Here is a 55722-nt window from a genome sequence, read left to right on the forward strand (position 1 = left end):
CCTGTGGCCTCTGCCTTCGGAGGGCAGCGCTCTATCCAGCTGAGCTACGGGTGCCGGTTCGGTTCGCCTAGCAGGGGTCGACGCGCGGCGCTACCCGTTTCGACAGCGAAATTCGTCAGCGCGTGAGCGCCACCGGCTGGAAGGGCGCCAGGCCGCAGCTTGCGCCACGCACCGGGCCGCTCGCGTAGAGGACCGTGATCAGATCCTGCGCGCACAATTGCCCGATCGATGTCGCATAGCCGAAGCGACGTTCGCTGCCGAGGCCGGGGCAGCGTTGCGGCAAGGTGACGCGGTATAGCCGGCGGCCGATCGTGCGGAAATCGATTACCCGGTCGCTGCGGACGAGCGTTTCCTCGATCGATGACAGCGGCAGGCAGGTGCGCGACGGCCCTATCGGCGTGGCGGGCGGTGCGTCGGCAGCGCGGTCGCGGGCCAGCGCCGGGGCGGCGGCGATCAGCACGGCGGCAACGATCAGCGGGCGCATCGTCACTCCTTGGTGCGCGCGGGTTGGGGCGGGGTCTTGGGCTTGAACGCACAAAGGTCCGCGACGATGCAGCGCCAGCATTCCGGCCGCCGCGCCTTGCAGACGTAGCGCCCGTGGAGGATCAGCCAGTGATGTGCGTGGACGCGGAACGGCGCGGGGGTCGCCGCGTCGAGTCGCTTCTCGACCGCGAGGACCGTCTTGCCTTTCGCGAGCCCGGTGCGATTGCCGACGCGGAAGATGTGCGTGTCGACCGCGAACGTTTCCGCGCCGAACGCGACGTTCATGACGACGTTGGCGGTCTTGCGCCCGACGCCCGGCAGATTTTCCAGCGCCTCGCGATTGTCGGGGACGCCGCCGCCGTGATCGTCAATCAGCGCCTGCGACAGCGCGATGACGTTCTTGGCTTTGGTATTGAACAGCCCGATCGTGCGAATGTGCTGCTTGAGCCCGTCGAGCCCGAGGTCGAGCATCTTCTGCGGCGTGTCGACCGCGGCGAACAGCGCGCGGGTCGCCTTGTTCACCCCGGCGTCGGTCGCCTGCGCGGAGAGCACGACCGCGACCAACAGCGTGTAGTCGTTGACCGATTCCAGCTCGGTTTCGGGATGCGGATTGGCTTCGGCAAGGCGTCGGTAGAATTCGACGACGTCGGCCTTCTTCAAAGCCCGAGCACCTCGGCCATCGCGTAGCGGCCCGGTGCGCGGCCGGCGAGCCACAGCGCCGCCTTCACGGCACCGCGCGCGAAGATGGTGCGGTCGTCTGCGCGATGGCCGATCTCGATCCGCTCGCCCTCGCCGGCGAAAATGACGTTATGGTCGCCAACCACCGATCCGCCGCGCAAGGACGCGAAGCCGATCGTGCCGTCACTGCGCGCACCGACCAGCCCGGCGCGGCTGTCGACGCGGACCTCGGGCAGCCGCGTGTTGCGCCCGGTCGCCGCCGCCTCGCCGAGCAGCAGCGCGGTGCCGGATGGGGCATCGACCTTATGGCGGTGGTGCATTTCCGTGATTTCAATGTCCCAATCGGCGCCGAGCCGCGCCGCGGCCTCGCGCACCAGGACGCTCAACAGCGTCACGCCGAGCGAGGTATTGCCGGTCTGGAGCACTGCAATCGTCTCTGCGGCACGTTCGATGAGCGTTTGGTGCGTCGCGAGCAGCCCGGTGGTGCCGATCACGATCGGCGTGCGGGCCGAAATTGCCGCCGCCAAATGCGTTTCGAGCGCAGCCGGTGTCGAAAAATCGACCAGAACATCGGCGGCGTGCGCGATCGGGAACGGATCGCTGCCGGCATCGCCGCCGCCGGCGACCGTCACGCCTTCGCCGGCGGCGATCGTGGCGATCGCGCGGCCCATGCGGCCGTTGCTGCCATAGATGCCGATGCTGGTCATGCGGGATCACTCGATAGGGATTGTGTCAGACAATTCCTCTTCGCACGAAACGATGCGGCGGGGCAGGGGGCGAGGCGAACTTTTCCCGCATCCGGCCGCCGCCGGATGCGGCGGGACGGCGCTGCGCTGCGACGGTTCATGGCACGTCCGTCATACCCGTTTATGCTGGCGTCATGCGGCGGCGCTATTCCTCGATCATCAAAGCGAGGGGTCGTCATGAAGAAGCAGTTTGTCGCCGGGGCAATGGCCGCCGGTGCGTCGTTGGCGGCTGCGGCCGCGGTGAGTACAGCGGGCGGGAGCACGGCTCCCACAACCACGCCGGTGACGGTGGTCGCCGCGGGAGCGACGGTCGCACCGAAGCCGACGCCCACGGCCTCGCCCCCCGCCGCCAAGGCCGCCGCAGCGGCGGTCGTCGCGACTCCAGCGGCGGCCACGACCACCGCGTACAAGAAGGCGGTGTATATCGGCAATTATCCTGCCGATCTCGTCGCGTACGAGCTATGGCTCGGTAAGCGCACCGATGGCGTGCAGTTGCACACCGGACGCGCCGGCTGGGTCGACTGGGGCAGCTCGATCGGCTGGCTCGTCGGGCTGTGGAAGGGCGTCGACCGCCCCATCTACTGGACCATCCCCTTGATCGCGCAGGGCGCGACGCTGGCCGACGCAGGCGCGGGCAAGTACAACGCCAATTATGTCGCGGCGGCACGGACGCTGGCGCAGGGCTATCCCAACGCCGGCAAGATCTACGTGCGGACCGGCTGGGAGTTCAACGGTGACTGGCAGCCCTGGGCCGCCAAGGGCAAGGAAGCGCAATATCGCGCCGCCTATCGGCAGTTCGTCGCCAGCTTCCGCAGCGTTTCCAAGCGCTTCGTGTTCGAATGGACGCCGAACAACGGCGATCTGGGGATGAACCCCGAGAACGCCTATCCGGGCGACGACGTGGTCGACATCATCGGTATGGATTTCTACTATAATCATCAGTGGGATCCGGCGGACGGCGCGAAGGCGTTCGCGTATCACCGTGACGAAAAATACGGGCTGGCGTGGCATCAGGCGTTTGCCAAACGGCACAAAAAGCCGACCGCTTACGCCGAATGGGGCGTCAGCAAGAATTCCGACGCCAGCTATGTTAAGGCGGTGGGCGACTGGTTCGCGACGCACAACATCGTCTATGCGTCTTACTGGAATTCGAACGCGGCCTATCCGGGCAAGCTGAGCGACAATCAATATCCGGCGGTCAGCACCGCATATCGGGCGCTGGTGCTGAAGTAGGCTCAAGCCACCGCCGTTCCCGTCGCCCCGGATCCTTCGACAAGCTCAGGAGAGCCTTGATCCGGGGCCCCGCTTCTGCGCGACGGAAGCTAAGAAGCGGGATCCCGGATCAAGTCCGGGATGACGGGAGTGGCTTTGACTCCGGTCAGTCGACCGACAGCGCCAGCTTGCCGTCGCCTTCGTCGACATGGACGGTCGCGCCGTCCTTCACCTCGCCACGCAGGATCAGCTCGGCGAGCGGGTCCTGCAGGTGGCGCTGCACCGCACGCTTCAGCGGGCGCGCGCCATAGACCGGATCATAGCCGACCCGCCCGAGCCACGCGCGCGCCGCATCCGTCAGGTCGAGCGTTACCTTGCGGTCGGCGAGCAGCTTGCCAACGCGCCCGACCTGGATGTCGACGATCGGCCCCATGTGCGACTGCCCCAGCCGGTGGAACAGGATGATCTCGTCGAGCCGGTTGAGGAATTCCGGCCGGAAATGCGCGCGCACCACCTCCATCACCTGCGGCTCGACACTCTCCACCGCCGCGTCGTCGGGCATGTTCGCCAGATACTGGCTGCCGAGGTTCGAGGTGAGGATAATGAGCGTGTTCGAGAAATCGACCGTGCGCCCCTGACCATCGGTCAGCCGACCGTCGTCGAGCACCTGCAACAGCACGTTGAACACGTCGCCATGCGCCTTCTCGACCTCGTCGAACAGCACGACCTGATAGGGCCGGCGCCGCACCGCCTCGGTCAGCACGCCGCCTTCCTCATAGCCGACATAGCCTGGAGGCGCGCCGATCAGCCGCGCGACCGCGTGCTTCTCCATGAACTCGCTCATGTCGATGCGCACCATCGCATTGGGATCGTCGAACAGGAATTCGGCGAGCGCCTTGGTCAGCTCGGTCTTGCCGACGCCGGTCGGCCCGAGGAACAGGAAGCTGCCCAGCGGCCGGTTCGGGTCCTGCAAGCCGGCGCGCGCGCGACGCACCGCGGTGGAGACGGCGCGCACCGCATCGGCCTGGCCGATCACGCGCTTGCCGAGCACCTCCTCCATGCGCAGCAGCTTGTCGCGCTCGCCCTCCAGCATCCGCTCGACCGGCACCCCGGTCCAGCGGCTGACGACGCCGGCGATGTCGTCGGCGGTGACTTCCTCGCGAAGCATCGCGCCCTGCGTCGCACCAGCCGCCTCGGCGAGCTGCTTTTCGAGCGCGGGGATGCGCCCGTAAGACAGCTCGCCCGCTTTGGCGAGATCGCCCTGCCGTTGCGCCTGTTCGAGTTCGAGCCGCGCGGCGTCGAGCTGTTCCTTCAGCTTCGCCTCGCCCGCGATCTTGTCCTTCTCGGCCTGCCAGCGCGTCGTCAGTTCGGCGGATTGCTGTTCGAGATTGGCGAGTTCGCCCTCCAGCGTCTCGAGCCGGTCGAGCGACGCGGCGTCGGTCTCGCGCTTCAGCCCCTCGCGCTCGATCTTGAGGCGCAGGATGCGGCGGTCGAGCGTCTCGATCTCCTCGGGCTTGCTCTCCACCTCCATCCGCAGCCGGCTCGCAGCCTCGTCCATGAGGTCGATCGCCTTGTCGGGCAAAAAGCGATCGGTGATGTAGCGGTTGCTGAGCGTCGCCGCCGACACCAGCGCGCCGTCGGTGATCCGCACGCCGTGGTGAAGTTCGTACTTCTCCTTAAGCCCGCGCAGGATGCTGATCGTATCCTCGACGGTCGGCTCGCCGACGAACACCGGCTGGAAGCGGCGTTGCAGCGCCGGATCCTTCTCGACATGCTTGCGATATTCGTCGAGCGTGGTCGCACCGACGCAATGCAGCTCGCCGCGCGCCAGAGCGGGCTTGAGCAGGTTGCCGGCATCCATCGCGCCTTCGGATTTGCCCGCTCCGATCAGCGTGTGCATCTCGTCGATGAACAGGATGATGTCGCCATCGGCCTGCTTGACCTCGTCGATGACGCCCTTCAGCCGCTCCTCGAACTCGCCACGATATTTCGCACCCGCGATCAGCGCGCCCATGTCGAGCGCCATCAGCGTCTTGTCCTTGAGCCCGTCAGGCACGTCGCCGTTGGCGATGCGCAGCGCGAGCCCCTCGACGATCGCGGTCTTGCCGACGCCCGGCTCGCCGATCAGCACCGGATTGTTCTTGGTGCGGCGCGCGAGCACCTGGATCGTGCGGCGGATTTCCTCGTCGCGGCCGATCACGGGGTCGAGCTTGCCGTCGCGCGCCGCCTGCGTCAGGTCGCGCGCGAACTTCTTGAGCGCGTCGTAGCGATCCTCGGCGCTGGCGGTGTCGGCGGTGCGGCCGCCGCGCAATTGCGCGATCGCGGCGTTGAGCGCCTCGGGCGTGGCGTTGGCGGTCTTGAGCGCCTTGCCCGCCGCGGTGTTGAGGCTGAGCGCGAGCGCGACGAGCAGCCGTTCGACCGTGACATAGCTGTCGCCGGACTTTTGCGCGATCTGCTCGGCCTGATCGAGCACGCGCACCGCGTCGGCCGACAAGCCGGGCTGGTTCTGCGCACCCGATCCGCTGACCGACGGGATCTTCGCGAGTGCGGCGTCGGTTTCGCTCACCGCGCGGCGTGGGTCGCCACCCGCAGCGGTGATGAGGCCGGCGGCCATGCCCTGTTCGTCCTCCAGCAGCGCCTTGAGCAGATGCTCGGGGGCGATCTGCTGATGGCTCATGCGGATGGCGACGGTCTGTGCGGATTGCAGGAAGCCGCGTGCGCGGTCGGTGAATTTCTCTAGGTTCATCTGTAAGCCCTGTTTCTCTTGGGTGTCAGATGGTGTTGCCTTTGAGCAACACAAGGGGGTGGGTTGCGCCACCGAAGCTAGGATGGCACCGCGAGCGCCGCAAGCATGGAGGCAGAAGTGGCGCGTCGTGTTCTGGTGACCGGGGGCTGTGGGTTCGTGGGGCGCCATCTGGTCGCCAAGCTGGCCGCAGAGGGCGGCGCCGAGGTGTGGATCATCGACGATCTTTCGACCGGCAAGGCGCCGGCTGATTGGGAAGTGCCGCAGCTTCGCCACGTCGGCGAAGAAGGAGGTGTCGCGTTCCACGAGGTCGTCGGGCATGAGGCGGTGGTGCGCTTCATCCGCGCCGACTTCGTCGCAGTGGCGCAGGCGGAAATGGGGATGACGCCGTCGCTGGGGCTTGCCAGGCTGCCGGCGTTCGACGAGGTCTATCACCTCGCCAGCGTGGTCGGCGGGCGCAACGTGATCGACAACGATCCACTGGCGGTCGGGATCGATCTGGCGATCGACAGCACCTTCTTCCTGTGGTCGGCGAAGGTCGCGCGGCCGGAGCGCATCCTCTATGCGTCGTCCAGCGCGGCCTATCCGATCGATTTGCAGGAAGCCGGCGAGAGTCGCGCGCTGCACGAGGACGATATCTCGTTCGAGAAGCGGCTGGGGCTGCCCGATTACACCTATGGCTGGAGCAAGCTGACCGGCGAATATCTCGGGCGGATCGCGCACGAGAAATACGGGCTGAGCGTCGGGGTGGTGCGGCCGTTCTCGGGCTATGGCGAGGATCAGGACGTGGTCTATCCGTTTCCGGCGATCGCGTTGCGGGTCGCCGCGCAGCGCGATCCGGTGCGGGTGTGGGGATCGGGGCACCAGACGCGCGACTTCGTGCATATCGACGATGCGTGTGCGGCGTGCCTGCTGGTGTGTCGCGGGGTGAGCGACGCGCGGGCGTTCAACATCGGATCGGGGAAGGCGACCAGCTTCCTCGATCTCGCCGGGCGGATGGTGGCGATCGAGGGCTATGACGCGCCGGTGCTGGGCACCGCGGGCAAGCCGGTCGGGGTGGCGGAGCGTTACTCCGATGCGTCACGGATCCGCGACGAACTGGGGTGGGCGCAGACGATCTCGCTGGATGCGGGGATCGGGCGCGCGCTGGATTACGCGCGGTCGCGGCTGGCGCGGGGTGTGGAGCCGGAGTGATCATTCCTCCCTCCGTCATTCCCGCGCAGGCGGGAATCCAGAACCTCTGACGTTGCGGCTCTATCGCCGGACCGGCGCGTCTGGATTCCCGCCTGCGCGGGAATGACGGAAGGGCGGCGTCACGTCTTCCACGTCTTCTCGCGCAGGTTCAGGTGGCCGAGCTTGCGGGCGTCTAACCGAGGGCCGAGAAAGCGGTAGAAATACCAGTCCTTCGCCGAGTCCGGCGTGAAATGGTAGAGCAGCCGTTCGGGCAGCGTCCAGCGGACGCGGGTGCGGTCGGTGCGGCGCTCCGAGGGGATGCACCACAGGTCGAACGGATAGACGGCGCGGCCCTGCTTCACGACCCGCTGCATGATCTCATGGTCCATCAGCACATAGGACCAGTGGCGTTCGGCATACCCCCCAGCCGCCACCAGCGCGGCGGTGCGGAAGGTCTGTCCGAACCCGCCCGTGTGCGTCTGCTTGGGCCACAGCCAGCTCGCGATACGGTTGTGACGGCGCTTGCGCAGCGCCTTGGCGGCGTCGGGCGGTACGTCGGTCGCCATCACCGCGACCACGTCGGTCGCACTGTAATTGGCTTCGGCAATCGCGAGATAGTCGGGCGGGTAATAGGTATCCGCATCGCCGAATGCGACGAACTCGGTCGCGAGATGCGGCATCGCGGTTTCCAATGCGAAGATCTTGCCGGGACGCGTCTCGCTCAGGTGCACGATCTCGACGTCCGGCAGCGTCGTGGCGCGCGCGAGTGCGGCCGAGCCATCGGTCGAGCCATTGTCGACCAGGATCAGCCTGAACGGCTTGCGGGTCTGCGCGCCGAGGCTGTCGAGCGTCGCGGCGAGATAATCCGCCTCGTTGAAATAGGCGATGACGAACGTCCACTTCATGCCGTCGTCTCCGCGAGGCGCAGCAAGGTGCGGCACGCCGCCTCGCTGGAGCGCAACCCGTGCGTCGCCACGACGTGCGCGCGCGCGGCATTTCCCAGCTGCACCATGCGGACGGGATCGCGCAGCAAGGCGGCGACCAGCGGGCGGAAGTCGCGCTCCGTGACGCGCAGCCCGCAATCGGGGGGGATCACGTCCGCTCCCAACCGATCTGCGAAGCCGACCACCGGCCGCCCGCATGCCATCGCCTCGGGGATCGCGCGCGGGAAATAGTCGCGGCGCCCGGCGTGGAAATACAGCCCGGCCTGCGCGAGCAACTCCGGTATCTCGGCATGGCGACGATGCCCCAGCCAGTCGATCGCCGGATAGCGCCGCGCCATCCGCGCCGCATCCGGCCCGCCACCCGCCACCGCAACGCGGTGCGCGCGCGACAGCATCCCGATCTCGGCGAAGCTCTTCCAGCGGGTCACGCGGCTGACCGACAGCACGTCCCAGCGGCGCTCCGCCTCGATGGGGCGGAACAGGCCGGTGTCGATCGTCTTGGGCAGCCGCGCCATCCGTTCGCGCGGGATGCGCGGGCGGAACCAGCCGCCGGCGGCCAGCGCTTCCTCCTGCAACGCGCATTCGGTGAACAGCAGACGCGCGTGCGGGACCAGCCGGCTCCAGTAATCGCCGCCGATGATGAGCGCGAACGGCCGCTTGTCGGGGCGCAGCGCGCGGTCGAACAGGCGGTAGCCCGCGCCGCCGTTGGTGCCGATCAGCACGAACAGGTCCGCCGGATCGCTGCGCGCCGCGGCCACCATCGCGTCGCTGAAATGGTTGCGCGATTTCGCCCCGCCGCCGGCCCGCTCGAACAGGCGGATGCGATAGGGCGCGCCGAACGCGGGGGCGGAGACATGCTCTTCCGCCGCCACCCCCACGCCCCACAACTCGACATCGGCGCCCAGCGCGGCTAGGAGCGCGGGCATCCGCCGGTCGCGATTGTCCCAGCGTAGCCACTCCGCCGGATCGGCGACGCTGTGATAGGCCGGATAGGTAAGGACGAAGATTATGCGTGTCGTCTGGCGTGTCATGCGGCGTTCCGTTCCCGCCGTACCAGTGCCGGCCCGCCCTGCCTAGGTAGCCGACGACGTGAACAACTCTCCCATGCCTTTTGCGGACGACGGGCCGCGTATCTCGTGCCTGATGGTCACCGCCAACCGCCGCAAGCTGGCGGAGCGGTCGGTCGATTGTTTCCTGGCGCAGGACTACCCCAACCGCGAGTTGGTGATCGTCGACGATGGCGAAGAGGATTATGCGCCGATCCTGCGCGGTATTCCCGCCGATCGCGTGCTGCATCACCGGTTGCCGAAGAACCCGGCGACGACGCTGGGCGAGCTGCGCAACCTGTCGCTCGATCTCGCGCGCGGCGACCTGATGGCGCATTGGGACGACGACGACTGGTTTGCGCCGCGCCGGCTGTCGCGTTCGTTCGAGACGCTGGGCGACAAGGCGGCGGTGTGGGGCGAGGCGACGCTGATGCACCTCGACGATCCCGCGTGGCTGGATCGCCCATATCTCAGCTGGTTTCAGGGTGGTGCGCCGAGCACGATCGTCCACCGCCGCCGCGACGACATCCGCTATCCCAGCGAGCGGAAGGGCGAGGACAGCACGTTCCGCGACGCGTGGCTGCGGCTGGGCACCGCACTGATCCCCAAGGCGGAGGCGCATCTGCTGATCCGCTGCTTCCACGGCAACAACACCTGGGATCGCGGGCATTTCGAGCGTCGGCTGGCGCTGCGCCCGATGCAGATCGTCGAATGGCGGCTGCGACAACTGACCGGGACGACCGCGCACTATTCCGCCTTCCGGCTTACGCCCGACCAGCAGGCCGCGTTCGACACCTATGTCGCGCAGTCGCGCGCGCTGGGGTTGTTTTGAGCGCAGCCGAGCGCTGGCGCACGCTTGCGGAGCGCCCGTGGGTGCGCGTCGCGGGCAAGGTGCTGCGTTGGGCGTTCTTCGCCGGCATGATCGCGTGGATGGTGCTGAAGGTGCGTGCGATCGGCTGGACGCAGGTGGTCCGGTCGCTGCCGACCAATCCGCTGTTCTACCTGTTGTTCATTGTCACCTTTCTGGTGCTGCCCGCGTCGGAGACGATCGTGTTCCGCACGATCTTTGCGCGGCCGCTGCCCGGCGCGTTCCCGGTGCTGATCCGCAAGCGCGTCTATAACAGCGCGTTGGTCGGTTACTCGGGCGAACTCTACCTGTTCGTCTGGCTGCGGCGCACGATCGGCCTGTCGAAGCGCGTGATCGCAATCGGGCTGAAGGACAATGCGATCCTGTCCGCGGTGTCCTCCGGGCTGGTCACGCTGCTGCTGCTGATCGGCTTTGCGGCGGCGGGCAATGGGCGGCGGATCGCGGCGTGGCTCGATCCGGGTCCGGCGCTGGTGATCGCGGGGCTGGTCGGGGCGGTGTTCCTTGCGCCGTTGCTGTTCCGCCTGCGTCGGCAGTTGATCGCGATGCCGTTGCCGCAGGCGGGCAAGGTGCTGGGGGTGCATGTCGCGCGGATCGTCGCGGTGGTGTTGTTGCAGGCGACGCAATGGGCGGTGGTGCTGCCGCAGGAACCGTGGAGCGTGTGGCTGGTGTTTCTGACCGCGCAGATGGTGATCTCGCGCCTGCCGATCGTGCCGAACCGCGACCTCTTGTTCCTCAGCGCCGCGCTGGAGATGAGCGGAACGATCCAGGGGCCGCGCGAGGCAATGGCGGGGCTGTTGCTGGCGGGCGGCGCGCTGACGCAGGGGAGCAATCTGGTTTTCTACCTGCTGACGTCGCTGTCGAAGCAGCCGCCGATGGTGGAAAACGCTGACGTCGGTAAAGAGGATGAGGACAAGATCGCGGGCGTGCCGTGAGTTTTGCCGTCATTCCCGCGAAGGCGGGAATCCAGAACCTCTGACGTTTCTGGCTACCACGAAGACCTGCGCGTCTGGATTCCCGCCTTCGCGGGAATGACGAAAAGGGTCCCTCACCGCTCCACTGCGGCCACATCGGCGCGGGTCCAGCCGCCGCCCATCGCCTGATACAATGCGACATAGCTGTTGAGGCGGTCGGCGCGCGCCTGCGCCAGCGACAGTTCAGCGGTCAGCAGCGTGCGTTGCGCGTCGAGTTGCTCGATATAGCTCGAATAGCCCGCCCGGTAGCGATTGGTCGCATTCTGGAGCGCGCCGCGCGAGGCGGCGACCTGATCCGATAACGCCTGCGCCTGTTCGCCGGTGCGGCGCACCCCCGCCAGCGCATCCTCGACCTCGCGGAACGCGGTCAGCGCGGTGCGGCGATAGGCGAAGGCGGCCTGATCGCGCCGCGCGGTCGCGCCGCGTTCCTGCGCGCGCAGCCGCCCGCCGTCGAAGATCGGGCCGAGGATGCTGGCGCCGAGCGAGAACACCACCTCTGGCTGCGCCAGCGCGGTCGACAGCACGAGGTTCGCCGCGCCGGTCAGCGACAGATTAGGCAGCATCGCCGCGCGCTGGCTGTCGAGCGAGCGGTCGGCGGCGACCAATGTCTGTTCGGCCTGGAACAGATCGGGGCGGCGGCGGAGCAGATCGGCGGGTAGTCCGTCCGGGATCGCCGGGGTCGCGAGCCGTTCCAGCGTCACCCCGCGGTCGATCGCGCGCGGCACGTCGCCGGTCAGCAGCGCCAGCGCGTTTTCGGCGCGCGTGATCGCCAGTTCGGCGGCGGGGACGAGCTGCGCGGTGCTGGCATATTCGGCCTGTGCCTGCCGGTATTCGAGCCGCGAGGTGTAACCGGCCTCGAAGCGCCGTTGCGCGATCCGCAGCGCCTCGGCACGCGCCGACAGCGTGTCGCGCGCAATCGCGAGCCGGTGGTCGAGCGCCCGCAGCGTGATGTAGCTTTGCGCGGTGGTCGCGGCGACTGCGAGCCGCACCGTATCGGCCGCCGCCTCGGTGGCGAGCAATTGCGCGCGCGCTGCGCGGGTCGCCTGTCGCAAGCGCCCGAACAGGTCGAGGTCGTAGCTGAGCGTGACGCCCGGCTGCACCGCCGCCGAGCGCGCGGTGGTGCCGAGCGCGCTGATCTGCTGCCCCTGCGTTTCGGGGACCGCGCCGCCGACCTGCGGGAGCAATTGCGCGCGCGCCAGTGCTTCGGCGGCGCGCGCTTCCTCAACGCGCGCGGCGGCGGTCTGGATGTCGAGATTGTTGGAGAGCGCGCGCTCGACCAGCGCGGTTAGCACCGGGTCCCCGAACCCCTGCCACCAGCCGGCCTGTACCGGGCCACCGACCGGCAGGGCGTTGCGCCACGCCGGGGGCGGCACAACCACGGCGCTCTCAGGCGCGGCGCGGCGCGGGCCGGGCAGGGCGCATCCCGCCAGCAACAGCGGGAGCAGCAGCGCGCGCGACCTGCTCATTGCGGCGCGGGCACGCCAGCGGTGTCGACGCGCGCCTGCACCGACATGCCGGGGCGGAGCCGTTCGGCGAGCCGCTGGCCGGGATCGACGCGGATGCGCACTGCGATCCGCTGCGGCACCTTGGTGAAATTGCCGGTGGCGTTGTCGGACTTGAGCACCGCAAACTCGCTGCCGGCGGCGGGCGAGATTCGCTCGACGCGGCCGGTGAGCCGCGCGTTGGCGAGCGCGTCGACCGTGAAGCTGGCGCGCTGCCCGACCGTGATCCGCGCGGTCTGCGCTTCCTTGAAGTTGGCAATCACCCACGTCTCGGCCGGGACGAGGAACATCAGCTGCGAGCCGGCGGTGACATATTGCCCGACGCGAACGCCGACCTCGCTCAACCGACCTGCCTCGGGCGCGCGGATCACGGTGTTGGCGAGGTCGATTTTCGCCAGGCGCAGCGCGGCGCGCGCGCCCGACACGCCGGCCTGCTGCCCGCCGCGGCCGACCGCGACGGTGCGGATATCCTGCCGTGCGATCTCCTGCGCGGCTTCGGCCTGGTTGAGCTGCGCCTGCGCCTGACGCAGCGCGGCGAGCGTCTGGTCGCGTTCGCGCAAGCTGACCGAGCCGTCGGTGACGAGATCGTTGACGCGGTTCATGTCGGCCTGCGCGCGCATCAGCTGCGCGCGCGCGTTGGCGACCGCCGCGCCCTGTGCGCCGAACGATGCCTGTCGGCTGGCGGCGGTCTGGTCGCTGTTGGCGAGCGTCGCTTGCGCGCTCTCGACCTGCGCCTGCGCCTGTTCGACGCGTTGCGCGTAGATGCGGTCGTCGATCGTGACGAGCGGCTGGCCGGCCTTCACATTCTCGAAATCGCGCACCAGCACGCGCGTGACATAGCCCGACACCTGCGGCGCGATCACCGTCGTGCGGCCGCGGACATAGGCATTGTCGGTCGACTCGTACGCCGTGGTGAACGGCCACACCCGCCATGCCGCCAGCACCGCCGCGATCCCGGCGAGGGCGAGCAGCAGGATCAGCGCGATCGCGGTGCGCGACAGCGCGGGCGGCCGCCATCCGGAGCCGGCGGGCGGGGCAGGGGCTGCGGCGGCGGCATCCTCGGCCACCTTCTCCTCGGTGGCGGGAGCGGCGGCAACGGGGGAACGGGTATCTGTCATGCGGTGGCCTGAACGCGTGCACGCCATGAACGGCGCAGCAGGAGGAACAGAAGGTAGAAGAAGGTGAGCGCGGCCAGCACCGCGATCAAGCGGAACATGTCGTCATAAGCGAGCACGTTCGCCTCGCGCGTCGCGGCCTGCGACAGGAGCGCGCCACCCTCGGCGCTGCGCAGGGTCGGGTCGCCGACGACGCGCGCGACGCCGCTCGCACCCGACTGAAGGCGCGCCTGCACGATCGGGTCGGTCGGGTCGATCGCTTGGACCAGCGCGGCGCTGTTCGCCTTCTCGCGAACGATCTGGTACGTCCCGAGCAGCGCGGTGCCGGCGAGCCCGCCGATCGAGTTGAGGACGCCGAACAAGGCGAGGAAGCTGATGACGTGCCCGGCCCCCTGTTGCAGCGCGCGCGTCATCCCGAACAGCAGCGACGGGCCGAGGAAGAACGCGCCGGCGAAGGCGATCGTCGCCTGCGTGGCGTAGAGTTGCGGCGCGCGCGTGAGGCTGGTCGAATAGGAATCGACCCAGGCGGCGACCGCGACCAGCCCGATCGCGAGCATCACCGGATGCGCGAGCTTGGTCGGGTCGAGCGTGATCGCGCTGATGACGAAGCCGGCGACGGTGGCGAGGAAGATGATCGTGAAGAACGGCACGAGCTGGTCGTTGTTCTGCCCCAGCACGGTCAGCAGCCCGACCGCGCCATAGGTCTGTTCGGACAGGACGATCCGCGCCATCAACGTGACGACGGCGAAGCGGATGATGTCGGCGCTGCCCAGCCAGCGGGTGTTGAGTAGAGGATTGGCGCGGTGATGCTCGATGATGAGCGCCGCGGCCAGCATCGGGATCGCGGCGAGCAGCGCCCAGCCGATCCACGCCGATTGCGTCCACCACACGTAGCGGCCGAGCCCGAGCACTGCCGCGAAAAGCCCCATCGACCCGGCGAACAGCGCGAATGTGACGAAGTCGAGCTTCTCGAACGCCTTCTGCCGCGTCGTCGGGGGCAGGCGGAAGGCGAGCACCGCGGCGAGGCTGAGCGCCGACAATCCGAGTTCGAACAGATAGAGCGTTCGCCACTGGCTCATCGACAGCAATTCGGGCGAGAACAATCGCGCGAGCGGGGTGGCGAGCTGCGGGATGCCGATCCCCAGCACGATCGCGCGCAGCCGCCAGTTGGCGGGGAAGGCCTGCATCAGATAATAGAGCGCGAAGGTGTTGAGCGCCGCGCCCGCCATTCCGCTCGCCGCGCGCACCAGCACCGCTGACCAGAAATCGCGCACGAACAGATGCCCGAGCGTCAGCAGCAGATACAATGAGAGGAAGATGATCGCGAACGGCCGCAGCCCAAATTGCTGGCGGAACTTGATAAGCAGCAAATTGATGCTGACGTTGGTCATCACATAGACCGTCGGCAGCCACGCGATCTCGGCCGGGTCGAGCCCCAGCGCGCCCGCCAGCGTGACGGTGTTCGCGCTGACCAGCGCATTGCCGAACCCGCTGGTCAGCCCGACGAGGATCGCGACCAGCGCATAAGCGATCTGCCGCTGGCGCGGGTGGTCGGGCGAGCCGGGCGAGCCGGGCATGACCGGGCGCTCGTGGGGGGCATAGTCCCAGCGTTCCTCGGCGAGGACGGTGCGCAGGCGGGTGAAAAGCGCCATTTCAGCTACATGCCTGTGGTCGAGGGCGCTGTCATGAGGGGGGCGAGCGCGTCTGCCCTTCTCTCGTCATCCCGGCGAAGGCCGGGATCCATGTCGCCGCAGGCGCCGCTGCCGTTGCTTGCGCGGGGCGCTGGACCCCGGCCTTCGCCGGGGTGACGAAGAGGGGCTCGCGCCATCGCTAACGTGGCGGCGGAGGAGAGAGACATAGGCCCCTGCCTGCGCAGGGGCGACGGTGGATGACCGTGCGTCACTCCACCCAGTCGAGGCCGAGGTCGCGGTAGATGCTGCGGTCCTCGTCCCAGTTCGGCTTGACCTTGACGTGGAGGTACAGATGCACCGGACGGTCGAGCAGCACCGCCAGCTCGGCGCGCGCCCGTGCACCGATCTCCTTGATCCGCGCGCCGCCCTTGCCGAGCACGATCGCGCGCTGCGAGGTGCGCTCGACCATGATCTGCTGGTGGATCTCGGTCGAGCCGTCGGCACGATCGGTGAACTTCTCGGTTTCGACGACGCTGGCATAGGGCAGTTCGGCGTGAAGTTGCAGGTACAATTGCTCGCGCGTCACCTCGGCGGCCATCGCACGCTCGGTCGCGTCGGAGACGTGGTCGGCCGGGTAGTGCCACGGTGCCGCCGGCATTGCCTTGGCCAGCTCGCGCTTGAAATGCGCGACGCCGTCGCCGGTCTGTGCGGAGATGAAGAACGTCTCTGCGAACGGCAGCAGCGCGTTCAGCTTCTCGGCGTGGAGCAGCAGCTTCGGCTTGTCGGCGAGATCGACCTTGTTGAGCACGAGGTAGATCGGTTCGGGCCGGCCCTTCAGCGCCTCGGCGATCTCGGTCACCTTGGGGCCGAGCCCGCCCTTGCCGTCGACGACCAGCGCGATCACGTCCGCGCCCTCGGTCCCGCCCCACGCCGCCGAGACCATCGCGCGGTCGAAGCGGCGCTTCGGCTCGAAGATGCCGGGGGTGTCGACCAGCAGCAGCTGCGTCTCGCCCTCGATCGCGACGCCCATCAGCCGGGTGCGCGTCGTCTGCGCCTTTGGGCTGACGATCGCGACCTTCTGTCCGACCAAGGCATTGACCAAAGTCGACTTTCCGGCGTTCGGCGCGCCGACCACCGCAACCAGCCCGCAATGTTGCGCCCCTGGCTCCGGGGCCGAATGTTGCGAATGTTGAGACGCTGGCGCGTTGGACTCCTGGGGCGCGTTTTCTTCAGACTCGGTCATTCGCCCGCAATGACACTCTTGAGCCGCGAGAAGAAGCCCTGGCTCTGCGGACACTCCTCGCCGGTTTCGGTTTCGCGGAATTCCTCAAGCAGCGCGCGCTGGCGCGTGGTCAGCTTGGTGGGCGTCTCGACGTCGATCTGGATGACGAGATCGCCGTGCCCGCGCCCTTGCAGCACCGGCATCCCCGCGCCGCGCTGGCGAAGCTGCTTGCCGGATTGGATGCCGGCGGGGATCTTCACGTCGTGCCGGCGACCGTCGAGCCCGGGGATCGACATCGTCCCGCCGAGCGCCGCGGTCGTGAAGCTGATCGGCGCGCGCGCAAACAGCGTCGTGCCCTCGCGCTCGAACAAGGCGTGGCGCTTGACGTGGAGAAAGATGTAGAGATCGCCGGCCGGTGCGCCGCGCGCGCCCGCCTCGCCTTCGCCGGTCAGCCGGACACGCGTACCTTCATCGACGCCGGGCGGAACCGAAACGGCGAGCGTCTTGGTCTTCTCGACGCGACCCTCGCCGCGGCAGTCGGCGCACGGATCGGTGATGACCTGCCCCGAGCCGTGGCAGAGCGGGCAGGCGCGTTCGACGACAAAAAAGCCCTGCTGCGCGCGGACCTTGCCGTGGCCGTGGCAATGCTGGCAAGTGTGCGCGTGCGTGCCGGGCTTCGACCCGGTGCCGTGGCAGGTGTCGCACGGCGCGGAGATGTCGACGGTGATCTCCGTCTCCTTGCCGTGGAACGCTTCCTCCAGCGTGATCTCCATGTCGTAGCGCAGGTCGGCGCCGCGGCGCGTCTGCTGCCGCCCGCCGCCGCCGCGCTGGCCGCCCATGAACTCGCCGAACACGCTCTCGAAGATGTCGGAGAAGCCGCCGAAATCCTGCGCCTGATGCCCGCCGCCCCCGTTGCGGAACGCGGCGTGGCCGAAGCGATCATAGGCGGCACGCTTCTGCGGGTCCTTGAGGCAATCATACGCCTCGCTGACCGCCTTGAAGCGCGCTTCCGAATCCTTGCAACCGGCGTTCTTGTCCGGGTGATACTTCATCGCGAGCTTGCGATACGACGATTTGATCGTCGCCGCGTCAGCGGTGCGCTCGCATTCGAGCAGCTCGTAATAATCGATGTCGGTCATGCGGCCTCTAGGTCGGATCGGCATTCCGGCAGGAAGGTGCGGACGACCCGTTTGTTCTTACCGTCATCCCCGCCCTTCGACTGCCTGCAAGGCAGGCGCTCAGGATAAACCTCGGCCTTCAGCCGAGGGCAGGGATCCAGACACGCCGACGTCGGCGATAGAAGCGAGACGTCGGAGGTTCTGGATCCCCGCCTGCGCGGGGATGACGGGTTGGAAGGGGTAGGGCGCGGGTGTGAGGAGGCGGCCACGAACGCTGACTTGCGATGCATCGTCACCCTATCCTCACTGCCCCTCTCCCAACCCTCTCCCCGCCGGGGAGAGGGCTTTAAGGGAGACGTTACTTCTGCTCGTCGACTTCCGAGAATTCGGCGTCGACCACATCGTCCTTCTTCGCCTCTTCGGCGCCTGCGTCGCCCTGCGGCGCGGCATCGGCCTGCTGCTGCTTCTCGTAGATCGCCTGACCCAGCTTCATCGCGACCTGCGCCAGCGCCTGGCTCTTCTCGTTCATCTGCTCCGGATCGCCGCTCTCGACCGCCGCCTTGGCGGCGTCGATGCCCGACTGGATCTCGGCCTTCAGCGATTCGTCGACCTTGTCGCCGTTGTCCGCGAGCTGACGCTCGGTGGTGTGGATCAGCGATTCGGCGTTGTTCTTCGCCTCGGCCGCCGCACGGCGCTTCTTGTCCTCCTCGGCGAAGCTCTCGGCGTCGCGGACCATCTTGTCGATGTCCGCGTCCGACAGGCCACCCGACGCCTGGATCTTGATCTGCTGCTCCTTGCCGGTGCCCTTGTCCTTGGCGCTGACGTTGACGATGCCGTTGGCGTCGATGTCGAACGTCACCTCGATCTGCGGCACGCCGCGCGGGGCGGGGGGAATGCCGAGCAGGTCGAACTGGCCGAGCAGCTTGTTATCCGCCGCCATCTCGCGCTCGCCCTGGAAGACGCGGATCGTCACCGCCTGCTGATTGTCGTCAGCGGTCGAATAGGTCTGCGACTTCTTGGTCGGGATCGTGGTGTTGCGGTCGATCATGCGCGTGAACACGCCGCCCAGCGTTTCGATGCCCAGCGACAGCGGAGTCACGTCGAGCAGCAGCACGTCCTTGACGTCGCCCTGCAACACGCCGGCCTGGATCGCAGCGCCCATCGCGACGACCTCGTCCGGGTTGACGCCGGTGTGCGGGTCCTTGCCAAAGAACGACTTCACCACCTCACGGACGCGCGGCATGCGGGTCATGCCGCCGACGAGCACCACTTCCGAGATGTCGTTCGCGGTGACGCCGGCGTCCGAAAGCGCCTTCTTGCAGGGATCGAGCGTGCGCTTGATGAGGTCCTCGACCAGCCGCTCCAGATCGGCGCGGGTGATCGTCTTCACCAGATGCTTCGGGCCGTTCTGGTCGGCGGTGATGAAGGGCAGGTTGACCTCGGTCGACGCCGCCGACGACAGCTCAATCTTCGCCTTCTCGGCGGCTTCCTTCAGCCGCTGCAGCGCCAGCTTGTCCTTGGCGAGGTCGATGCCCTCGTCCTTCTTGAAGCCCTCGGCCAGATATTCGACGATCTTGTTGTCGAAGTCCTCGCCGCCCAGGAAGGTGTCGCCGTTGGTGGCCTTCACCTCGAACACGCCGTCGCCGATCTCGAGGATCGAGACGTCGAACGTGCCGCCGCCGAGGTCATAGACCGCGATCGTCTTGCCGTCCTGCTTGTCCAGGCCATAGGCCAGCGCCGCTGCGGTCGGCTCGTTGATGATGCGCAGCACCTCAAGGCCCGCGATCTGCCCGGCGTCCTTGGTCGCCTGACGCTGCGCGTCATTGAAGTACGCCGGGACGGTGATGACCGCCTGCGTCACCGTCTCGCCGAGGTACGATTCGGCGGTTTCCTTCATCTTCTGGAGCGTGAAGGCGCTGATCTGCGACGGGCTGTATTCCTTGCCCCCGGCCTGTACCCAGGCGTCGCCATTCGGACCCTTCACGATGTGATAGGGGACCAGCTCGGTATCCTTCTTGGTGACCGGATCGTCGAAGCGGCGGCCGATCAGGCGCTTCACCGCGAAGATCGTATTGTCGCCATTGGTGACGGCCTGACGCTTGGCGGGCTGCCCGATCAGTCGCTCGCCGTCCTTGGCGAAGGCGACGATCGACGGCGTGGTGCGCGCGCCTTCCGCGTTCTCGATAACCTTGGCCTTGCCGCCTTCCATAACGGCCACGCACGAATTGGTGGTGCCGAGGTCGATACCGATAACTTTTGCCATGAGTGCTTTACCTAGCCCCTGCATATTTGTGACTTCGTCGCCGCCACGCCCCGTTACGGCAGCGCAACCGCGTGTGACAAAGGGCGATATAGGTGGCGTGTTGCAGCCCGCAAGATTGCCGCATCATGTCCGCGGGAACCATTGCCTGTTCGCCGCGTGGGACGTAGGAGGAGCCCATCATGCAGACCGCCCGCATCTATCAGCGCCCGAAGAACGCCATGCAGTCCGGCAAGGCCCGCACCGATACGTGGCAGCTGGAGTTCGAGCCCGGCGAGCCAAAGCGCCCCGATCCGCTGACCGGCTGGGCAGGCAGCGGCGACACGCGCGACCAGATCCGGCTGGCGTTCCCGACGTGCGCGGCGGCGGTCGCCTATGCCGAAGCGGAGGGGCTGGCGTATACCGTGATCCCGGCGCCGGAGAAGAAGCTGAAGTTGCAGAGCTACGCGGATAACTTCCGCTGAATTGACGAGGGCTTGGTGCCGTCGCCCCGGATCAAGTCCGGGATGACTTGAGGTGGCTGGCGGTTCACCCCAAATCCCGTCGCCCCTGCGCAGGCAGGGGCCCATGTCTCTCAACTCGGAGTGCGCGGTTTGACACAGGCGCGGTGCGTCATGTGTCGACGTCAGCCACGGACTAGACAGTCATAGGCCCCTGCCTGCGCAGGGGCGACGGCGATTGAGGGCTGGACGCGCCACGATTCCTGGCGTCACCCGATCAGCACATCCGCCAGCAGCACCAGCATCTTGACGTCCATCGCCACGCCCGCCGCGCGCTTCTGCGCGACGAAGGCGGCGATCTCGGTGCGGGGCACCAGATGCACCTCGATATCCTCGTCGGCCTCGCCGCCGCCGTCGCCGACCTTCACCAGATCGTGCGCGCGCACCAGCGTGAAGCCCTCGCTGTTCATCCCCGGCGAGGAATGGAAGAACCCTAGTTCCTCGATCCGCCCAGCGCGGTAGCCGGTTTCTTCCTCCAGTTCGCGCGCCGCGCCGACCGCGACCGCCTCGCCCTCGGTCTCGTCACCGATCAGCCCGGCCGGAAGTTCGAGGCAGCGGCACCCGAGCGGCACGCGATATTGCTCAACCAGCACCACCCGGTCGGAATCGTCGATCGCGACGATCACCGCCGCCTGGATGCCGCGCTGGCGCGCGACGAACTCCCAGCCGCCCTGCTTTACGACCTTGATATAGCGGCCTTCCCAGGCGGTTTCGGGCGGAAAAGCGGCGTCGCGGTGCGGATGGGTCATGCCGCTCCGTTTATCGGCGCGGCGGCGCTTGGCGAAGCGAAAAACCGCGCCTACCCTCGATCGCATCGTGCAACAGGGAAGGAAGTCGCTCATGCTCAAGGATTTCCGGGCGTTTATCGCGCGCGGCAACGTGCTGGATCTGGCGGTCGGCGTCATCATCGGCGGCGCGTTCGCGACGATCACCAAGTCGCTGACCGACGACGTCATCATGCCGATCGTCGGCGCGCTGTTCGGCGGTTTCGACTTCTCCAGCTATTTCGTCCGGCTCGGGCCGGTGCCGGCCGATTACAAGGGCTCGACGGCGAGCTATGCGCAGCTCAAGGCCGCGGGTGTGCCGCTGCTCGGGTACGGCGAGTTCATCACCGTCGTCATCAACTTCCTGATCCTCGCGTTCATCGTCTTCCTGCTGATGCGCAGCGTCAACAAGCTGATCGCGACCGTCGAGCGCGAGAAGGCCGCGGGCAATGCGGAGCCGGCGGCCGACCCCGCCGAAGTGGTGCTGCTCCGCGAGATCCGCGACGAGCTGAAGGCGCGGGGGCCGGTCCCGCCGCAAGCATGAGCGCCGTCGCCCCTGCGCAGGAGCGACGCAAAGAAAAGGGCCGGGGGGATCGCTCCTCCCGGCCCTTTTTCGTCTGGAGCCTGCGTCAGTGCGTCTCGTGCACTTCGACGATGCCGCGGCCCAGATGGCTGTGGCCGCGGCTGTAGCCGAAATAGATCACCAGCCCGACCGCGCCCCATACCGGCAGCACCAGCATCGCCGCCGAGGGCAGGTTGAAGAACAGGAACACACAGCCGGCGATCGTCAGCGGCCCGACCAGCCAGAGCGCCGGGGTGCGGAAGCTGCGCGGCTGGTTTGGCGCGGTCCGGCGCAGGATCATCACCGCCACCGCGACCATCGCGAAGGCGTAAAGCGTCCCGGCATTGGCGATATCGGCGAGCTGCCCGACCGGCAGGAAGGCTGCGGCGAAGGCGACGCCCACCCCGGTCATCCCGGTCACGATATGCGGCGTCTTCCACTTCGGGTGCACGGTCGACAGCCGTTCGGGAAGCAGCCCGTCGCGGCTCATCACGAAGAAGATGCGCGTCTGGCCGAACATCAGGATCAGGATCACCGACGGCAGCGCAACGAAGGCGGCGATGCCCAGCAGATTGCCGATCCCCGACCAGCCGATCGTGCGCAGGACGTGCGCCAGCGCCTCGCCCGAGCAGACCAGCGCGTCCTTATATTGCGGCAATGCGCATTCGCGGGCCAGTTCTTCCGATCCGGCCGGGAAGGGGATGCCGTTCGGCCCCATGATCGGCTGCCCGCCGATCGTCCCGATCGCGCCCGCCGCAACGAGGATGTAGAAGACGGTGCAGAACAGCAGCGACCCGATCAGGCCGATCGGCACGTTGCGCTGCGGGTTCTTGGTTTCCTCCGCGGCGGTCGACACCGCGTCGAACCCGACATAGGCGAAGAAGATCGTCGCCGCCGCGCCGACCGCGCCGACCCCGGTGCCGAACCCGCCGAACACGCCCGCGGGCAGGAACGGGTTGAAGCGATCGGCGCTGAAATAATCACTGGGCAGCGTCAGCGCGACGAATGCGGTCAGGGCGGTCACCTTGATCGCGACCAGCACGGCGTTGACGCGCGCGCTTTCGGTGGTGCCGATCATCAGCAGCCAGGTGATGAGCAAGGCGATCACCACCGCGGGCAGGTTGATAAGCCCCCCCGGCGCGCCGCCCAGCGCGAGCGGCGCCGCCGAAAGCCACGCTGGCAGATGCACGCCCAGGAATTGATTGAGGATCGTACCGGTGAAATAGCCCGACCAGCCGACCGCCACCGCGCTGGCGGCCACCGCATATTCGAGGATCAGCGCCCAGCCGACCGTCCAGGCGAGCAGCTCGCCCATCGTCGAATAGGTGTAGGTATAGGCCGATCCCGCCACCGGGATCATCGCTGCGATCTCCGCATAGCAGAGCGCGGCGACGATGCAGATCGCGCCGGCGATCGCAAAGGCGAGCATCAGGCCGGGACCGGCCTTTTGCGCGCCCGCTGCGGTCAGCACGAAGATGCCGGTGCCGATCACGCAACCGATGCCGAACAGCGTGAGCTGGAACCAGCCGAGCGTGCGATGCAGCGACTTTTTCTCGGCGGTGGCGAGGATGGCGTCGAGAGGTTTGACGCGCCCGAATATCATGTAGGTCGAAGCCCCCGGAAATGCTGATGGCCGGAGCCTAGCGGCGGATCGCGGGCGCGCAATAGTGTTGCGTTACGATGACGGTTTCATTCGTGGCTGTCGTTGTGCGCCAGCATGGGACCGAGCGCGCGCCCGCCGAGAATGTGGACGTGCAGATGCGGCACCTCCTGATGCGAATCGAGCCCGGTGTTGGCGATCAGTCGATAGCCGCTGGCGACCAGCCCGGCGGCACGCGCGGCGCGTCCGACGGCACGCGTGAAACTGACGATCTCCGCGTCGCTGGCGTTCGCGGAAAAATCATCCCAGCTGACGTAGCTGCCGCGCGGCACCGCCAGCAGGTGCGTCGGCGCCCAGGGCGCGATGTCGTGGAAGACGATCGTATGGTCGTCCTCGTACACGCGCTTCGACGGGATCTCGCCGCGCAGCAGCCGCGCGAAGATGTTGCCGTCGTCATAGGGCAAGGTGGCGTCGACGCTCATGCGCGGATCCTCTATTCGGCGCGAAAGGAGAGGGGTAGCGGGCCGCGCGCCGCCTTCTCCTCGTGCCCGCTGGTCCCCTCACGCCGCGCCAGTTCGGCACGAATGTCGTCGGGGGTAAGCCCGGCATCGGCGAGCAACACGAACAGGTGGTAGATCAGGTCGGCGGCTTCGGGCACGATCGCGCGCGGGTTCTGACCCATCGCGGCAATGACGATCTCGGTCGCTTCCTCACCAATTTTCTGCGCGATCCGCGCACGGCCGCGGGCGAACAGCGAGGCGGTGTACGAGCCGTCGGCGTCGGCACCCTTGCGCGCGGCGATCGTCGCGAACAGCCGATCGAACGTGTCGGTTGCAGTCATAGTGACGGGGTGCCGCGTCGCGCCGCCGGGGTCAAGAATGATGCGGTAGCGCCGTCATGCCGGGACTGGCCCGGCATGACGAAGCGACATCAGACCGCCGGCGGGTAACGCGACGGCTGGCCTGCCTTGCTAGCCCGGTGGCGATCGTACGCCTTCTTCGCAACATACGCGCCACCCAGCGCCCAGCCGAGCGGCCCCATCCGCGTCACCGCGCGGGCCGCGATCGCACCGATAATCGCGCCACCTGCGCCGCCGTCACGCCCGCGCCGGTCGAGTTCGCGCCCGACCAGTCCGCCCAGAATGCTGCGAATCATGCCTTGATCCTTTCCGATACCGTGTCGCCGAGAATTTCGATGCCCTTCAGCACGCCCCAGCCGATTGCCCAGGTTGCGACGATCGGCAGCGCGACCTTCAGGACATTGGCGGTGATCGCGCCGTACAGCGCGCCGTCTGCCGCGCTGTCGTCTCCCGACAGCGAGTCTATCGCGCCGCCGATCAGCGCGCCGATCGTGGTAGCACCCATGTTGATAACCCTCGTTCGTTTCGCATGAACAATGCCGGGGAAGCGGCGCGGTTCCGGTCGTCATCCGGTCAGGAACGCCCCAACATCGCCTCCGGCCGCACGACCCGGTCGAACGTCTCCGCATCGACCAGCCCCAGCGCGAGCCCTGCCTCCTTGAGCGTCATCCCCTCGGCATGGGCGTGTTTCGCGATCCTGGCGGCATTGTCGTAGCCGATCTCGGGCGCGAGCGCGGTGACGAGCATCAGCGAGCGGTCGAGCAGCTCACCGATCCGCGCCTCATTGGCGGTCAGCCCCTCGACGCAGCGTTCGGCGAAACTGTCGCAGCCGGTCGCGAGCAGGTCGATCGAGCGCAGCACCCCCGCGCCGATCACCGGCTTGAAGACGTTCAACTCCAGATGCCCCTGCATCCCGCCGACCGTGACCGCGACATGGTTGCCGATCACCTGCGCGGCGACCATCGTCAGCATCTCGCACTGCGTCGGGTTGACCTTGCCGGGCATGATCGAGCTGCCGGGCTCGTTGGCGGGCAGGTCGAGTTCGGCCAGCCCGCAGCGTGGGCCCGAGCCGAGCAGGCGAATGTCGTTGGCGATCTTCGTGCAGGCCACCGCCAGCGTATTGAGCGTGCCCGACAGATGGACGAGCGGATCGTTGCTCGCCAGCGCCTCGAAGAAGTTGTCGGCGGGGCTGAACGCAATCCCGGTGATCGCGCCCAGTTCGGCGCAGATATCGCGCGCGAATCCGGCGGGGGCGTTGAGTCCGGTGCCGACCGCAGTGCCGCCCTGCGCGAGCCGGTCGGTGCCTTGCTCGACCGCCGGCCCGATCCGCTTGAGGCAGCGATAGAGCTGGTGGGCATAGCCCGAGAATTCGTCGCCGAGCGTCAGCGGCGTCGCGTCCTGCAGATGCGTCCGCCCGATCTTGACGAGGTCGCGCCATTGCTGCGCCTTGGCATCGAGCGCGGTGTGGAGCCGCTCGACCGCCGGGATCAGGCGTTGCCGCACCGCGATCGAGCAGGCGATGTGGAGCGCGGTCGGGAAGCTGTCGTTCGAGGATTGCCCGCGGTTGACGTCGTCATTGGGGTGGACGGGGGATTTGCCGCCGCGCGTGCCGGTGAGGATCTCGTTGGCGCGGCCGGCGATCACCTCGTTGACGTTCATGTTGCTCTGCGTGCCGCTGCCGGTCTGCCAGATCACCAGCGGGAAATGATCGTCGAGTTTGCCCTCTGCGACTTCCTGCGCGGCCTGTTCGATCGCCCCGGCCTTTTCGGCGGCGAGCCCGTGGCGGCGGTTGACTCGTGCGGCGGCCTGTTTGACCAGCGCGAGCGCGTGGACGATCTCGATCGGCATCCGCTCGCGCGCGCCGAACGGGAAGTTTTCGAGGCTGCGCTCGGTCTGCGCGCCCCAATAAGCGTCGGTGGAGACCTCGATGGGGCCGATGGAGTCGGTTTCGGTGCGGGTGGCGTGGGTCATGCGGGGATAACTGGCCGGGCGGGCGGTTGTTGCGCAACCCGCTCTCCGTCATTCCTGCTCTCGTCATTCCCGCGCAGGCGGGAATCCAGACGCGCAGGTTCTCGCAAGGGCCGCTACGTCAGAGGTTCTGGATCCCCGCCTTTGCGGGGATGACGATTACCCGATCCGCTTCAAAAGGAAGAAGCGCGCTTCGCCGGGCGGGTAATCGTCGATCTGCCCGAACACGCCATAGCCGCGCTTCTCGTAGAAGCCGCGCGCCTGGAAGCTGAACGTGTCGAGCCAGATGCCGACGCAGCCCAGTCGTCGCGCCTCGTCCTCGGCCGCCAGCATCAGCGCGCGGCCCTGTCCCTTGCCGCGCGCTTCTGGCGGGAGCGCGAGATATTTGACGAACAGCCAGCGATAGCTCGCCTCCGCCCACAGCCCGCCGATCGCGGTGCCGGCGTCGTCGCGCAGCACCAGCGCGAGCTTGTGGCGCTCGGTCGGGCCGGCGGCGGCGTCGTTGTGCGCGACCAGCGGGGCGAGGATCGCATCGAGGTCGACGTCGCCGGGGTTGGGGATAAGGTCGATCATGTCGGGACTTTCGTCATTGCGAGCGCAGCGAAGCGATCCAGGGTCCGGCGCGCGACGCTCTGGATTGCTTCGCTGCGCTCGCAATGACGGTTGGGGTTACGGAGCGTGGAGGGCACGTCATGGGAGTGGATCCCATGACGTCGGACTCGCTTGCTGCGCCGGCCGTGCCGATGCGTCGCCTTGCGACCGCGGCGCACTGGTGCGCCGCTCGCATCGTCACTTCTTCCTTTTGAAATCCACCGCCACGACGTTCGACCCGTCCTCGACCGGCGTCACGCTCGGCCCGTCGTTCTCGGCCGGGTCGTGCGGACCGGGACCATCGCCGGGGCCTTCCTGCGCCTGGAAGCGCAGCTCGAAATTGACCGTCGGGTCGTGGAAGCCGGTGATCGCCGAATAGGGAATGACCAGCTTCGACGGCACCTGATTGAAGCTCAGCCCCACCGAGAAGCGCTCCTGATCGACCGTCAGGTCCCAGAAGCGGTTCTGGAGGACGATCGTCATCTCGTCCGGGAAGCGCTCGATCAGCCGCTGCGGGATGTCGACCCCGGGCGCCTGCGTCTTGAAAGTGATGTAGAAGTGGTGCTCGCCCGGCAGACCGCCCGACTCGGCCACGGTTCCCAGCACGCGCCCCACGACCGCGCGCAGGGCTTCCTGCACGATTTCGTCGTAAGGTATCAGGCTGTCGGGCAGCATATCGCTCATGGCCGCCATGGGTAGCGCGGTGCGCGGCACCGTCAAGCTCGCTTGGTAAGGTTACTCGGCAAGGTTGCCTGCACGGCGGGGCGCGTTATGGACGAGGCGATATGCGCACCGCCACGATCCGCCGCGACACTTCGGAGACGAAGGTCGCCGTCACCGTCAACCTCGACGGGACGGGGGTTTACGACGTGAAGACCGGGGTCGGCTTTTTCGACCATATGCTCGAACAGCTCTCCCGCCACGGGCTGATCGACCTGCACGTCCGCTGCGACGGCGACCTGCACATCGACGAACATCACACCGTCGAGGACACCGCGCTGGCGATCGGCAACGCGGTGGCGCAGGCGCTCGGCGACAAGCGCGGCATCCGCCGCTATGGCGATGCGCTGAGCCCGATGGACGAGACGCTGACCCGCGTCGCGCTCGATATCTCGGGGCGGCCGTGGCTGGTGTGGCGCGCACGCTTCTCGCAGGCGCGGCTGGGGGGCATGGACACCGAGATGTTCCAGCATTTCTTCCACAGCTTCGCGCAGAACGCCGGGATCACGCTGCACATCGAAACGCTGTACGGCGACAATAACCATCATATCGCCGAGAGCATGTTCAAGGGGCTGGCGCGCGCGTTGCGTGCCGCAGTCGAGATCGACCCGCGCAAGGCCGATGCGATCCCCTCGACCAAGGGGATATTGTGACGGGGTTTCGCGCCGCCGGCGCGCTGTGCGTCGTGTTGCTCAGCTATGTGCGTCCGCTCGAAGAGGTCGACGCGCAGATGGCTGCGCATGTCGCCTGGCTCGATGAGGGGTTCGCGCAGGGCGTGTTCCTTGTCGCGGGGCGGCGCACGCCGCGCAGCGGCGGGGTGATCGTGATGCGCGGCGAACGAGAGGCGGTCGAGCGCGTCGTCGCGACCGATCCGTTCGTGACCAGCGGGGTGGCGACCGCGGAGGTGGTGCCGTTCAGCGCCAGCTTCGCCGCGACCGAGCTGCACGGGTGGCTGGCATGACGCTCGCGCTGATCGACTATCAGGCCGGCAATCTCCATTCGGTCGAGAATGCGTTGCGCGCGGCGGGCTGCGCCGACCTGACCGTCACAGCAGACCCCGAGGTGGTGCGGCGCGCCGATCGCATCGTGCTGCCCGGCGTGGGCGCGTTCGGCGCCTGCGCGGCGAACCTGCGCGCGGTGCCCGGTATGGTCGCGGCGCTGGAGGAGCGGGCGCTCCGGCAGGGCACGCCGTTCCTCGGCATCTGCGTCGGGATGCAGTTGCTCGCCGAAACCGGTGAGGAACTTGGCGTCCACAAGGGGCTCGGCTGGATCGCGGGCAGCGTGCGCCGCATCGACCCGGCGGGCAGCGACGCCAAGGTGCCACACATGGGCTGGAACGACGTGGTGCCGATCGCCGGTCACCCGCTGATCGTCCCCGGCGAGGCCTATTTCCTCCACAGCTACGCCTTCACCGGCGACGGCGTGGTCGCGACCACCGACCATGCCGGGCCGGTGACCGCCGCGATCGCGCGCGACACGGTGCTGGGCGTGCAATTCCACCCCGAAAAGAGCCAGCGCTACGGTCTGGCGCTGCTCGAAAGGTTTCTGGCATGGCGTCCCTGATCGTCTTCCCCGCGATCGACCTCAAAGGCGGACAGGTCGTCCGGCTCGCCGAGGGCGATATGGCGCGCGCGACCGTCTATGGGGACGATCCCGCCGCGCAGGCGCGCGCGTTCGCGGCGGCGGGCGCGACGCACCTGCACGTCGTCGATCTGGACGGCGCGTTCGCGGGCGAGAGCGTCAACGGTGAGGCGGTGCGCGGGATCGTCGCCGCCTTTCCCGGCAAGGTGCAGCTCGGCGGCGGCATCCGCACGCCCGCGGCGGTGGAGGCGTGGCTCGATCTCGGCGTCGCGCGCGTCGTGATCGGCACCGCCGCGCTCGAACAGCCGCAGTTCGTCCGCGACATGGCGGCGCGCTATCCCGGCCGGATCGTCGTCGCGGTCGATGCGCGCGACGGGATGGTCGCGACCAAGGGCTGGGCGGAGGTTTCCACCACCAGCGTCGCCGATCTCGCGCGGCGCTTCGAGAATGCGGGGGTGGCGGCGGTGCTGTTCACCGATGTCGGGCGCGACGGGCTGCTCAAGGGCTGCAACGTCGCGGCGACGGTCGCGCTCGCCCGCGACGTGCGTATCCCGGTGATCGCCAGCGGCGGGGTCGCGGGGATCGACGACATCCACCAGCTCGCCGCGCATGCCGGTGATGGCGTGGAGGGCGTCATTACCGGGCGCGCGCTTTACGACGGGCGACTCGATCTGGCCGAAGCGTTGCGGGTAGCGGGACGCTGACCCGCCCGTTTCCCCGCCGCCTCGCCGCACTGCTCGCGCGGGCCGACCGCTTCCTGCTGCTGCTGATCGCGACGGTCGCGCTTGCCGCCGTCCTCCCGGCGCGCGGGGCGGCGGCGGTGTGGGTCGACCATGGCACCACGGTCGCGGTCGCGCTGCTGTTCCTGCTGTACGGCGCGCGGCTCGCGCCGCAGGCGATCTGGGCGGGGCTGGCGCAATGGCGGTTGCAGCTCCTGGTGTTCCTCAGCACCTTCCTGCTGTTCCCGTTGATCGGCCTCGGCGTCGCGGCGGCGACGCAGGCGTGGCTGCCCGCGCCGATCGTCACCGGGCTGCTGTACCTCTGCCTGCTGCCGTCGACGGTCCAGTCGTCGATCGCCTTCACCTCGATCGCGCGCGGCAACGTGCCCGCGGCGCTGTGCAGCGCGTCGCTGTCGAACCTCGTCGGGGTGGTCATCACGCCGCTGCTGGTCGCGCAATTGCTGAACAGCGCGAGCGGCGGGCTGTCGCTCGATGCGCTGCGCGACATCGCGGTGCAGATCCTGCTGCCGTTCGTCGTCGGGCAGGCGGTGCGGCCGTGGGCGCAAGGCTGGCTGCTCGCGCATCCGCTGCTGACCAAGGTGGTCGACCGTGGATCGGTGCTGGTGGTTGTCTATGCCGCGTTCGGCGCGGGGGTGGTCGCGGGGCTGTGGCAGCATGTTTCGCCGCTGACGCTGATGGCGATCGTCTTCGTCTCGCTCGTCATCCTCGCGATCGTGATCGGCGCGACGCGGCTGGCGTCGCGCACGCTGGGCTTTACCGTGCCCGACGAGATCGCGACCGTCTTCTGCGGGTCGAAGAAGAGCATGGCGAGCGGCATCCCGATGGCGGCGATCCTGTTTCCGGCGCACAGCGTCGGGCTGATCGTGCTGCCGCTGATGATCTTCCATCAGGTGCAATTGTTCGTCTGCGCATGGCTGGCGCGGCGCTATGCGGAGCGGGCGGCGTGACGCGCTTGCCCGGTCGCGCCGGCGCGGGCATGAGCCGCGCATGACCGTTCGCGCCCGTGTGATCCCGTGCCTCGACGTTGCCGGCGGGCGCGTCGTCAAAGGCGTTAATTTCGTCGATCTGGTCGATGCCGGCGATCCGGTCGAACAGGCGCGCGCCTATGATGCGGCGGGCGCGGACGAATTGTGCTTCCTCGACATCACCGCCAGCCATGAGGCGCGTGGCACGATCCTCGACGTCGTGCGACGGACCGCGGCGGTGTGTTTCATGCCGCTGACGGTCGGGGGCGGGGTGCGCACCGCCGAGGATGCGCGCGCGCTGCTGCTGGCCGGCGCGGACAAGGTCGCGGTCAATTCCGCCGCGGTGGCGCGGCCCGAGGTGGTCGCCGATATCGCCGAGCGGTTCGGCAGCCAGTGCTGCGTCGCCAGCGTCGATGCGCGGCGCAGCGGCGACGGCTGGGAGGTGTTCACGCACGGCGGGCGACGCGCGACCGGGATCGATGCGGTCGGACACGCGCTGCGGCTCGCCGAACTGGGCGCGGGCGAGTTGCTGGTGACGTCGATGGATCGCGACGGGACGAAGGGCGGCTACGACCTCGACCTGATCCGCGCGATCGCCGACCGCACCGCGGTGCCGGTGGTGGCGAGTGGCGGGGTCGGATCGCTGGCCGATCTGGTGGCGGGGGTGGTCGAGGGGCACGCCTCGGCGGTGCTGGCGGCGTCGATCTTCCATTTCGGGCAGGCAACGGTGGCCGAGGCGCACGCCGCGCTGGCGGCGGCTGGGGTGCCGGTGAGGTCACCGTTGCAATAAACGGGGCCTCTGACAGCGTTGACGCGTGACGCGGGTGAATGTCTGGCATTGGTGGATAGCTGCCATTGTCATGCGGTGGTAAGCCGCTCTCATGACCGTGGCGGCCCTGACATTTTGCAAGAGACCGAACGGCTATGAGGCGCCAAGCGCCGGTTATGTGCGTGGGCGGATACGCGTTGGCGAACTCGACGAAACGTTCTGGTCCAGTACGTCAATTTGGAGCATCGACCAGTATCAGAGGAGTTGGCGCGCTGCTGCGGCCTATTGTGTTTTGAAGCGCCAGCCGGTCCTTCTCTACACGGACGTAACGGCAAGGGCTTCGACGGCGTATCACGCTGTGCCGCATGGCCGCGACATCCTGATCTTCGAACAAATGCTGCGAGGCGCGCGCCGGCTCATCTCTCACCCACTCGCTGCTAATGCGCTCCTACGAGAGCTACATCAGGTTTCATGTTGGAGCGCGTGCCCCAAGGAACTCGAACCGCTGGCTCGATCCCGGTAAGCGACTGGGTGTGGTAGTGAGCGATCAGGCGGCTATCGGCGATAATATTGCAAAAGCAGCCGATCGCGCAGGGCCTGTCGCCATGCGCCTCCCCGTATTCTTTGTTCTCACTGCCTTGCTTGCTGCTTGCTCGCCTGAAGCTGACCAGCAAGCCGACGCAGGTCGCGATGCCTCAGAAGCGACAGAGACTGCGGCAATCAAGTCGGCTCGCCAAGCCTGTAAGCACCTGCGCAAACCGCGGGTGGAACACAAGTTTGACGTAGGCATCTCGGACTACGAAGCGTGTCTTGGCGGAAGAGCGAACTTAACGCGCCCGGCGAACGGGCAACTGTGCGATCTCGCCAAGAGCACAATGTCGCCTTCTGGGAAATGCGTCTTGGGGGAGTAAGGTTTTCAGATAAACCTTAGCGGAATGCTGTTCGTGGTGGGGAGCGGACCTAAATACAGTCGCCAGTGGAGCAGACCGCCAGAAGCCCAACAAAGGGCAGAGCGGGGATTGCCGCGACTGTGTAGGCGATCGTTAGACTGATCGTGACCCCATGGGGCCATCTCCCTAACCAAATCGCGATCACTCCGATCGCCCATGCCGCGATCAGCACTAAGTAGGCCATCACCGCTCCGCTCGAAAACAATCCGGTGTGGGCCGCGGCGAGCAGCAGCAGAATTGGCGCGGTAAGCATTCCAATCAAGGCTACGATCAAGCGTCTCATCACTTGAAGGTGCCGCGCACGGCCTATGTCCGCAAGTGGGCGCTAGCGGACGTTGAGAGCAGGTCTCGTCAGGGAGTGCAGGCAGCACTGAAGACGCTTGGATGAGCACTGCCGCAATCTCGGCCGTGGGGTCCTCCGCCGCGAGGTGCGCTACAGAGGGTCGGGAACGGTCGTTTTGGGCAGAAAGCCTTTTATTCGACGCGCATACCCCTTGCACGGACGCTGCGGTGCAAACTACGTTCCGTAACTGGGGATGGTGGCACGATCAACTGACCGAGACGGGCGCCTGGGACAGGTGCTGCGGTGGGCGTCTGCCACATGGTGGGGGAAAGTAGACGATGATCTGGATGGCTATGCTAGTGCTTGAAGAAACTCAAATAGCATTGGTGCCGGCGACGATTACGAATCAGAGTGAATTGCTGTCTCCCGAAGACTATGTCACGCGTGCCGCAGGGCTTGAGAAGAGCGGTTTGACAGTGGTCGAGGTTCTCGTCGATCCGACTGGCAAGCCACAAACGTGCGGTGTAGCCTCGTCAAGCGGATCCAAGGACCTAGATTTGAAGGCGTGCGCCGCAGCGGTGCTCCGGGGCAAGTACACGCCGGCAACAGACGAAAACAAGCGGCCTTTGTATGGCATCCTCCGACTGCGCGTTCGATGGATACTGACCAATGTCTTTGATGGGCCTTCTGGTAAGCCTCAGTCTCCTCCTGACATCGTGTTTGAGGTTGCGAAGCTGCCTGAAGCGCGAAGATCCGTTCAAGTCGCTCTGACATACCTCGTCAACGAGCAGGGGGCGATTGAACGCTGTTCCGTCTTGCAGTCCAGCGGCTTTAAGGCGTTCGACGCGAGCGCCTGCTCTACCATGAAAAAATTATACCGTTTCGCTCCGGCCAAAGACAAGGCCGATAAGCCTTGGCCGGTTGTCCGCATGCAAAGGGTTGAGTTCGCGACCAGCCAAATGCCTCCCCGTGACGCCTCGGCAGCGCCATAACGGCGTGAGCGGACGTCCTTTCCCACGCCGTTCCGCAAATTGAGCGCCGGCCAAAGGGGTCGTCTTTTGACCCCGTCACAGCCACCCCGCTTCCGCATGTTCTCCCAGCCGCGGACTCGGCCGCGCCGCCACCGCGCGCGCGCCGTCGTAGCGGATCGGGGAGGCGAGGCCGGGGATGTCCGCCATCGCCAGTTGCATCCCGCGCGCCACCACCTGCGGATCGGCGAAGACCTGATCGATGCGGTTGACCGGGCCGACCGGCACCCCCGCCGCCTCCAGCGCGGCGAGCAGGTCGGCGGCGCGCCACAGCACGGTGCGCGCGACCAATAGCGGGAGCAGAGCGGCGCGGTTCGCCACGCGCGACGGGTTTGTCGCGAAGCGCGCGTCCTCCGCCAGCGCCGGCACTTCCAGCACCGCGCACAGCTTCGCGAACTGGCGATCGTTGCCGACCGCGACGATCAGGTCGCCGTCGCTCGTTGGGAAGCTTTGGTACGGGGCGAGGTTGGGGTGGCCGTTGCCGAGCCGTTGCGGCACCACCCCGCTCGCCATCCAGTTGAGCGCCTGGTTGGCGAGCACCGCGACCTGCGTGTCGAGCAGCGCCATGTCGATATGCGTGCCGGTGCCGCTCGATGCCCGCGCGACCACCGCGGCGAGGATCGCGACCGTCGCATAGACGCCGGTGAACAGATCGGCGTGCGCGACGCCGCCCTTCTGCGGCGGGCCGTCGGGCTCGCCGGTGATCGACATCATCCCGCCCATGCCCTGGATGATGAAGTCATAGCCGACCCGCTGCGCATAGGGGCCGTCCTGTCCGAAACCGGTGATCGAACAGACGATCAGCCGCGGATCGGCGGCGCGCAGCGCGGCGGGGTCGATCCCGTATTTGGTCAGCCCGCCGACCTTGTAATTTTCGATTACCACATCCGCGCCGGCAGCGAGCGCGCGCACCTGCGCCTGCCCATCGGGGGTGGCGATGTCGATCGCGACCGAGCGCTTGCCGCGGTTGCAGGCGTGGTAATAGGCCGCCGAGCCGCGCTCGCCCGGCGTGTCGGCGATGAACGGCGGGCCCCAGTGGCGGGTGTCGTCGCCCTCGCCGGGGCGCTCGACCTTGATGACGTCGGCGCCGAGATCGGCAAGCAACTGCCCGGCCCACGGCCCGGCAAGGATGCGGGCCAGCTCCAGCACGCGCAGGCCGGCGAGCGGTTTGGGGGTGTCGGTCATCTTGCTCTTTAAGCGTGGCGTGGTGGGTGATGTCGAGATGGTTCGGGCGGAGCACGTAGAGGACGCAGAGGGGAAGAAGTTCGGTTCACGCGGAGGCGCGGAGACGCGGAGAGGTGCGGCGTCGGCAAGGTTCCGAGCCGCCACCGGCGGCTCAGTAAATGGTCAAGCAGTCGTTGCTGCCGCGGACCAGAGCCGCGCACGCCCCCCTCCGCGTCCTCTGCGTGCTCCGCGCGAACCATTCCTTGAAGCCACCACCCCGCCCGCCCTAAAGACGCGGCACCCGAAAGAAGAGAGGCCAGCCCCCATGAAGACCCGCGCCGCCGTCGCGTTCGAGGCGAAGAAGCCGCTGGAAATCGTCGAACTTGACCTTGAAGGCCCGAAGGCCGGCGAGGTGCTGATCGAGATCATGGCCACCGGCATCTGCCACACCGACGCCTATACGCTCGACGGGCTCGACAGCGAGGGGCTGTTTCCCAGCGTGCTCGGCCACGAGGGGTGCGGCGTCGTCCGCGAGGTCGGCGCGGGCGTGACCAGCGTAACGCCGGGCGATCACGTCATCCCGCTCTACACCCCCGAATGCCGCCAGTGTAAGTCGTGCCTCAGCGGCAAGACCAACCTGTGCACCGCGATCCGCGCGACGCAAGGCCAGGGGCTGATGCCCGACGGCACGACGCGCTTCAGCTACAAGGGGCAGCCGATCTACCATTATATGGGCTGTTCGACCTTCTCGAACTTCACCGTCCTGCCCGAGATCGCGGTGGCGAAGATTCGCCCCGACGCGCCCTTCGACACCAGTTGCTATATCGGCTGCGGTGTCACCACCGGGGTCGGCGCGGTGGTCAACACCGCCAAGGTCGAGGTGGGCGCGACGGTGATCGTGTTCGGGCTCGGCGGGATCGGGCTCAACGTCATCCAGGGTGCGAAGCTGGCCGGCGCGGCGCGAATCGTCGGCGTCGACATTAACCCGGATCGCGAGGCGTGGGGGCGGCAGTTCGGGATGACCGACTTCGTCAATCCGAAGGAGGTTGGCGATATCGTCCAGCATCTGGTCGCGATGACCGACGGCGGCGGCGACTATACGTTCGACTGCACCGGCAACACCGTCGTGATGCGGCAGGCGCTGGAATCGGCGCATCGCGGCTGGGGCGAGTCGATCGTGATCGGCGTCGCCGAGGCGGGCAAGGAGATCAGCACGCGGCCGTTCCAGCTCGTCACCGGGCGCGTGTGGAAGGGCACCGCGTTCGGTGGCGCGCGCGGGCGGACCGACGTGCCGAAGATCGTCGACTGGTATATGAACGGCATGATCCAGATCGATCCGATGATCACGCACCGGCTGACGCTGGACGAGATCAACAAGGGCTTCGACCTGATGCATGCCGGCGAGAGCATCCGCAGCGTCGTGGTCTATTGAGGGGATGGCATAATGTTCAGTCATGTGATGGTCGGGTCGAATGACTTGGCGCGGTCGAAGACGTTTTACGACGCGCTGTTCGCCGCACTGGGCGGGCGCGAGGGGCGGCAGGACGACAAGGGCCGCATCCTCTACGCGCACGATGGCGCGCTGTTCATGATCTCGCGTCCGATCGACGGCGAGCCGGCGTGCCACGCCAACGGCGGGACGATCGGTTTCCGCATGACCGGTCCGGAGCAGGCGCAGGCGTGGCATGCGGCGGGCGTCGCCAACGGCGGCACCGCGATCGAGGATGCGCCGGGGGTGCGAACCAGCCCGTTCGGGCAGCTCTACCTCGCCTATCTGCGCGATCCGGACGGCAACAAGCTGTGCGGCACGTATCGCGTGCCGGCGTGATCTAGCCGGTCATGGCGAGCTAACAAAGCTATCCAGGGCGTGCTGATCCGGCCCTGGATCGCTTCGCTACGCTCGCAGTGATGAAAGAGGTCAACGAGAAGGATCATTCATGCAAACCGTCTCCACCGCCCGCGCACATGGCGGGACGCAGGGCGTGTACCGCCATCGCTCGACCGCGACCGGCACCGACATGACCTTCTCGGTCTATGTCCCCGATCACGCATCGGGCGCGACGTTGCCGGTCGTCTGGTATCTGTCGGGGCTGACCTGCACCCACGCCAATGTCACCGACAAGGGCGAGTATCGCCGCGCCTGTGCCGAGCACGGGCTGATCTTCGTCGCGCCCGACACCAGCCCGCGCGGCGACGACGTGCCCGATGAGGACGCATGGGATTTCGGCAAGGGCGCCGGCTTCTACGTCGACGCGACCGAGGCACCGTGGGCGACGCATTATCGAATGTGGTCCTATGTCACCGCGGAACTGCCCGCGCTGATCGGCGCGGAGTTCCCCGCCGACATGACGCGCCAGTCGATCATGGGGCATTCGATGGGCGGACACGGCGCGTTGACCGTCGCGCTGCGCTACCCCGAGCGGTTCCGCGCCGTCTCCGCCTTCGCGCCGATCGTCGCCCCGACCCAGGTGCCGTGGGGCAAGGCGCTCGATCGTTACCTGGGGGACGATGCGGCCGCCAAGCGCCGCCACGATGCGGTCGCGCTGATCGAGGATGGCGCGCGCGTGCCGGAAATACTTGTCGATCAAGGCGAGGCCGATTCGTTCCTCGCCGAACAACTCCGCCCCGACTTGCTCGCGACCGCCTGCGCCGACGCCGGGATCGACCTGACGCTGCGGATGCAGCCGGGCTACGATCACAGCTATTATTTCATCTCGACCTTCATGGCCGATCAGCTCGCATGGCACGCGGCGCGGCTGCGCGCTTGACGCAAGCGGGCGGGGCGGGGCATCAGCCCCCATGCCCGATCGCCTGACCGCCGACCCGCACACCATGAAGCGTCGCGGATTGTTGTTCGTCCTGTCCTCGCCGTCCGGCGCGGGAAAGTCGACGATCGCGCGGATGCTGCTCGCCAGCGAGCCGGAATTGTCGCTGTCGGTCTCCGCCACCACCCGCGCCATCCGCAAGGGCGAGGAGGACGGGCGCGATTACCACTTCGTCTCGCTCGACCAATTCCGCGAGATGGCGGCGAATCATGAATTCCTCGAATGGGCGCATGTCTTCGATCAGCGGTACGGTACGCCGCGCGCGCCGGTGGATGCGATGCTGTCGGCGGGCAAGGACGTGCTGTTCGATATCGACTGGCAGGGCGCGCAGCAGCTCCACCAGATCGCCGGGGGCGACGTGGTGCGCGTGTTCATCCTGCCGCCGTCGATGGAGGAACTCCGCCGCCGGCTCGAGGGGCGCGCCACCGACGCGCAGGAGATCATCGACCGCCGCATGAGCCGCGCCGATGCCGAGATCAGCCACTGGGACGGCTATGACTATGTGCTGGTCAACGACGATGTCGAGAGCTGCTACGCCAAGGTGAAGACGATCCTCGCCGCCGAGCGGCTGAAGCGCTCGCGGCAGACCGGGCTGATCGGCTTCATCCGCAAGCTGCGCACGCCGGCGGGGTAGGGGGCCCTGCGTCATTCCCGCGCAGGCGGGAATCCAGAACCTCTGACGGTAGTGGCTGTTGCGGAGACCTGCGCGTCTGGATTCCCGCCTGCGCGGGAATGACGGGTTTTGCGGTCAGTTAGAGCGCTTTTTCGCCGACGTGACGTAGGTTGCCGCCGTTACTGCCCCGCCGTCGCGCCCTCGACCACCGTTTCGAACACCTGCGACCGGTCCGGTCCCTCGGCGATGTGGAGCAGCACCCAGGTGTCGCCGCGTCGCGCGATGCGGACGCGGATGCGGTCGTTGAACAACCCGTCCGCCAGCCCGGTCGGCGCGACCTTCCCCGAATTGAGGATCAGCGCGCCCATATCGCGCCCGCAGGCGGGGCCGGTGCAGGCGAACACCGTCTCGAACCCGGCGGCTTTCAGCAGATCGGCGTAATAGCGATCGATCTGCAGCGGGGCGGTCGCCGGCTTGATGCGGTAATCGATATGGGTGACCTGCCCGGTGAGCAGGCGACGGTTGGCGGTGTCGTCCTCGGCGGCGATCGCACCGGTCGGCATCGTCACTTCGTCTTCGGAGGCGCCGCGGTAGCCGTCGATCTCCGCACCGGCGTAGCGCGGGAGCAGCGGATGATCGGTTCCGTCGCTATCCTGCGCCGTCGCGGGTGCCCCGGCGATCGACACCGCTGCGATCAATCCCGCCATCCAGCCCGTGCGCATCGCTCATCTATCCCCGTCGTGGATCGTTACGGGGGTATGCCCTATTCGCGATCGTACCCGCAACCCGTCCGGGCAGCGTCCAGCAGCGACAGGAACCGCGCCGCCGCATCGTAATCGCGGCGCTTGCCCTCACGCGCCTGCGTCGCCAGCGAATCTTCGCCCCAGCGTTCGGCCTGCCAGTCCTCGTCGATCATCGCGGCCTGCCACAGCGCGTCCGCCGTGGCGGCGCCTTCCGCGAGCGCGAGCGCGCCCACCAGGGTGCCGGTCAGCGTCACCAGCGGCGATAAGGCCGCAAGGTGGAAGGCGTCGCGGCTCGTCACCGCCTCGGCCAGTCGCGCGACGGTCGTTGGCGGCTGCGCGTGGTGCATCACGCCGGTGACGATCTCGAAATGCACGTCGTAGCGGTCGCGCGCCCAGTCGAGCAGCGGGTCCCACGTCGCGGCCTGCCGCGCGACCAGCTCAACGGGCGCGTCGGCGCGATAACAGAGCAGGTCGCTCTCGGCATAGGCCGCCAGCCCGGCGGCGAACTCCGCGGTCGCCGGCGCGATGCGGTCGATCGCGGCATTGGCGAGCCCGGTGAGCGGCATCGCGCGCGGGTCGATCGTCTCGCCCACCGCGCGCCATTCGTCCGCCACCGCCTCGGCAAGCGCCGCGGTCGGCAGCGCGAGCGGCGCGCGCCCCGGCGTCCGCACCGGGCGCGCGTCGAGCCGGATCGCGCGGTCGGCGTCCACCGCCACCTCGGTCCAGAAACGCCTCACTTCGGACTCCTCCAGCGCCGGGCCAGCGCGCGCGGCACGGTGGCGATCATCCACAAGGCGCTGACGACGATCGCCACGCCCAGCAGCCGCGGGCCCATTGTCTGCGTGCGCCCGAGCAGCACCACGCCCAGCAGCGCGCCCGCGGTCCCCGCCAGCCGCGTCGCGACGATCGCCGCCCAGCGGCCGCGTGCCGGATCGCTCATACCGCCAGACACTGGGGCAGATCGGCGCAGCCGTGCGCGATGCGCGCCGCTCCCGCCTGCCGCAGCGCCTCCTCGCGGTGATAGCCCCAGCTGACGCCGATCGCGCGGGCACCCGCCGCGCGCGCCATCGCCATGTCGAAAGTCGTGTCGCCAATCATCGCGGTCATATGGGGCAGCGCGCCGGCCTGCGCCATCGCGGCGTGGAGCATTGCCGGATCGGGCTTTGAGGGATGGCGATCGGCGGTCTGCAACGTGACGAAGCGGTCGGCGAGGCCGTGGACCGCCAGCACATGCGCGAGGCCGCGATCCGACTTGCCGGTCGCGACGCCGAACGACCAGCCGTCCGCCGCCAGCACGTCGAGCGCCTCGACCAGCCCGTCGTAGAGTGGCTCGGCGTCGAGGTCGCCGTCCTCGCGCATCCGGCGGAAGATCGCCCTGTACGCATCGGCCAGCGCCAGATGCACCGCCGCGGGAAGGTCGGGCGCCAGCAATGCCATCGCCTCGACGAGGCTCAAGCCGACGATCGCGCGAGTCGCGGGGCGCGGCGGCGCGGCGAGGCCGAGCGCGGCGAAGGCGTGTTCCATGACGCGGCAGATATTGGCCTGACTGTCGACGAGCGTGCCGTCGCAATCGAAAACCGCGAGTTTGATGGGCATGTACCGCCTGTTAGTCGGCGAACCGTGGGAGGCAAGCGGCGAGGCGCGCGTTAACGACTTCGTGACGGACCGAAGCTATGGTTAATCGGGCACGGACGCCGGGGGGCGTGCGGGAACTTTAGCCGGAGCCGAGGGGCGGGTAATGATCGAAGCCGTTGCACTGACGTATGGGATGCTGCTGAGTTTCGTGCTGACGGGTGCGTCGCGCAATCGCAAGCTGGAGCGCGCGAACCCGCCGATGCTCAACTACATCGGTTATGTGCTGTTCGGGATCACCTGCTCGGTGGCGCTGATGGCCGCCAGCTATGCGGCCTGGGGTGTGATCACCGATTCGGCGATGGCAATCTGAGCTTTCCGCTATCGTCGCCCCGGACTTGATCCGAGGCCCCGCTTCCTTTTGCCGACAGTAGGAAGAAGCGGGATCCCGGATCAAGTCCGGGATGACGGACAGGGACGGTTGGCGGTGACGGCAAGCAGCCGATTACCCGCGCTTGCGCGCCTGCGCATAGGTGCCCAGCACCCGTACCCATTTCGAATGGAAGCCCAGCTCCTCCATCGCGCGGTCGAACGCCGGATCGCCCGGGCGCCCCTCGACATCGCAATAGAATTCGGTCGCCGCGAAGCTGCCGCCGCGCTGGTAGCTTTCCAGCTTGGTCATGTTGACCCCGTTGGTCGCGAATCCGCCCATCGCCTTGTAGAGCGCAGCGGGGACGTTCTTTACCTCGAAGATGAAGGTCGTCATCCACGGCCCCTCGCCCGATGGGGGACGCGCCCCGCGCGCCAGCGTGACGAAGCGTGTGGTATTGTGGTCGGCATCGGCGATGTCGGTCGCCAGCAACTCCAGCCCATAGATCGCCGCTGCCCCCGGCGGGGCGAGCGCCGCGACGCTCGGGTCGCGCAGCTCGGCCACCACCGCCGCCGCGCCCGCGGTGTCGGGGTAATTGACGGGTGCGATGCCGTGCGCCTTCAGCCAGTGGCGGCATTGCCCCAGCGCCTGCGGATGGCTCATCGCCTGCCGCACGCCGTCGCGCGGGCCGCAGCCGATCAGCGCGTGGCGGATGCCAAGAAAATGCTCGCCGGTAATGACCAGCCCGGATTCGGGCAGCAGGAAATGCATGTCGGCGACGCGGCCGTGCAGCGAATTCTCGATCGGGATGATCGCGCAATCGGCTGCGCCGGTCTTCACCGCGTCCAGCGCGTCTTCGAAACTGAAGCACGGCAGCGGCAGCGCGTCGGGGAACGCCTCCTGCACCGCGACATGGCTGTTCGCGCCCGGCGCGCCCTGAAACGCGACCGCGCGCGCCGGTTCGGCCGCGGCGGCGGCGGTCATGGCGGCGACGATCGGGCGGGCAGGCGCGGCGTAACTTTGCATGGCCGCGTGGCCTAGAAGAGCATGCCGCGCCGCTCAAGCGCTTGCGATGCGCGGGAGCCCTTTCTATGGAACGCTGAAGGAAGAGGGGCGAAACGGCGACATGGACGATCGGACCAACACGATTTTCGGCTGGGCGCTGGCGGCGGCGGGGACGGCCCTGGGGCTGTCGATCGCGGGCGGCATGCTGTTCCACGGCGAGCGCCCCGAGAAGCCGGGCTATGCGATCGAGGGTGTCGAAGAGGCCGGCGGCGGCGGCGGCGCGGCCGAGGTGCCGATCGCCTCGCTGCTGGGCAGCGCCGATCCGGCCAAGGGCGCCGAGGTCTTCAAGAAGTGCGCGGCCTGCCACACGATCAACCAGGGTGGCGCGAACGGCATCGGGCCGAACCTGTACGGCACGCTGGGCGAGCCGATCGGGCAGGGCAAGGGCGGCTTCGCCTTCTCCGATGCGTTGAAGAGCGTCGGCGGCAACTGGGACTTCGACAAGATGAACGCGTGGCTGACCAGCCCGCGCAAGTTCGCCAACGGCACGAAGATGACCTTCGCCGGGCTCGGCAACCCGCAAGACCGGGCGAACGTGATCGCCTATCTGAACCAGCAGGGGTCGAACCTGCCGCTGCCGGCCGCTCCGGCCGCGGGCGCGGCGGCGGCGCCGACCGATCCGGCGGTGGCGAACGTGACCGAAGCGACCAAGGGCGACACCGCCGATCTCGCCAACACCGGCACGCCGGCATCGGGTGCGCCGTCGGTCGATCCGGCGGCGAAGGGTGAGAAGGCGCTGGGCGTCGTGCCGCCGGCCAAGCAGTAAAACTTTATTGTCATCGCGAGCGTAGCGAAGCAATCCAGGGCGTCACGCGCTGGGCTCTGGATTGCTTCGCTACGCTCGCAATGACGGCTCTCGTCCTTCGTCGCCCCGGACTTAATCCGGGGCGACGGCTAGGCGGGACTCACCCCGCCGCCAACCACGCCGCGACCTGCGCCGCGATCGGCGCGAACACGCGGTCGTCCGCCTCCGCTGCCGGCGGCTGCCCGGCGTCCGACGCGGTGCGGATCGCGATATCCAGCGGCACGCGGCCCAGAAACGCGATCCCCGCCGCGCGCGACGCCGCCTCCGCGCCGCCGTGCCCGAACGGGTCGGACACCTCGCCGCAATGCGGGCAGATGTAGCCCGCCATATTCTCGACCAGCCCGATGATCGGCACCCCTGCCTTCTCGAACAGGTCGATCGCGCGCCGCGCATCGATCAGCGCGAGGTCCTGCGGCGTCGAGACGATCACCGCACCGGCCGGGCGATGCTTCTGCACCATCGTCAGCTGCACGTCGCCGGTGCCGGGCGGCAGGTCGACCACCAGCGTATCGGTCGCGCCCCAATCGGCGTCGATCAGCTGGCCCAACGCCCCTGCAGTCATCGGTCCGCGCCACGCGATCGCGCGGCCGGGCTCGACCAATTGCCCCATCGACAGCAGCGGCACGCCGTACGGCGTCGCGACCGGCAGCAACACCTTGTCACGCGCCTCGGGGCGCGTACCTTCCACCGCCATCAGCCGCGGCTGCGACGGGCCGTAGATGTCGGCGTCGACCAGCCCGGTGCGCCGCCCCGCCTTCGCCAAGGCGATCGCGAGATTGGCGGACAGCGTCGACTTGCCGACCCCGCCCTTGCCGCTGGCGACCGCGACGATCCGGCGTGCGACGCGCTCCGCGGTGACGACGGTGCGGACCTCATAGCCCGGCCGCGCCGCGGTCATCCGCACGCTTGCCTCCAGTGCGTCGCGCGCCGGCGCGTCGAGCCCGGCGGCGTCGATCACCACGCCGATCCGCTGCCCCTCGATTCGCACGGTCGCGCGGGTTCCGGCCACCGCGGCGACGGCTGCTGCCACATCTTTCTCGTCCATGCCGGCGATCCGTAGGCGCGTGCAGGCCGCTTGCCACTGTTTTTCGTGAACGGCGCACCTATAAAGGCCAACATGACCATCCTGCGACGCTGGCTCCGGCGCCCGATCATCCTTGCTGCCGACAATAATGGACCGTGGGGAGGCGGCGGCGACGACAGTGCCGGCCCGCGCAACCCGTGGTCGGTGCCGCCGGGCGGCCGGCGCGGTTCGTCCAAGCCGACCGCGCTCGACGAATTCCTCAAGAAAACGCGCGTCGGAGGCGGTGGTGGCGGGGGCGGCGGTGGCGGTCGGCCGCAATTGCCGCTCGGCGCGTCGGCGCGGACGCTGTGGCTGATCGGTGTCGGGCTGCTGGTCGCGATCTGGCTGCTGCTGACGTCCCTCCACCAGATCGGGCCGCAGCAGCGCGGGGTGGTGACCTATTTCGGCAAATATTCGGGGATGCTGGAGCCGGGCATTCGCGTCACCTTGCCCGCGCCGATCGTCAACGTGACCAAGGTCGACGTCGAGCAGGTCCGCACCGACGAATTCCCGCAGGACGGCGGGGAGACGGTGTTGACCGGTGACCAGAACATCATCGACCTCGCCTACACCGTGCGCTGGCGCGTGTCCGATCCGCGCAATTACGTGTTCGAGATCAAGGACCCGCAGGAAACTGTCCGCGCGACGGCCGAGAGCGCGATGCGCGCGGTGCTGGCGACCACGCGGATGAACGATGCGATCGGCGCGGGCCGCGGGCTGATCGAGGCGCGCGTGACGCAGGTGATGCAGCAGATCCTCGACAGCTATCAGGCCGGCGTGCGCGTGCAGGGCGTGTCGATCAAACAGGCGTCGCCGCCCGCCGCGCTGGTCGACGACTTCAACGCCGTCACCGCCGCGCAGCAGGAAGCGGTCGGCAACCTCAACAATGCGCGCAGCTATTCGCAGCAGGTGATCGCGCGCGCGCAGGGCGAGGCCTCGGCCTTCGATCAGGTCTACGCGCAATATCGCCTCGCCCCCGAGGTGACGCGCCGCCGCATGTATTATGAGACGATGGAGGCCGTGCTGGCCAAGACCGACAAGACGATCGTCGAGACGCCGGGCGTGACGCCGTATCTGCCGCTCGATCGCGCGAAGAAGCTGGTCGAGCCGGCGCAGGGAACGTCCACCGCGCCCGCCGCACCCGCAACGGGGGGGCAGCGTTGATGAACCAGCTGATCCGTAACCCGATCGCCATCGGCATGCTGGCGCTGGTGCTGGCGATCGTCGCCGCGGCAACCTTCGCGATCGTACCGGAAACGCAGCAGGCGGTGGTCCTGCGGCTCAACAACCCGGTGCGGCTGGTCAACCAGTGGCAGCCGGGGCAGACGATCGGCAACACCGGCGCGGGCGTCATCGCGCGCGTCCCGTTCATCGACAAGATCGTCTGGGTCGACAAGCGCGTGCTCGACGCCGATCTCGACAATACGCTGGTGCTGTCGACCGATCAGCTGCGGCTGAACGTCGATGCCTATGCGCGCTTCCGGATCGTCGATCCGCTGAAGGCGGTGACCTCGACCGGCAGCACCTCGAACACCGAGGAGCGCGTCGCGGACCAGCTGCGCCCGCTACTCGGCACCGCGCTGCGCAACGAACTCGGCAAGGTGCCGTTCGCGGTGCTGCTCAGCCCGGAGCGCGGTGCGGTGATGGATGCGATCCAGAATTCGTTGCAGGGCTCGGCGCGCCAGTACGGCGCGGAGATCGTCGACGTGCGGATCAAGCACGCCGACCTGCCCGACGGCAGCCCGCTCGACAGCGCGCTCCAGCGGATGCGCACCGCGCGCCAGCAGGAGGCGAATACGATCCGTGCGCAAGGCCAGAAGCAGGCGCAGATCGTCCGTGCCGAGGCCGATGCGCAGGCCGCGCGCATCTATGCCGAGGCGTTCAGCAAGGACGCTGATTTCTATGACTTCTACCGCGCGATGCAGAGCTATCGTCACACCTTCGGTGCGGATGGCGGGCAGCAGCCGGAAGGTTCGACCAATATCATCATGAGCCCGAACAATGGCTATCTTCGCGCGTTCGAAGGCGGCGGCCGTTAATCGACGATGAGCACGGCGTTCATATTCAAACGCCGTTCATCGCGATTGCCGCACAGGATGCAGTGTATTCTTCACTTTCGGATCGGGTGACCAAGAGGACATGAAAACCGTGCGTTACGCTTACGCCCTGACCGGCGCCCTCCTGCTTGGCGGCACGGCCGCGTCGCTCGCGCTCCAGAACCCGGCCACCGCGCAGATCGCGCAGAACGAGCCGGGCGCGATCAGCGCCGCCGCGCCGCGCGCCGGCGCGCCGATGAGCTTCGCCGACATGGTCGCGAAGCTCCAGCCGGCGGTGGTCAACATCTCCACCACGCAGAAGGTGACCGTTCAGCAGCAGGCGAATCCGTTCGCCGGCACGCCGTTCGGCGACCTCTTCGGCCAGTTCGGTGGCGGCGGCGGTGGTGGTGGCGCACCGGTGACGCGCGAAGGCCAGTCGCTCGGGTCGGGCTTCCTGATCTCGGCCGACGGCTATGTCGTCACCAACAACCACGTCATCGCGCCCGCCGCGAAGGGCGCGACGGTCGAGTCGATCACCGTCACGCTGCAGGACCGAAAGGAATATAAGGCCAAGCTGATCGGCCGCGATCCGACCTCGGATCTCGCGGTGCTCAAGATCACCTCGCCGACCCCGCTGCCGTTCGTGAAGCTGGGCGATTCGAGCCGTGCGCGCGTCGGCGACTGGGTGGTCGCGATCGGCCAGCCGTTCGGGCTGGGCGGCACCGTCACTGCGGGCATCGTCTCGGCGGTGCACCGCCAGACCGGCGCGGCGGGGCCGTTCGACACGTTCATCCAGACCGATGCCGCGATCAACCAGGGCAATTCGGGCGGCCCGATGTTCAACCTGAACGGCGAAGTGATCGGCATCAACAGCCAGATCTATTCGCAGTCGGGCGGCAACATCGGCATCGGCTTCGCAATCCCCGCGACCGAGGCCAAGCCGATCCTCGCCACGCTGATGAAGGGCGAATCGGTCAAGCGCGGCTATCTGGGGGTCGGCATCCAGCGCGTGAACGACGACATCGCCGCGGCGCTCGGCCTGCCCAAGGACCAGGGCGAGATCATCGGCCGTGTCGAGCCGGGCGGTCCGGGCGCCAAGGCCGGGTTGCGATCCGGCGACGTGGTGGTCGCGATCAACGGCGAGGCGGTGACGCCGGAGCGGACCCTGTCGTCGCTCGTCGCCAATGCCGCGCCGGGCTCGACGATCAAGCTCGACGTGATCCGTGACGGCAAGCGCCAGTCGCTCAACGCGACGGTCGCGACGCGGCCGTCCGACGACCAGCTTGCCGCGATCAACGGCGACGGCGATGGCGACGACGGGCTGCCCGATGACGACAGCGGCGCGCAGGCGACTCCGGGGTCCAGCTCGCTCGGCATTGCGGTCCAGCCGCTCACCCCGCAGATCGCGCGCTCGATCGGGGTCGACTCGACCGTGCAGGGCGTTGTGGTCGCCAGCGTCGATCCGTCGAGCGATGCCGGGCAGAAGCTGAAGCGCGGCGACGTGATCTCCTCGGTCAACTCGCAGCAGGTGCGCACCGGTGCCGATGTCGCGCGCATCGTGGCCGCGGCCAAGGCGGCGGGTCGTCCGTCGGTGCTGTTGAACATCACGCGCGGACGGCAGACCAGCGGCTTCCTCGCGGTGAAGATCAAGTAAGTCCTGTCCGTCACCCCGGATCACCCTCCGGGGCGACGAAGGCAGGTGACTAGCAAAACGGGTCGTCGCATCGCATGATGCGGCGGCCCTTGTGCTTGGGAGAGAGAGCGTGGCGGACGGCGGCAGCATTTTGATCGGCGCAGGCGCAGGCGGCGCCGATCCGCAGCGGCTCGACCTCGCACGCGCCAACCGCCACGGATTGATCGCCGGTGCAACCGGCACCGGGAAGACCGTGACCCTGCAGGGCATCGTCGAGGGTTTCTCGAACGCCGGGGTCGCCTGTTTTCTCGCCGATGTGAAGGGCGACCTGTCGGGGCTCGCGATGCCGGGCTCGGCGACCGCCAAGACCCACGAAGCCTTCGCCGCACGCGTTGCCGAAATCGGCGCGACCGACTGGAAATATGCCGATACCCCGGTGCAATTCTGGGACCTGTTCGGCGAACAGGGTCATCCGGTCCGCACCACGATCAGCGAGATGGGGCCGCTGTTGCTCGCGCGGTTGATGGGGCTGAATGCGGTGCAGGAGGGCGTGCTGACGATCGCCTTCCACGTCGCCGACGAGGAAGGGCTGCTGCTGCTCGACCTCGACGATCTGCAAGCGATGCTCGCGCATTGCGCCGAGCGCGCCGAGGAACTCACCACCCGCTACGGCAACGTCTCGAAGCAGTCGGTCGGCGCGATCCAGCGCGCGCTGCTGCAATTGCGCGCGCAGGGGGCCGCGCATTTCTTCGGCGAGCCGGCGCTCACGCTGTCGGACCTGTTCGGCACCGACGATCGTGGCCGTGGGCTGGTCAACATCCTTGCCGCCGACAAGTTGATGGCCTCGCCGCAGCTCTATTCGACCTTCCTGCTATGGCTGCTCGGCGAGATGTTCGAGTTCCTTCCCGAGATCGGCGATGCCGACCAACCGAAATTGTGCTTCTTCTTCGACGAGGCGCATCTGCTGTTCGACGAGGCGCCGCCCGCGCTGATGGACCGGATCGAGCAAGTCGTGCGGCTGATCCGCTCGAAGGGGGTCGGGGTCTATTTCATCACGCAGAACCCGATCGACGTGCCCGACAGCGTCGCCGGGCAGCTGGGCAACCGCGTCCAGCACAAATTGAACGCCTTCACCCCGCGCGACCGCAAGGCGGTTCAGGCCGCGGCCGAGACGTTCCGCGCCAATCCGGGCGTCGATGTCGCGACCGCGATCACCGAATTGCGCACCGGCGAGGCGCTGGTGTCGCTGCTCCAGCGCGACGGCGCGCCGTCGCCGGTGCAGCGCACGCTGATCCGCCCGCCATCGAGTCGCGTCGGCCCGGTCACGCCCGAGGAGCGGCGTGTGCTGATCCAGACCGATGCGATCGGCGCGAAGTACGACACGCTGGTCGATCGCGAATCGGCGGAGGAATTGCTCGCCGCCAAGACGCAGGAGGCGGCTGCGGCGGCTGCTGCCGCACGCGCCTCGAGCGACGCGGAGAAGGCCGCCGCGGCGCAGGCGAAGGAAGATGCCCGCGCAGCGCGGGAGGCGGACCGCGCCGCCCGCGAGGAAGAACGCGTCCGCCGCGCTGCCGAGCGCGAGTCGGCGAACGACCCGTGGAACCGCGCGATGACCTCGGCGTCGCGATCGGCGTCGTCGGCGGTCGGGCGCGCGGTGGCGAACGAAGTGACCAAGGCAGTCTTCGGCGGCTCGCGGCGCGGTGCGAGCGGCGGCGGGCTGCTGGGGCAGGTGGTGCGCGGCGTGCTCGGCGGGTTGATGCGGCGGTAGGGGCGGTTGTTCACCCCTCCCCTTCAGGGGAGGGGCTGCAAACCCCCCTGACCCCCCGCCCATTTTCCGCTAAGGCGGCGCACATGACGACCGACTACGACCGCCCGTTGCTGACCCCGCCCGACGGGCAGAAGAAAGTGCTGCTTCATTCCTGCTGTGCGCCCTGTTCGGGCGAGGTGATGGAAGCGATGACCGCGAGCGGGATCGACTACACGATCTTCTTCTACAATCCCAACATCCACCCCAAGGAGGAATATGTCCTCCGCAAGGAGGAGAACATCCGCTTCGCCGAGAAGCACGATATTCCGTTCGTCGATGCCGATTATGACACGGTCAACTGGTTCAAGCGCGCGCGCGGGATGGAGTTCGAGCCGGAGCGCGGGCTGCGCTGCACGATGTGCTTCGACATGCGGTTCGAGCGGACCGCGCTCTATGCGCATGAGCATGGTTTCCCCGTCATCACCTCGTCGCTCGGCATCTCGCGCTGGAAGAACATGGCGCAGATCAACGATTGCGGCGAGCGCGCGGCGGCGCATTATCCCGATATCGCATACTGGACGTTCAACTGGCGCAAGGGCGGCGGCGCGGCGCGGATGATCGAAATCTCCAAGCGCGAGCATTTCTACCAGCAGGAATATTGCGGCTGCGTCTATTCGCTGCGCGACACCAACGCGCATCGCGTGTCGCAGGGGCGGGAAGAGATCCGCATCGGCGAGCTGTTCTACGGCGAAGAGACGAAGGCGGAGTAGGAGCGCGAGGCGCGTTGGGCCCATGCTTCGACAGGCTCGGTACGAGAAGTAAAGTTTAGCTTCCGTTCGCCCAGAGCCTGTCGAAGGGTGCGTCTCGCACGCCAGCCTTACCTACTATCCCGCCAGCGGCACCGCGATCGTCGCGCGCAGCCCCGGTCGCGCGTCGTCCAGCGACAGCGTCCCGCCGTGCATCCGTGCGATCGCTTCGACCAACGGCAGCCCCAGCCCATGTCCGGGCCGGTGGCGGCTCGCATCCAGCCGGCCGAAGCGCCGCAGCGCCGTGGCGCGTTCCCAGGCCGGGATGCCGGGGCCGTCGTCGGTCACCGTCAGCCGCATCTGCGCCGCCGCGCGCGTCACCGCCACCGTCACGCGCGAGCCGGGCGGACTATGCGTCAGCGCGTTGCCGACCAGATTGAGCGCCGCCTGCGTCAGCAACTGCCGGTCGCCCTCGATATCGCCATCCTCGATCGCCGCGAGCGTCAGCACATGCCCGCTGTCGTCCGCGCTCGCCGCCAGCGTCTCGGTCACGTCGGTGGCCACCGCCGAAAGCGCGAAGGCGCGGAAGGCGGTCCGCCGCTCGCCGCCCTCGACCTCCGAGATGCGCAGGATCGCGGAGAACATCGCCAGCAATTCGTCGCATTGCTCCAGCGCCGCCTCCAGCTCGGGCGTTGGCGTCTCGGCGACGATCAGCGCGAGCCGGCTGCGCAGCCGCGCCAGCGGGGTGCGCAGATCGTGCGCCACATCGCCGCCGACATGCCGCAGGCTCTCCACCAGCGCCGCGATCCGGTCGAGCATCCGGTTGAACGTCGCCGCCTGGCCCGCGAATGCGCCGCTGCCCGGCTCGACCGGCACGCGCTGCGTCAGGTCGCCGTCGATGATCGCCTCGGCGGTGCTGCGCAGCTCGCCGATCCGCCGCCGCACGATCGTGCTGAACGATACCGCGCCCGCGATGACGATGATGACGATCAACCCGAAGCCGAGCGCGTAGCTGCGCAGCCACACCGCCGCGAAGCCCTCGACCGGCTCGGTCTCGACCAGCGTCACCAGTTGCAGGCCCCCGCCGGCATCGCGGCGCTGGATGCGAAACGCCGTCGTGCCCGGCAGAACGCTGTCGCCCAGCGTCGAAAAGCCCGGCGGCACCGGCCCGGACACGGTCACGTTGCCGCCCAGCCGTTCGCCGCGCGCGTCGACCAGTTCGAAGCCGAGGTCGCCGGTTTCGCGCTGCGTGGACAGCGCTGTGATCCGCGTCAGGATGGCGGCGGGATTGCCGCGCAACGATTCGTCGAGCAGCGCGCGGCTCACCTCGTCCAGCCGCCGGTCGACCAGCGCCTCGATCGTGTGCCGCGACGCCGAATAGCTGGCATAGCCGGTCACCGCGGTCGCGGCCCCGAACGCGCCCAGGAACAGCGCGGTCAGCCGCCCGAGCGACGCCATCTCACGCGCGCAGCATGTAACCGACGCCGCGCTTGGTCGCGATCGGATCGTCGCCGCCGCCCGCCGTCAGCTTGCGCCGCAACAGCCGCACCTGCGCGTCGACGATGTTGGTGCCCGGCTCGAAATCATAGCCCCACACGCGCTCGATCAGCATCGCCCGCGTCAGGAAGCTGCCGGCATGGCGGATCAGCTCGGCGAGCAACCCGAATTCGAGCCGCGTCAGGTCGAGCGGCTGGTCGGCGCGCCATGCGCGGTGCTGGCCGGGGCTGACGACGATGTCGCCGGCGCGCAGCATGTCGCCGTCGCCCGCCGCGGTCCAGCCGCGTGCGCGCAGCAGCGCGTTCAGCCGCGCCTCGATCTCGGCCGCCGGGGTTGGCTTCACGCAATAATCGTCGGCGCCGGCGGTCAGCCCGCCGATCTTCTCGGTCGAGCGGCCCAGCGCGGAGAGCATCAGCACCGGCAGGTTGTGCCCCGCATCGCGCAGCCGCTCCACCACCGCGACGCCGTTCAGCTGCGGCAGCATCGAATCGAGGATCATCGCATCGAAGGCGTCGCGTTCGATCGCGGTCAGTGCGCTCGGCCCGGTTTCGGCGATCGTGACGTGATGATCGCGCTGCGCCAGTTCGGCCTTCAGCGCGGCGGCATATTCGACGTCGTCTTCAACGACCAGCAGCTTCATGGGTGCGCATCGCCACTTTGAGGATGATCGTCCGCTGCTATCCGATCGACGCGGGGACTGCTATCGTGCTTGGCGCGCCAAAGGCTTATCTTGCCAAAGTTTAATGTTCGCGCGCTGCTGACGGGGATGAAGCCAGGAATGACGCGACCGTTCGGCACCGGGGACATGGCGGCGCGGATTCGTGCCTTCGACTGGGCGGCCACCGCACTGGGCCCGATCGCCACATGGCCGGCGGAGCTGATGTCGACGGTCGAGACGATGCTCGCGATGCCGCGCCCCGCGACCTTGCTGTGGGGCGAGGCGCTGCTGCAACTCTACAACGACGCCTATGTCGAGGTCGCGCGCGATCGCCACCCGGCGGTGCTCGGCCGACCGATCGCCGAGGGGTGGAGCGACATCTACGACGACGAGGTGACGCAGCGACTGGCGACGGTGCGCGCGGGCGCGGCGGTGTCGGTGGCGGGGCGCGAGGTGTCGCTGCGCGATGCGGGCGGACGGTATGAGCGCCGCAGCTTCGACATAACCTGGTTGCCGGTGCGCGACGCCGACGGGGCGGTCGCGGGTGCATTGCAGCAGCTTGTCGAGGTGACCGATCATCGCCGCGCCACCGCGCAATTGCGCGACAGCGAGGCGCAGTTGCGGATGATGGTGACCACCGGCAGCCACATGCTGTTCCGGATGAGCGCGGACTGGCGCGTGCTGCTCTCCCTCGACGGGCGCGACATGCTGCCCGACGTGACGGAGCCGATCGACGACTGGGTCGAACGCTTCATCCCGCACGAGGATCGCGGCGCGGTATTCGCGGCGATGGCCGCCGCGCTCGACGGTCCGACGATGTTCGAGCTGGAGCACCGCGTCCGCTGTCCCGACGGGTCGATCGGCTGGGTCGCGTCGCGCGCGCTGCCGGTCGTGGATGCCGAGGGCCGGGTGGTGGAATGGTTCGGCACCGGAATCGACATCACCGCGCGGCGCACCGCCGAGGAGGTCGTGCGCCGCAGCGAGGAGATGCGTCGCATCGCGCTCGACGGCGGCGGGATGGGGGCGTGGCGGATCGACCTGGCGACGCGCGAGGTGCGCGGCGACGCGCGCTTCTTCGCGTTCCTCGGCATGCCGCCCAGCGACGAACCGCGGCTGGCAACCGACTTTCTGGAACGCCTGTCGCCGGAGGGGCGCGAGGCGGTCCACCGCTTCGTCACGCGCCGCATCGTGCCGGGCGAGGAGTTCGACGGCGAGCTGGAGATCGTCGCGGGGCCGACCGCGGGCTGCTGGCTGCGGTGGCGCGGGCGCGCCGACGGCCCCGATACGCGGATCCTGCACGGCGTCGTCTTCGACGTCACCGAACAGCGGCAGGCGACCGAGCGGCTGCGCGAGCGCGAGGAGATGCTGCGGCTGTTCGGCGATGCCTCACGCGACGCGCTGTGGATCCGCGATGCGCGGACGCTGCACTGGCGCTACGTCACGCCGGCATTCCGCACGATCTACGGGCAGCCGCGGCGGCAGGTGCTGACCGGCGACCACTATCGCAACTGGCTGGCGCTGATCCTGCCCGACGACCGCGCGCAGGTGGAGGCGGCGACCGCACGGGTGCGCGGCGGCGAACATGCCACCGTCGACTACCGCATCCGCGGCGCCCCAGACGGCGGGACGCGCTGGCTGCGCACCACCGAATTCCCGATCCGCGATGCCGCGGGGCAGGTGGTGCTGATCGGCGGCATCACCTCCGACGTCACCGCGTCGCGCCATGCGCGCGAGGCGGTGACGCGCAGCGAGGAACGGCTGCGCAGCGCGGTCGAGGTCGGCGGGATCGGCTTGTGGGACTGGAACGTCGCGACCGACGAGGTCCATTGGTCGGCCGAGCATTTTCTGTTGCAGGGCTATCCGGTCGGCTCGGTCGAGCCCAGCTATTCGGCGTGGCTGGCGCGTATCCATCCCGACGACCGGGCGGAGGCCGAGACGTTGATGGCCGAGGCGATGGGCGGCGGGCGCCCCTACAAGCAGGAATTCCGCGTCGTCCACCCGGACGGATCGGTGCACTGGCATTCGGCGCGCGGACGCTTCTTCTTCGACGAGGCCGGGCAACCGGTGCGGATGGTCGGCGCGATCGTCGACGTGACCGAACGCCGCGCCTGGACCGAGCGGCAGCAGGTGCTGATCGCCGAGCTTCAGCATCGCACGCGCAACCTGATCGGCGTGGTGCGGGCCTTGGCCGACAAATGCGCGCGATCCAGCCATGATCTGGCGGAGTTCCACCAGCGCTTCGGCGATCGCCTGCAGGCGCTGGTGCGCGTGCAGGGGCTGTTGTCGCGGCTGTCGGATAACGACCGCGTGACGTTCGACAGCCTGCTCGATGCGGAGATGGCGGCACTGGACGGAGAGGCGGCGGCGGTCACGCTGGCGGGGCCAAAGGGCGTGCGGCTGCGCTCCTCGACCGTGCAGACGCTGGCGATGGCGCTGCACGAGCTGGCGACCAACGCCGTCAAATACGGTGCGCTCGGCACGGCGGGCGGGAAGCTGTCGATCGCCTGGAGGTTGTCGGCGGCGGACGACGGAACGCCGTGGCTGCATATCGACTGGCACGAAACCGGCGTCGCGATGCCCGCGGCTGGAGTCGCCCCGCTCGGCTCGGGCGAGGGACGCGAACTGATCGAGCGGGCGTTGCCCTATCAACTCGGTGCGCAAACCTCGTTCGTGCTAGGCGCCGATGGGGTCCGCTGCCGGATCGCGATCCCGATCTCCCGCCACGCTAGCTGACCACGGCGCCGGATCGAGCGTCCGGCGCAGGAAGGTGACGAACGCGGTCACCGCCGCCGGCACGGCGGGCGCGCGCGGATGAAGCGCGTGGATCGCCAGGTCGCGCGGCCCCTCCCAGCCGGGCAGCACCGGCACCAGCCGTCCCGCCGCCAGCGCGTCGCCGACATCCCAGATCGAGCGCAACGCGATGCCGACGCCGGACAGCGCCAGTTCGCGGACGATCTCGCTCGAATTGGTCCGCACATGGCTCTGTCCGTCGATCGCCTGTCGGCGTCGTCCGTTCACCAGCCGCCACGGCCATTGGCCGTCCGCGGCGAGCAGCCGGTGCCGCATCAACTCGCCCGGCGTGCGCGGCTGGCCATGTTCGGCGAGATAGGCCGGCGCGGCGCACAGCAGCCGCCGGCTGTTCCCCAGCCGATGCGCGACGAGGCTGGGCGGGATCTCGCTTGCGATCCGCACCGCGACGTCGACCCGCTCGGCGACCAGATCGACATTGGCGTCGGTCAGGTTCAGCTCCAGCGTCACGCGCGGGGCGGCGCGCAAAAAATCGTGCAGTCGAGGCGCGATATGCAGCCGGCCGAACGAGGTCGGCGCGGACACCCGCAGCACCCCCGCCGGTTCGTCGCGCACGCCGGTGACGCGTGCCTCCGCCGCCGCGATGTCGCGCAGGATCGCGACGACATCGGCGTGGAAGCGTTCGCCGGCATCGGTCGCGGCCAGCCGCCGCGTGGTACGCTGGATCAGCCGCACGCCCAGCCGTGCCTCCAGCCGTGCCAGCCGCTTGGACGCCATCGCCGGGGAAATGCCCAGCGTGCGCGCCGCCGCCGACAGGCTGCCCGCCTCGATCACTTGCGCGAACA

56 protein-coding genes (1 of these 56 only partly in view) are annotated in these 55722 nt (G+C 68.2%); 25 read left to right on the top strand and 31 right to left on the bottom strand.

Going from position 1 to position 55722, the window contains the following annotated elements; all coding sequences use genetic code 11:
- Positions 1–115: 115 nt before the first annotated feature.
- The 3 genes from AADI75_RS03115 to dapB are packed head-to-tail and all read right to left on the bottom strand — an operon-like array spanning position 116 to position 1868.
- The gene (locus tag AADI75_RS03115; RefSeq protein ID WP_341207589.1) at positions 116–484 is read right to left on the bottom strand and encodes a hypothetical protein; all 369 of its coding nucleotides are present in this window, start codon (positions 482–484) and stop codon (positions 116–118) included.
- Between the two features lie 2 nt (positions 485–486).
- Positions 487–1143: an endonuclease III gene (gene nth / locus AADI75_RS03120; protein WP_341207590.1), complete on the bottom strand. Its 657-nt coding sequence runs from the start codon at positions 1141–1143 to the stop codon at positions 487–489.
- Positions 1140–1868 (bottom strand): 4-hydroxy-tetrahydrodipicolinate reductase, encoded by a 729-nt coding sequence (gene dapB / locus AADI75_RS03125; RefSeq protein WP_341207591.1) that lies wholly within the window; start codon positions 1866–1868, stop codon positions 1140–1142. Before dapB ends, nth begins: the two co-directional genes overlap by 4 nt.
- Positions 1869–2084: 216 nt before the next feature.
- Between dapB and AADI75_RS03130 the strand changes: the two genes are divergently transcribed.
- On the top strand, positions 2085–3140 hold the full coding sequence (locus AADI75_RS03130; protein WP_341207592.1) for a glycosyl hydrolase: 1056 nt from the start codon (positions 2085–2087) through the stop codon (positions 3138–3140).
- 145 nt (positions 3141–3285) lie between these two features.
- Here the strand turns inward: AADI75_RS03130 and clpB are convergent, their stop codons facing one another.
- A complete protein-coding gene (gene clpB, locus AADI75_RS03135) occupies positions 3286–5865 on the bottom strand; it encodes an ATP-dependent chaperone ClpB (protein WP_341207593.1) in 2580 nt (859 codons plus the stop codon).
- A gap of 117 nt (positions 5866–5982) precedes the next feature.
- Here clpB and AADI75_RS03140 point away from each other — a divergent pair, with 117 nt between their 5' ends.
- Positions 5983–7056, top strand: coding sequence for an NAD-dependent epimerase/dehydratase family protein (locus tag AADI75_RS03140; RefSeq protein ID WP_341207594.1), 1074 nt, complete (start codon positions 5983–5985; stop codon positions 7054–7056).
- 119 nt (positions 7057–7175) lie between these two features.
- Here AADI75_RS03140 and AADI75_RS03145 read toward each other — a convergent pair whose 3' ends face one another.
- Positions 7176–7940: a glycosyltransferase family 2 protein gene (locus AADI75_RS03145; protein WP_341207595.1), complete on the bottom strand. Its 765-nt coding sequence runs from the start codon at positions 7938–7940 to the stop codon at positions 7176–7178.
- Positions 7937–9010, bottom strand: a complete 1074-nt coding sequence (locus tag AADI75_RS03150; protein WP_341207596.1) for a glycosyltransferase — start codon at positions 9008–9010, stop codon at positions 7937–7939. Before AADI75_RS03150 ends, AADI75_RS03145 begins: the two co-directional genes overlap by 4 nt.
- 58 nt (positions 9011–9068) lie before the next feature.
- On the opposite strand from AADI75_RS03150, the gene AADI75_RS03155 reads away from it, so the two are divergent.
- Complete coding sequence (locus AADI75_RS03155) at positions 9069–9857, top strand: glycosyltransferase family A protein (protein ID WP_341207597.1); 789 nt, start codon at positions 9069–9071, stop codon at positions 9855–9857.
- A complete protein-coding gene (locus tag AADI75_RS03160) occupies positions 9854–10825 on the top strand; it encodes a hypothetical protein (RefSeq protein ID WP_341207598.1) in 972 nt (323 codons plus the stop codon). Before AADI75_RS03155 ends, AADI75_RS03160 begins: the two co-directional genes overlap by 4 nt.
- Positions 10826–10938: 113 nt before the next feature.
- Here the strand turns inward: AADI75_RS03160 and AADI75_RS03165 are convergent, their stop codons facing one another.
- The 6 genes from AADI75_RS03165 to dnaK form a co-directional block, all read right to left on the bottom strand.
- Positions 10939–12330 (bottom strand): efflux transporter outer membrane subunit, encoded by a 1392-nt coding sequence (locus tag AADI75_RS03165; protein WP_341207599.1) that lies wholly within the window; start codon positions 12328–12330, stop codon positions 10939–10941.
- Entirely contained in the window at positions 12327–13484 is a 1158-nt protein-coding gene (locus AADI75_RS03170; protein WP_341207600.1) for an HlyD family secretion protein, read from the bottom strand. Before AADI75_RS03170 ends, AADI75_RS03165 begins: the two co-directional genes overlap by 4 nt.
- On the bottom strand, positions 13481–15133 hold the full coding sequence (locus AADI75_RS03175; protein ID WP_341207601.1) for an MFS transporter: 1653 nt from the start codon (positions 15131–15133) through the stop codon (positions 13481–13483). The genes AADI75_RS03170 and AADI75_RS03175 overlap by 4 nt, the downstream gene beginning before the upstream one ends.
- 247 nt (positions 15134–15380) lie before the next feature.
- The gene (gene era, locus AADI75_RS03180; protein ID WP_341207658.1) at positions 15381–16256 is read right to left on the bottom strand and encodes a GTPase Era; all 876 of its coding nucleotides are present in this window, start codon (positions 16254–16256) and stop codon (positions 15381–15383) included.
- Positions 16257–16351: 95 nt separating this feature from the next.
- Entirely contained in the window at positions 16352–17473 is a 1122-nt protein-coding gene (gene dnaJ, locus AADI75_RS03185; RefSeq protein ID WP_341207602.1) for a molecular chaperone DnaJ, read from the bottom strand.
- Between the two features lie 337 nt (positions 17474–17810).
- Positions 17811–19715: a molecular chaperone DnaK gene (gene dnaK, locus AADI75_RS03190; protein WP_341207603.1), complete on the bottom strand. Its 1905-nt coding sequence runs from the start codon at positions 19713–19715 to the stop codon at positions 17811–17813.
- 179 nt (positions 19716–19894) lie between these two features.
- On the opposite strand from dnaK, the gene AADI75_RS03195 reads away from it, so the two are divergent.
- A complete protein-coding gene (locus AADI75_RS03195; protein WP_341207604.1) occupies positions 19895–20176 on the top strand; it encodes an NADH dehydrogenase ubiquinone Fe-S protein 4 in 282 nt (93 codons plus the stop codon).
- A 245-nt stretch (positions 20177–20421) separates the two neighbouring features.
- Here the strand turns inward: AADI75_RS03195 and AADI75_RS03200 are convergent, their stop codons facing one another.
- Entirely contained in the window at positions 20422–20961 is a 540-nt protein-coding gene (locus tag AADI75_RS03200; protein WP_341207605.1) for an NUDIX domain-containing protein, read from the bottom strand.
- Positions 20962–21052: 91 nt separating this feature from the next.
- On the opposite strand from AADI75_RS03200, the gene mscL reads away from it, so the two are divergent.
- A complete protein-coding gene (mscL, locus tag AADI75_RS03205) occupies positions 21053–21520 on the top strand; it encodes a large conductance mechanosensitive channel protein MscL (protein ID WP_341207606.1) in 468 nt (155 codons plus the stop codon).
- Between the two features lie 85 nt (positions 21521–21605).
- Here the strand turns inward: mscL and AADI75_RS03210 are convergent, their stop codons facing one another.
- The 8 genes from AADI75_RS03210 to AADI75_RS03245 all read right to left on the bottom strand — a co-directional run bounded on the left by AADI75_RS03210 (position 21606) and on the right by AADI75_RS03245 (position 27240).
- Positions 21606–23141 carry an amino acid permease gene (locus AADI75_RS03210; RefSeq protein ID WP_341207607.1) on the bottom strand — a complete coding sequence of 512 codons (1536 nt, stop codon included), beginning with the start codon at positions 23139–23141 and terminating at the stop codon, positions 21606–21608.
- A gap of 86 nt (positions 23142–23227) precedes the next feature.
- Positions 23228–23620: an HIT domain-containing protein gene (locus AADI75_RS03215; protein WP_341207608.1), complete on the bottom strand. Its 393-nt coding sequence runs from the start codon at positions 23618–23620 to the stop codon at positions 23228–23230.
- A gap of 11 nt (positions 23621–23631) precedes the next feature.
- A complete protein-coding gene (locus tag AADI75_RS03220) occupies positions 23632–23979 on the bottom strand; it encodes a phosphoribosyl-ATP diphosphatase (RefSeq protein ID WP_341207609.1) in 348 nt (115 codons plus the stop codon).
- Positions 23980–24068: 89 nt separating this feature from the next.
- Positions 24069–24293: a hypothetical protein gene (locus AADI75_RS03225; protein ID WP_341207610.1), complete on the bottom strand. Its 225-nt coding sequence runs from the start codon at positions 24291–24293 to the stop codon at positions 24069–24071.
- On the bottom strand, positions 24290–24502 hold the full coding sequence (locus AADI75_RS03230) for a hypothetical protein (protein ID WP_341207611.1): 213 nt from the start codon (positions 24500–24502) through the stop codon (positions 24290–24292). The genes AADI75_RS03225 and AADI75_RS03230 overlap by 4 nt, the downstream gene beginning before the upstream one ends.
- A gap of 68 nt (positions 24503–24570) precedes the next feature.
- Entirely contained in the window at positions 24571–25968 is a 1398-nt protein-coding gene (gene fumC / locus AADI75_RS03235; RefSeq protein WP_341207612.1) for a class II fumarate hydratase, read from the bottom strand.
- A gap of 156 nt (positions 25969–26124) precedes the next feature.
- Positions 26125–26538 (bottom strand): GNAT family N-acetyltransferase, encoded by a 414-nt coding sequence (locus AADI75_RS03240; protein ID WP_341207613.1) that lies wholly within the window; start codon positions 26536–26538, stop codon positions 26125–26127.
- Between the two features lie 216 nt (positions 26539–26754).
- Positions 26755–27240, bottom strand: a complete 486-nt coding sequence (locus AADI75_RS03245) for a ClpXP protease specificity-enhancing factor SspB (RefSeq protein WP_028966722.1) — start codon at positions 27238–27240, stop codon at positions 26755–26757.
- Positions 27241–27341: 101 nt separating this feature from the next.
- On the opposite strand from AADI75_RS03245, the gene hisB reads away from it, so the two are divergent.
- The 7 genes from hisB to AADI75_RS03280 all read left to right on the top strand — a co-directional run bounded on the left by hisB (position 27342) and on the right by AADI75_RS03280 (position 33556).
- Positions 27342–27929: an imidazoleglycerol-phosphate dehydratase HisB gene (gene hisB / locus AADI75_RS03250; RefSeq protein WP_341207614.1), complete on the top strand. Its 588-nt coding sequence runs from the start codon at positions 27342–27344 to the stop codon at positions 27927–27929.
- The gene (locus AADI75_RS03255; RefSeq protein ID WP_341207615.1) at positions 27926–28237 is read left to right on the top strand and encodes a YciI family protein; all 312 of its coding nucleotides are present in this window, start codon (positions 27926–27928) and stop codon (positions 28235–28237) included. The genes hisB and AADI75_RS03255 overlap by 4 nt, the downstream gene beginning before the upstream one ends.
- On the top strand, positions 28234–28839 hold the full coding sequence (gene hisH, locus AADI75_RS03260; protein WP_341207616.1) for an imidazole glycerol phosphate synthase subunit HisH: 606 nt from the start codon (positions 28234–28236) through the stop codon (positions 28837–28839). Before AADI75_RS03255 ends, hisH begins: the two co-directional genes overlap by 4 nt.
- Entirely contained in the window at positions 28827–29561 is a 735-nt protein-coding gene (hisA, locus tag AADI75_RS03265) for a 1-(5-phosphoribosyl)-5-[(5-phosphoribosylamino)methylideneamino]imidazole-4-carboxamide isomerase (protein ID WP_341207617.1), read from the top strand. The genes hisH and hisA overlap by 13 nt, the downstream gene beginning before the upstream one ends.
- Complete coding sequence (locus tag AADI75_RS03270) at positions 29558–30544, top strand: bile acid:sodium symporter family protein (RefSeq protein WP_341207659.1); 987 nt, start codon at positions 29558–29560, stop codon at positions 30542–30544. Before hisA ends, AADI75_RS03270 begins: the two co-directional genes overlap by 4 nt.
- Positions 30545–30584: 40 nt before the next feature.
- Positions 30585–31352, top strand: a complete 768-nt coding sequence (hisF, locus tag AADI75_RS03275; RefSeq protein ID WP_341207618.1) for an imidazole glycerol phosphate synthase subunit HisF — start codon at positions 30585–30587, stop codon at positions 31350–31352.
- Between the two features lie 1550 nt (positions 31353–32902).
- Positions 32903–33556, top strand: a complete 654-nt coding sequence (locus AADI75_RS03280; protein ID WP_341207619.1) for a TonB family protein — start codon at positions 32903–32905, stop codon at positions 33554–33556.
- A gap of 75 nt (positions 33557–33631) precedes the next feature.
- On the opposite strand, the gene AADI75_RS03285 is transcribed toward AADI75_RS03280, so the two are convergent.
- Positions 33632–34777, bottom strand: a complete 1146-nt coding sequence (locus AADI75_RS03285; RefSeq protein ID WP_341207620.1) for a CaiB/BaiF CoA-transferase family protein — start codon at positions 34775–34777, stop codon at positions 33632–33634.
- Between the two features lie 304 nt (positions 34778–35081).
- Here AADI75_RS03285 and AADI75_RS03290 point away from each other — a divergent pair, with 304 nt between their 5' ends.
- From AADI75_RS03290 to gmk, 4 genes are all read left to right on the top strand, one after another.
- Positions 35082–36188 carry an S-(hydroxymethyl)glutathione dehydrogenase/class III alcohol dehydrogenase gene (locus tag AADI75_RS03290; RefSeq protein ID WP_341207621.1) on the top strand — a complete coding sequence of 369 codons (1107 nt, stop codon included), beginning with the start codon at positions 35082–35084 and terminating at the stop codon, positions 36186–36188.
- A 12-nt stretch (positions 36189–36200) separates the two neighbouring features.
- Positions 36201–36584 carry a VOC family protein gene (locus AADI75_RS03295; RefSeq protein ID WP_341207622.1) on the top strand — a complete coding sequence of 128 codons (384 nt, stop codon included), beginning with the start codon at positions 36201–36203 and terminating at the stop codon, positions 36582–36584.
- A 109-nt stretch (positions 36585–36693) separates the two neighbouring features.
- Entirely contained in the window at positions 36694–37524 is an 831-nt protein-coding gene (gene fghA / locus AADI75_RS03300) for an S-formylglutathione hydrolase (protein WP_341207623.1), read from the top strand.
- Between the two features lie 31 nt (positions 37525–37555).
- A complete protein-coding gene (gene gmk, locus AADI75_RS03305; RefSeq protein WP_341207624.1) occupies positions 37556–38215 on the top strand; it encodes a guanylate kinase in 660 nt (219 codons plus the stop codon).
- A 158-nt stretch (positions 38216–38373) separates the two neighbouring features.
- Here the strand turns inward: gmk and AADI75_RS03310 are convergent, their stop codons facing one another.
- Genes AADI75_RS03310 through AADI75_RS03325 form a run of 4 tightly spaced genes read right to left on the bottom strand, consistent with a single transcriptional unit; the run spans position 38374 to position 40533 of the window.
- The gene (locus AADI75_RS03310) at positions 38374–38916 is read right to left on the bottom strand and encodes a hypothetical protein (RefSeq protein WP_341207625.1); all 543 of its coding nucleotides are present in this window, start codon (positions 38914–38916) and stop codon (positions 38374–38376) included.
- Positions 38917–38957: 41 nt separating this feature from the next.
- Positions 38958–39674: an ATP12 family protein gene (locus AADI75_RS03315; protein WP_341207626.1), complete on the bottom strand. Its 717-nt coding sequence runs from the start codon at positions 39672–39674 to the stop codon at positions 38958–38960.
- Positions 39671–39877: a hypothetical protein gene (locus tag AADI75_RS03320; protein WP_341207627.1), complete on the bottom strand. Its 207-nt coding sequence runs from the start codon at positions 39875–39877 to the stop codon at positions 39671–39673. Before AADI75_RS03320 ends, AADI75_RS03315 begins: the two co-directional genes overlap by 4 nt.
- Entirely contained in the window at positions 39874–40533 is a 660-nt protein-coding gene (locus AADI75_RS03325) for an HAD-IA family hydrolase (RefSeq protein WP_341207628.1), read from the bottom strand. Before AADI75_RS03325 ends, AADI75_RS03320 begins: the two co-directional genes overlap by 4 nt.
- A gap of 142 nt (positions 40534–40675) precedes the next feature.
- Between AADI75_RS03325 and AADI75_RS03330 the strand changes: the two genes are divergently transcribed.
- Positions 40676–40882, top strand: a complete 207-nt coding sequence (locus AADI75_RS03330) for a hypothetical protein (RefSeq protein WP_028966707.1) — start codon at positions 40676–40678, stop codon at positions 40880–40882.
- Between the two features lie 132 nt (positions 40883–41014).
- Here AADI75_RS03330 and AADI75_RS03335 read toward each other — a convergent pair whose 3' ends face one another.
- Positions 41015–41905, bottom strand: coding sequence for a prephenate dehydratase (locus AADI75_RS03335; RefSeq protein ID WP_341207629.1), 891 nt, complete (start codon positions 41903–41905; stop codon positions 41015–41017).
- Between the two features lie 100 nt (positions 41906–42005).
- Here AADI75_RS03335 and AADI75_RS03340 point away from each other — a divergent pair, with 100 nt between their 5' ends.
- Complete coding sequence (locus AADI75_RS03340; protein WP_341207660.1) at positions 42006–42710, top strand: cytochrome c family protein; 705 nt, start codon at positions 42006–42008, stop codon at positions 42708–42710.
- A 139-nt stretch (positions 42711–42849) separates the two neighbouring features.
- On the opposite strand, the gene AADI75_RS03345 is transcribed toward AADI75_RS03340, so the two are convergent.
- Positions 42850–43794: an Mrp/NBP35 family ATP-binding protein gene (locus AADI75_RS03345; RefSeq protein WP_341207630.1), complete on the bottom strand. Its 945-nt coding sequence runs from the start codon at positions 43792–43794 to the stop codon at positions 42850–42852.
- A gap of 72 nt (positions 43795–43866) precedes the next feature.
- On the opposite strand from AADI75_RS03345, the gene AADI75_RS03350 reads away from it, so the two are divergent.
- The 5 genes from AADI75_RS03350 to AADI75_RS03370 all read left to right on the top strand — a co-directional run bounded on the left by AADI75_RS03350 (position 43867) and on the right by AADI75_RS03370 (position 49998).
- On the top strand, positions 43867–44976 hold the full coding sequence (locus AADI75_RS03350) for a protease modulator HflK (RefSeq protein WP_341207631.1): 1110 nt from the start codon (positions 43867–43869) through the stop codon (positions 44974–44976).
- Positions 44976–45851, top strand: a complete 876-nt coding sequence (locus tag AADI75_RS03355; RefSeq protein WP_341207632.1) for a protease modulator HflC — start codon at positions 44976–44978, stop codon at positions 45849–45851. Before AADI75_RS03350 ends, AADI75_RS03355 begins: the two co-directional genes overlap by 1 nt.
- A gap of 109 nt (positions 45852–45960) precedes the next feature.
- Positions 45961–47502, top strand: a complete 1542-nt coding sequence (locus tag AADI75_RS03360; protein WP_341207661.1) for a Do family serine endopeptidase — start codon at positions 45961–45963, stop codon at positions 47500–47502.
- Positions 47503–47611: 109 nt separating this feature from the next.
- A complete protein-coding gene (locus AADI75_RS03365; RefSeq protein ID WP_341207633.1) occupies positions 47612–49249 on the top strand; it encodes a helicase HerA-like domain-containing protein in 1638 nt (545 codons plus the stop codon).
- A gap of 83 nt (positions 49250–49332) precedes the next feature.
- Complete coding sequence (locus tag AADI75_RS03370) at positions 49333–49998, top strand: epoxyqueuosine reductase QueH (protein ID WP_341207634.1); 666 nt, start codon at positions 49333–49335, stop codon at positions 49996–49998.
- Between the two features lie 114 nt (positions 49999–50112).
- Here the strand turns inward: AADI75_RS03370 and AADI75_RS03375 are convergent, their stop codons facing one another.
- Positions 50113–51432 carry an ATP-binding protein gene (locus AADI75_RS03375; protein ID WP_341207635.1) on the bottom strand — a complete coding sequence of 440 codons (1320 nt, stop codon included), beginning with the start codon at positions 51430–51432 and terminating at the stop codon, positions 50113–50115.
- Between the two features lies 1 nt (position 51433).
- On the bottom strand, positions 51434–52111 hold the full coding sequence (locus AADI75_RS03380; protein WP_341207636.1) for a response regulator transcription factor: 678 nt from the start codon (positions 52109–52111) through the stop codon (positions 51434–51436).
- Between the two features lie 138 nt (positions 52112–52249).
- On the opposite strand from AADI75_RS03380, the gene AADI75_RS03385 reads away from it, so the two are divergent.
- Positions 52250–54862 (top strand): PAS domain-containing protein, encoded by a 2613-nt coding sequence (locus AADI75_RS03385; protein ID WP_341207637.1) that lies wholly within the window; start codon positions 52250–52252, stop codon positions 54860–54862.
- On the opposite strand, the gene AADI75_RS03390 is transcribed toward AADI75_RS03385, so the two are convergent.
- Positions 54803–55722: the 3' portion of a LysR family transcriptional regulator gene (locus tag AADI75_RS03390; RefSeq protein WP_341207638.1), read on the bottom strand. It continues 22 nt past the right edge of the window; only the last 920 of its 942 coding nucleotides appear in the window; the start codon falls outside the window, past its right edge — the gene reads right to left on this strand; the stop codon is at positions 54803–54805. The two genes, AADI75_RS03385 and AADI75_RS03390, sit on opposite strands and share 60 nt — an antisense overlap.

The organism is uncultured Sphingomonas sp. (assembly GCF_964021865.1).
Lineage (GTDB): Bacteria > Pseudomonadota > Alphaproteobacteria > Sphingomonadales > Sphingomonadaceae > Sphingomonas.

Excerpts from the sequence above, each read along its gene's own strand:
- AADI75_RS03115 (WP_341207589.1), bottom strand. The coding sequence starts at position 484 with ATGCGCCCGCTGATCGTTGCCGCCGTGCTGATCGCCGCCGCCCCGGCG.
- dapB (WP_341207591.1), bottom strand. The coding sequence starts at position 1,868 with ATGACCAGCATCGGCATCTATGGCAGCAACGGCCGCATGGGCCGCGCG.
- AADI75_RS03130 (WP_341207592.1), top strand. The coding sequence starts at position 2,085 with ATGAAGAAGCAGTTTGTCGCCGGGGCAATGGCCGCCGGTGCGTCGTTG.
- clpB (WP_341207593.1), bottom strand. The coding sequence starts at position 5,865 with ATGAACCTAGAGAAATTCACCGACCGCGCACGCGGCTTCCTGCAATCC.
- AADI75_RS03145 (WP_341207595.1), bottom strand. The coding sequence starts at position 7,940 with ATGAAGTGGACGTTCGTCATCGCCTATTTCAACGAGGCGGATTATCTC.
- AADI75_RS03150 (WP_341207596.1), bottom strand. The coding sequence starts at position 9,010 with ATGACACGCCAGACGACACGCATAATCTTCGTCCTTACCTATCCGGCC.
- AADI75_RS03165 (WP_341207599.1), bottom strand. The coding sequence starts at position 12,330 with ATGAGCAGGTCGCGCGCGCTGCTGCTCCCGCTGTTGCTGGCGGGATGC.
- AADI75_RS03170 (WP_341207600.1), bottom strand. The coding sequence starts at position 13,484 with ATGACAGATACCCGTTCCCCCGTTGCCGCCGCTCCCGCCACCGAGGAG.
- AADI75_RS03175 (WP_341207601.1), bottom strand. The coding sequence starts at position 15,133 with ATGGCGCTTTTCACCCGCCTGCGCACCGTCCTCGCCGAGGAACGCTGG.
- dnaJ (WP_341207602.1), bottom strand. The coding sequence starts at position 17,473 with ATGACCGACATCGATTATTACGAGCTGCTCGAATGCGAGCGCACCGCT.
- dnaK (WP_341207603.1), bottom strand. The coding sequence starts at position 19,715 with ATGGCAAAAGTTATCGGTATCGACCTCGGCACCACCAATTCGTGCGTG.
- AADI75_RS03195 (WP_341207604.1), top strand. The coding sequence starts at position 19,895 with ATGCAGACCGCCCGCATCTATCAGCGCCCGAAGAACGCCATGCAGTCC.
- AADI75_RS03200 (WP_341207605.1), bottom strand. The coding sequence starts at position 20,961 with ATGACCCATCCGCACCGCGACGCCGCTTTTCCGCCCGAAACCGCCTGG.
- mscL (WP_341207606.1), top strand. The coding sequence starts at position 21,053 with ATGCTCAAGGATTTCCGGGCGTTTATCGCGCGCGGCAACGTGCTGGAT.
- AADI75_RS03210 (WP_341207607.1), bottom strand. The coding sequence starts at position 23,141 with ATGATATTCGGGCGCGTCAAACCTCTCGACGCCATCCTCGCCACCGCC.
- AADI75_RS03215 (WP_341207608.1), bottom strand. The coding sequence starts at position 23,620 with ATGAGCGTCGACGCCACCTTGCCCTATGACGACGGCAACATCTTCGCG.
- AADI75_RS03220 (WP_341207609.1), bottom strand. The coding sequence starts at position 23,979 with ATGACTGCAACCGACACGTTCGATCGGCTGTTCGCGACGATCGCCGCG.
- AADI75_RS03225 (WP_341207610.1), bottom strand. The coding sequence starts at position 24,293 with ATGATTCGCAGCATTCTGGGCGGACTGGTCGGGCGCGAACTCGACCGG.
- AADI75_RS03230 (WP_341207611.1), bottom strand. The coding sequence starts at position 24,502 with ATGGGTGCTACCACGATCGGCGCGCTGATCGGCGGCGCGATAGACTCG.
- fumC (WP_341207612.1), bottom strand. The coding sequence starts at position 25,968 with ATGACCCACGCCACCCGCACCGAAACCGACTCCATCGGCCCCATCGAG.
- AADI75_RS03240 (WP_341207613.1), bottom strand. The coding sequence starts at position 26,538 with ATGATCGACCTTATCCCCAACCCCGGCGACGTCGACCTCGATGCGATC.
- AADI75_RS03245 (WP_028966722.1), bottom strand. The coding sequence starts at position 27,240 with ATGAGCGATATGCTGCCCGACAGCCTGATACCTTACGACGAAATCGTG.
- hisB (WP_341207614.1), top strand. The coding sequence starts at position 27,342 with ATGCGCACCGCCACGATCCGCCGCGACACTTCGGAGACGAAGGTCGCC.
- hisH (WP_341207616.1), top strand. The coding sequence starts at position 28,234 with ATGACGCTCGCGCTGATCGACTATCAGGCCGGCAATCTCCATTCGGTC.
- hisA (WP_341207617.1), top strand. The coding sequence starts at position 28,827 with ATGGCGTCCCTGATCGTCTTCCCCGCGATCGACCTCAAAGGCGGACAG.
- hisF (WP_341207618.1), top strand. The coding sequence starts at position 30,585 with ATGACCGTTCGCGCCCGTGTGATCCCGTGCCTCGACGTTGCCGGCGGG.
- AADI75_RS03280 (WP_341207619.1), top strand. The coding sequence starts at position 32,903 with ATGATCTGGATGGCTATGCTAGTGCTTGAAGAAACTCAAATAGCATTG.
- AADI75_RS03285 (WP_341207620.1), bottom strand. The coding sequence starts at position 34,777 with ATGACCGACACCCCCAAACCGCTCGCCGGCCTGCGCGTGCTGGAGCTG.
- AADI75_RS03290 (WP_341207621.1), top strand. The coding sequence starts at position 35,082 with ATGAAGACCCGCGCCGCCGTCGCGTTCGAGGCGAAGAAGCCGCTGGAA.
- AADI75_RS03295 (WP_341207622.1), top strand. The coding sequence starts at position 36,201 with ATGTTCAGTCATGTGATGGTCGGGTCGAATGACTTGGCGCGGTCGAAG.
- fghA (WP_341207623.1), top strand. The coding sequence starts at position 36,694 with ATGCAAACCGTCTCCACCGCCCGCGCACATGGCGGGACGCAGGGCGTG.
- gmk (WP_341207624.1), top strand. The coding sequence starts at position 37,556 with ATGCCCGATCGCCTGACCGCCGACCCGCACACCATGAAGCGTCGCGGA.
- AADI75_RS03310 (WP_341207625.1), bottom strand. The coding sequence starts at position 38,916 with ATGCGCACGGGCTGGATGGCGGGATTGATCGCAGCGGTGTCGATCGCC.
- AADI75_RS03320 (WP_341207627.1), bottom strand. The coding sequence starts at position 39,877 with ATGAGCGATCCGGCACGCGGCCGCTGGGCGGCGATCGTCGCGACGCGG.
- AADI75_RS03325 (WP_341207628.1), bottom strand. The coding sequence starts at position 40,533 with ATGCCCATCAAACTCGCGGTTTTCGATTGCGACGGCACGCTCGTCGAC.
- AADI75_RS03330 (WP_028966707.1), top strand. The coding sequence starts at position 40,676 with ATGATCGAAGCCGTTGCACTGACGTATGGGATGCTGCTGAGTTTCGTG.
- AADI75_RS03335 (WP_341207629.1), bottom strand. The coding sequence starts at position 41,905 with ATGCAAAGTTACGCCGCGCCTGCCCGCCCGATCGTCGCCGCCATGACC.
- AADI75_RS03340 (WP_341207660.1), top strand. The coding sequence starts at position 42,006 with ATGGACGATCGGACCAACACGATTTTCGGCTGGGCGCTGGCGGCGGCG.
- AADI75_RS03345 (WP_341207630.1), bottom strand. The coding sequence starts at position 43,794 with ATGGACGAGAAAGATGTGGCAGCAGCCGTCGCCGCGGTGGCCGGAACC.
- AADI75_RS03350 (WP_341207631.1), top strand. The coding sequence starts at position 43,867 with ATGACCATCCTGCGACGCTGGCTCCGGCGCCCGATCATCCTTGCTGCC.
- AADI75_RS03355 (WP_341207632.1), top strand. The coding sequence starts at position 44,976 with ATGAACCAGCTGATCCGTAACCCGATCGCCATCGGCATGCTGGCGCTG.
- AADI75_RS03370 (WP_341207634.1), top strand. The coding sequence starts at position 49,333 with ATGACGACCGACTACGACCGCCCGTTGCTGACCCCGCCCGACGGGCAG.
- AADI75_RS03375 (WP_341207635.1), bottom strand. The coding sequence starts at position 51,432 with ATGGCGTCGCTCGGGCGGCTGACCGCGCTGTTCCTGGGCGCGTTCGGG.
- AADI75_RS03380 (WP_341207636.1), bottom strand. The coding sequence starts at position 52,111 with ATGAAGCTGCTGGTCGTTGAAGACGACGTCGAATATGCCGCCGCGCTG.
- AADI75_RS03385 (WP_341207637.1), top strand. The coding sequence starts at position 52,250 with ATGACGCGACCGTTCGGCACCGGGGACATGGCGGCGCGGATTCGTGCC.